We start from the raw sequence: 55,939 nt of genomic DNA, 5'->3' as shown, positions 1-55,939 counted from the left end.
GTCCGAGCTCCGGGTGGACCGCCGCGACACGGCGAACGGCCGCGCGGACGCGAGCCGTGACCGCCGTGCGGGCGCGTTCCGCGGGGGAACCGGCGCGGCGGACCCGGCCGCCGATGCCGTACGCGGCGGACAACTGGCCCACGAGCGCGTCCTTCTCCGCCGCGATCCGGCCCGACCGCACCGCGTCCCCGGCCGCGTCGGCGTCCGCGGCCTCCTCCTCCAGCTCTCGCAGTCGTCGCCGGTACGCGGCGCGCGCGGTGGCGTCCACGACCTCGCCCAGATCGCCGGGAGCGTGCAGGTCCGCGGAGCTCGGATCGCCCGTGGCGGCGCTGCCGCCGGGTGCCGCCAGATCCACCGCCGGGACCGGGGTGCCGGGCCGGCCCAGGAGTACCGCGATGTCGTGCAGGCCCTTGCTGTCCGGGAGCCGGGCCTCCCGTCCGGCGTACACCAGACGCCACAACGGCCCCTCGCGGCGGAACAGCGCCGCGGGGAGGGCAGGCTCCCGGGGGCCGTAACCGGCGGGGAGCGAGGCCTCGCCGGGTCCGGAACCGGCAGGGAACGCGGCCTCCACCGGTTCGGAACCGGACGGGCGGGTCGTGTGCTCGGATCCGGAACCGGCGGGGTGAGCCGTATGCCCGGGTCCAGAACCTGCGGGGTGGGAACCGGCGGGGCCGGTCGCGTGCTCGGGCCCCGGACCCGCGGTGCCGGTCTCCTCCGGGCGGGTCTCCGCCGCGATGCGTTCGGCGAGTGCGATCGCGCCGGCCTCCTCGGCGGCCCGTACGGCACGGTCGCGGTGCCGGCGGGCCGTCCCGTCGTCGCCCAGGGAGCGGGACAGGAGCGCCAGATGGCGGTCGACCGGGCCCCGGACCGCGGCGCCGATGCCCTCCACGGCGAACAGGCCCGCGTACGGTGCCAGCGCGCCGTAGAGCGGGGACGCGGCGGGATGGGCGCCCACCATCCCGACGGTCTCCGCGGCCTGCGCCATCATCGGCAGCCACTCGCTGTCCCGGGGCGCCCGCATAAGCGAGGGCATCACCCCGGCCAGACGCCGCGAGGCCTCCTCCCGGTGGCCGAGCTGCGCGGCGATCAGGGCCAGGGTGACGCGCGGCCACACGCCCGGCATCCGATCCAACGGCGCCCGGTCGCGCAGCCGCCGCAGACCGTCGAGGTCACCGGTGTCCGCGTGCAGGCACCAGCGCTGCGTCTGCGCGAGGAGCACCGCGTTGGGGCTGCCCGCCGCCCCGCCCAGCGCCTCCGCCTCGTCGAGCGCGGCGGAGCAGTCGTCGTAACGCCCCTCCAACAGCGCCCGGGTGCCGCGCCACAGGGGCACGTACCACGCGTACAGCGGCTGTCGCAGCGGCCGTGCCGCGGCCTCGTACGCCGCCGCCTCGGAGTCCGCCCCGGCGAACGAGCCGGTCTCCATCAGCGCGACCAACCGCAGCCGCCGGCCGAGGAGTTCGAGCGGGAGGTCGTGCCGGGCCCGGGCCACGGCGACGATCTCCCGGGAACGGTCGAGGCGTTCGCGGCAGTGGTCGGGGCCGGAGCGGGCGTCGCACAGCGCCGCGAGCGCCGGTCCGAGGGTCGCCGGGGCGTCGGCCGCACGGGCCGTGGCCACCGCCTCCTCCGCGAGAGCGACCCGGTGTTCCTCGGGTTCGAGGAAGGCCGCCGCGAGGGACAGCCGCGCGGTGACGGCGGCGCGCAGCGCGGTGTGCGCCGGATCGCCCGCGAGAGCGCTGCGCGCCTCGCCGAGCAGCTCGGCCTGTTCACGATCGGCCACGTCGACCTCGAAGCCGACGGGACCCGCGCCGAGGCCGAGCGCGGCGCGCGCCAGCAGATCGGGCCGGTCCGCCCGGCGGGCGGAAGAGGCGGCGTCCAGCAGCGTGGACCGGGCCGCCGTCCGGTCCCCGGACCCGAGCCGCGCCGCCCCGAGTCCGAGCAGCGCCTCGACGCGTTCCCCGGCGTCGTCGGGCTCAGGGTCGACCGGCCCGCCGTCCTCGGCGGTTCCGCGGCCGGTCGCGGGGGCCCGTACGGCCTTCTCGTACCAGCGGGCCGCCTCCTCGAAGGCGAGGAGCGCGGCGGCGCGTTCGCCGGCCCGACGGCAGTACGCGGCGGCCTCGTGCTCGTGTTCCGGGCCGGCGAGCAGGAGATGGTGGGCGACCTCGGCGGGACCGGTGCCGAGGCCGCGCCGGGCGTGGTCGGCCAGGACGGTCGCGAGCTCCCGGTGCAGCCGGGCCCGCTCGGCGGGCGCCGGTCTCCCGGACAGGGCCTCGCGCAGAAGGTCGTGCCGGAACCGGCCTTCGCCGGGGCCCGACTCAGCGAGCAGTCCGGCCCCCGCCGCCTCCCCGAGCAGCGCGCGGACCTCGTCGAGGGGGAGTGCGGCGGCCTCGGCGAGCACGTCGAGCCGGAACCGTGTTCCCAGCAGGGCGGCGAGATCCAGCAACCGCGCCGCCCCGGGCGGCAGTTCGGCCGTACGGGCCCGGACGGCGTCCCTGATCCGCACGGAGACGGCGGTCTCCTGGGCCTCGGAACCGGGCGCTTCGAGTCGGCCGCCGCCCGACCGGAGCAGCTCGGTCACGAAGAAGGCGTCGCCGCCCGTGTACCGGGCCAGAGCGCGTACGGCCGACCCTCCGGGGGTGCTGCCGGTCGCGGCGTCGAGCAGGGCGGCCACGTCCTCCTCCCGGAGCGGGCCCACCGGCAAGGCCTCTCCCCGGCGCAGCAGTTGGGCGCGCGCCCAGGCGCGGTCCCGCCAGGCGGTGTCGTCGTCGCGGGCGGTGGCCAGCAGCAGGACCCGGGCACCGCGCACGGCGTCCGCGGTCTCCAGGAGGAGCCGCAGCGAGGAGGCGTCGGCCGCGTGGACGTCGTCGAGGACCAGCAGCAGGGGCCGCCGCCGTGCCGCCGCCGTCAGGACCTCGGCGACGTCCCCGGCCAGTCGCAGCCGGGCGGCCTTCGGGTCCGCCTCCGTCCGCCCGCCCGGCGCGGACCCCGCGAGCACCGCCCGCAGCGAGGGCGACACGGTGACCGGCCGGCCGCGGCGCACGTCGTCGGCGACGAGTTCGCGCAGCAACCGCGACCAGGGCCTGAGCGCGTGCGCCACGGCGTCCGGCGGGCACCACGTCCACACCGTGCGAAAGCCCTCCGCGCGTGCGGCGGCCTCCTCCGCGACGCGGGTCTTGCCCGCTCCCGCAGCCCCCGTCAGGGTGACGAGGCCCCCGCGGCCGGCGGCGGCACGCTCCCGCGCCTCCCTCAGCTCACCGAGCACGTCCTCGCGTCCCACGAACGGGAAACCCGTCACCATCGCGTCCTCGTCGGTCGTTCCGCGCCGCGCCCTTGCGTAGAGCGTAGGCAGGGCGCGGGGAGGCCGCGAGGCACCGACACCCCCGGGTGTCCGGTCGTGGAGACCGGCAAGGCGAAGGCCCCGCCCCCGGTCGTCGCACCGATGGCGGGGCCCTCGTCCCGCGCGGGGCGGGGTGTCCGATCGGATCAGGCCGTCTTGATCGTGACCTCGATGTCGCCCCGGGTCACCTTGGAGTAGGGGCAGATCTCGTGCGCCTTCTCCACGAGGGTCTTGGCGGTGGCCTCGTCGACCGAGGGGATACTGGCGGTGAGTTCGGCGACGATGCCGAATCCGGCGTCGTTGCGGCCGATGCCGACGCGGGCCGTCACGCTGGAACCGGTGATGTCGATCTTCTGCATCTGGGCGATGATCCCGATCGAGGCGTGGAAACACGCGCTGTAACAGGCCGCGAAGAGCTGCTCGGGGTTGGTGCCGGCGCCCGTGCCGCCCAGTTCCTTGGGCTGGCTGACGACCACGTCGAGCTTGCCGTCCTCAGTGGAGACACGGCCCTCTCGGCCGCCCTCGGCGGTCGCGACTGCGGTGTAGAGAGCTTCACTGGTCTTGATGGGCATGTCTTGCGTACCTTCCGTCGGTTTTATGAGTGCCTGGATCGGATGGACGGCGACCCGAACGGGCGGCGGCGGGTGCCCGCCGCCCCTCGGGGGTCAGTGGGAGCTCGGCTTCGCCTCGGCCGTCCGGGCGGCCTCGGCCGCGGCGCCCTGGGCGGCCTGCGCCTGGGCCGCGGCGGGCGGGGCCTTGATGACGAGCCCGAGGCCCGCCAGACCCGAGATGGCCGTGACGATGGAGCAGAAGAGCAGGACGTGTCCGTAGTCGGCCGCGTCGGTGCTCGCTTTGCTGAGGAGCGTGGCCAGCGTGGCGATACCGAAGGCGCCGCCGACCTGACGGGCCGTCTGGTTGAGCCCGGTCGCCGCCGCGAAGCGCAGCGGGGAGACCGAGAGCGCGGCGGCGGTCGAGGTGCCCGTGGTGATCGCGCCCATGCCCGCGCCCGCCAGGATGCCGGTGGGCAGCCAGTAGCCGAGGAAGTTGGGCTCGTCGGGCAGGGTGAAGGCGAGGAAGAAGCCGGTGCCCGCGAGGATGACCGCGCCGGCCACGACCACGGCCCGCGGGCCGTACTTCGTCTGGATCTTGCCCGAGTACAGGGCCACCAGGGTCGCCGCGAAGGCGCCCGGGGTCACCGCGAGGCCCGCCTTCAGCTCCGACCAGTGCCAGACCGAGGTGACGTACAGGACGCCGACCAGGAGCCAGGCGAACAGGCAGGCACCGTAGAAGAACACGGACAGGTTCGCCAGGGCGAAGGTCCGGCTGCGCCAGAGGCTGGTCTCCACGGCGGGGGCCTCGTGGGTCCGCGAGCGCAGCAGGGTGACCGTCATGGCGATCACGCCGCCGGCCAGGCAGCCCACCGTGGCGGGGTCGCCCCAGCCCCAGTCCTCGCCCTTGGAGATGCCGAGGCTGAGGAGGCCGATGCCGAGCCCGAGCAGGGCGGTCCCGATCAGGTCGGGCACCTTGCTGCCCTCGGGGCGCGTGGTCCGGGGAATGATGTGCGCGCGCAGCAGGAGCAGCAGGCCGAACGGCACGTTGATCAGGAACAGGGACCGCCAGCCCAGGGTGTCGACCAGGACCCCGCCGATCGAGGGGCCGACCGCGGCGGCGAACGCGGAGGCGGCGCTCCACTTGCCGATCGCCGCCCGGCGCTCCTCGGGTGGCGTGTCCATCAGGACGATGGCGAGTGACGCCGGGATCATCGCCGCCGCTCCGGCGCCCTGGAAGGCCCGGGCGGTCAGCAGGACGGGCAGATTCGGGGCCAGCGCGCACATGAGGGACATCGCGGTGAAGACGGCGATCCCCGCGGTGAACAGGGAACGCCGGCCGATCACGTCCGCGAGCCGGCCCGCGGGCGCCAGCAGGGCGGCGAACACCGTGGCGTAGACGGTGATCACCCAGGACAGGTCCGCGAGGGCGGAACCCTCGAAGTCCTTGTGCAGATCCGGGATGGCCAGATTGACGATCGTCACGTCGAGGACGGCCAGGAAGGTCGCACTCGACGCGAGGAGCAGCAGGGGCATGTACCCCCGCTTGGCCGCCGCTTCAGCGGGCCCAGCGCTCATCGCTTAACACCTCCAACATACCGATGGTTGGAATGTATCCGTGTGAGTGCGCAGCCGTCAATCGGGTTGTCACCGAGCGCAGCCGTCCCGTCGCGCCGCCCAACCGTTCGGCGGGCTGCCGAGAGGGCAAGTGCCCTGGTCCGAGGGGTGGTTGGGTGATGCGCGAGACCCAGGGGTGCGAGGATGATCCCGGTCCCTCGGGCGCGCGCGCCGCCTCAGGCCGCCCCGCCGACCCCCGGCCTGCCGTCGGTCAGTGGCGTACTCCCGGTATCCGAAGAGTCGTCGGCTCCCGCCGCGACGGCCGCGTCCACCTCGGCGACACGGTCCGCCAGCTCGCGGTCCTCGCGCTCGCGCTCCTCGCGGCGCTCCCGGTCCAGCAGCTCGGCCTGCGCCTCGTCCGAGGCCATCAGGGCGAGCAGGTCGCTCTTGGCCATGTCCAGGACACCCATGTCGGCGTAGGCCTTCTTGACCGCCGGCCCCCACAGCCCGATGTCCTTCACGCAGGGGACGATCCGGGTGAACAGCCGCGAACGGAACGCCTGCATGCGGGGGCCCTTGTCCATGTACTCCATGCACTCGGCCATGTCGAAGCCCAGGTTCTCCCAGACCTCCTGCATCCGGAACCGGTCCCGCATGAGGTGGCAGCCCTCGACGACGAACTCCTCGCGTTCCGCCCGCTCCTTGGAGGTCAGCTCCGCGTAGTAGTCCCGCAGGGCGAGCCGTCCGAAGGCGACATGGCGGGCCTCGTCCTGCATGACGTACGCGAGGATCTGTTTCGGCAGCGGCTTGTTCGTCTTGTCCCGGAGAATTCCGAAGGCGGCGAGCGCCAGGCCCTCGATCAGCACCTGCATTCCGAGATATGGCATGTCCCAGCGTGAATCCGAGAGCGCGTCGCCGAGCAGGCTCTTCAAATGCGAGTTGATCGGATATTCCATGCCGATCTTCTCCTTGAGGAAACGGGAAAAGATCTCGGCGTGCCGCGCCTCGTCCATCACCTGGGTCGAGGCGTAGAACTTCGAATCGAGATCGGGGACCGATTCGACGATCCGCGCCGAGCAGATCATCGCCCCCTGTTCACCGTGCAGGAACTGGCTGAATTCCCAGGACGCCATGTGCCGGCGCATTTCGCGCCGCTCGCGTTCGTCGAGTTTCGCGTACTGCCTCGAGCCGTACAGGGCGAGCGTGTTCTCCGGAGTGCCCAGCGCGTCGTACGGGTCGACCTCGGTCTCCCACGCGATGCGCGCCGTGCTGTCCCACTGCTTGTCCTTGCCCTTCTGGTACAGGCTCAGCAGCCGGTCGCGGCCCTCGTCGTACTTCCAGGTGAAGTGGGTGTCGCCTGCCGTGGGCAGCACCCACCGGTCGTCGGCGGTCTGCTCGGCGCCGTGCATGGGGGTCTCCTCCGTATCCGGGGACCGCCGCGCCTTCCGGGCTCACGCCTGGTGCGGCGGTGCGAGAAACGGCAGGACGCCGGCCAGGAGGCCCACTGTGCAGCGGGACCGCCCCCCGGTGGCCATCTCGCCGTCGTACTCCAGGGACAGGGGCGCGCCGTCGGTGCGCTCCACGACGAAGTGCCGGCCCCGGGTGTAGATCACCCCGGGGCGTTCCACGTGCCGTCCCTCGCGGGTCAGGTTCAGCAGTTCGACCAGGTCGCAGGTGCCGTCGAAGACGCACAGGTCGAGCAGTCCGTCGTCGAGGACGGAACGCGGCATCAGCCGGAACTGCCCGGCGCGGTACCGGCCGCCGCCGATGTTGGTGAGCTGGACCGTGCCGTCGTGCACCACCTCGCCGTCCACCGTGATCCGCGTGGGGTACGGCCGGTGGGCCGCCACGACGTCGGCCACGGCCTGCCGGTAGCGGTCGCGGCCGGCCAGGCCGGTGAGGCGGTTCGCCGTCGCGAGCACCTCCGCGACGACGCCGGTGCCCGTGCCGAGCAGGGCGTACGTGTCGCTCTCCCGTATGTGCGCAATGTCGACGTGGCGCACCCGGCGGGCCGGCCCGGACAGCGCCTCGGGCAGCGTGAGCTGCCAGGGCCGGTCGGACCAGAGCTCGCGGTAGAAGGAGTTGGCGGTGCCGACCGGCACGCAGAACAGCGCGGGCAGGGCCGCCCCGGGCCGTTCCAGGGAGGCCCGGACGAGCCCCGAGGCCACCTCGCGGGTGGTGCCGTCGCCGCCGGCCACGATCACCAGGTCGGCGCCGTCGGCGACGGCCTTCGCCGCGATCTCCTCGGCGTGACCGCGGTGTCGGGTCCCGATCGCCGTGAGGCTCCCGACCAGGTCCGCGCACCGCCGGGTCAGGGTGTCGGCGTCGACGAGGTCGGCGCGTCCCGCCCCGGCGACCGGGTTGGTGATCAGTACACCGGAGTCCGCCCACCGGCCTGGCTGCATTGCTGCTCTCCTCGGATCTCGACGGGCAGACGACCGACCTGACAAGGAGTGGCGGAGAGAGCAGGATTCGAACCTGCGCGGGCGGTGAAGCCCGGATCCGGGATGCTTCCCGGATCCCCGTTGGGCCGCTACGGGAATCTCTCCTCGTGCACCGAAGCGCTTGCCTCGAAGGCTTGCGGTTCGGTGCACATCTCCAAGGTGACAGGGCGTTCTGAGATCTCTCTGACACGGCCCTCTCAGTGGCCGCGCCGCGCCGCCAGACGCCCGCCGAGCTGCTCGAACACCGCCGACGCCAGGACCGCGTGACCGCGCATCGAGGCGTGGAGCATGTCCGCGCTGAAGACGCTACGGGAACCGCTGGTGGGGTGCGCCCACATGTCGATGACCAGGGCATCGTGCCGGTCGGCCACCTTGCGCACCTGGTCGTTGAAGATCTCGATGCGCCCGCTCAGCCCTCCGCCGCCGAGCTGTTCGGGGAAGACCTTGGTGATGTCCTGGATGGTGAAGACGAAGACGTCGGCACCGCCCTCGCGCAACGGCCGCACCATCGCGTCGAGTTCGGCCTCCACCGCCTCCGCCGAGAAGTCACGGGCGAGCATGTCGTTGCCGCCGCACACCACCGAGACGAGGTCGGGACGGAAGTCCAGCGCCTCCTTGAGCTGCCCCGTGCGGACCTCCGCCGCCTTGAGATGGCGTACCCCCAGGTTCAGGTACTCGATGCCGGGATCGACCCGCCGCAGCGCCTCCAGGACCCGCTCCGCCCAGGGCAGGTCCGCGTAGCCGGGCGAGGACTCCCCGAGCCCTTCGGCGAGGCTGTCCCCGATGACCGCGAAACGGGTCCAGGGGGCGTCCTTCAGCAGCCGGTCGGCGTCCTCGGGTGACAGGACGTGCGGGTCGGTCGCCTCCGCGGTGGGTCCTTCGGTCGTGGTCATGCTGCATCTCCGTTCTCCTGCGCGGCGCGCTCGGCCGCGATCAGGCCCATGAAGTCGTCGTCCTTGCAGTAGGGATCGGCGCCGCCGTAGCGCCGTACGAGCTCGGGGACCCGTACCTCCTCGGTGGGCCAGAAGCCCGCCTCGCGCACGGCCTCGGACGCCGTCTCCGGGGTCAGGCCGGTGACGTACGGCTCGCCCTGGGCGCCCACCTTGCGGGCCATCGACAGGGCGCCCTCGTAGCGGGTCGTACCGTCGACGACGCTCTCGTCCATGTAGTCGAAGACGAGGGCGCTGCCCGGCGCGCACAGGCCGGTGAGCTGGTGCAGGGTGCGCTCGAAGGCGTCACGGCGCAGGAAGAACGTGACGCCCAGCCAGCCCACGACGCAGGGGCTGCCCGGCTGGAACCCGGCGCCGGCGAGGGCATCGGCGAGCGAGTCGCCCGCCTCGAAGTCGACGGGTACGTACGTGACCGACGGGGCGTCGACCGCCGCGTCGACCAGCGTCTCCAGCTTGGCGCGCTGCGTGGCCGGGTGGTCCACCTCGAAGTAGCGCAGCCCGTCGTAGCCGGGCATCCGCAGCGCGGTGGTGTCGTAACCCGCGCCGAGGAGCACCACCTGGCGGATGCCGGTCGCGACCGCGCGTATGAGCTGGTCCTCGAAGAACCGCTGGCGCAGCAGGATCTCGGCGATGAAACCGCCGTGCGCGGCGTCCAGCGCGGTCAGCCGGGCGAGCGCCTCCTCGGACGTCCGGGGGAGCGGGGGCTCGGTGACGAACAGCGAGGCGAAACGGTCGTCGAGCAGCCGGCGCGCGGGTTCCACGACCGCGTCGGCGGCGCGGGCGCGCGCCGTGAGATAGGCGGTGTCGCTGGGCAGACCCGATTGCATTCGGGTGGGCTGGTGCGGTGTCAGCATGGTGATTCCTCTCCGGGAATTCGGCTCGCGGCCGGCTCGGCAAGAGACCGGCGAGCACGGACGGTTCGCGTGCCGACTGTCTTACGCGCCCACTCCGGCGCTCCCCTGAGTAAGAGCGCATTCCGTTTTCCCGGCCCGGGAATTCCCGTCGTTTGCGAGGGTTCCCGGCCCTCGCGGCGTAACCAGAAAGAAGCCGGGCGGCGCATGAGGACCGCCCTGGGTGCCGAATCGTGAAACGGCCGCCGTGAAGGAGACCGATGACCCTCACCGAAGAACTCGCGGAATGGGCCCACGCACTGCGGTTCGAGGACATACCGCCGGATGTCGTGGAGATCGCGAAGCTGCAGATACTGTCCCAGTGCGCGGCCATGCGCATCGGTGCGACGCATCCGCTGGGCCGGAAACTGACCGCGGCGTTCGGCCCGCCCCTCCAGCCCGATCCCCGGCGGGCGGCCTTCGTGCTCGCCGGACTCGGATCGTGGCTGCACTTCGACGACACCGCGTTCGCCGGGCATCTGTCCAACTCGACCGTGGCCGTGCCCATGGCGTACGCCCAGAGCCAGGAACTGGACGGGCGCGCGCTGCTGACCTCCGTCATCGTGGCCAACGAGTGCGCCGCGCGCGTCACCGCCTCGGCCACCCTGGGTCCCTTCCGCGGCCAGAGCGCCACCTTCACCCACGTCGTCGGCGCCGTCGCGGGCCGGCTGCGCGGTGAGAACGCGTCCGCCCGGCGCTGGGCCGACGCACTCGGTCTCGGCCTCGGGCTGCCACCGCGCACCGTGCCGATCGGGTTCCTCGGCGGCGATGCCAAGGTCTTCAGCGCCTCGACGCCCGTCTCCGTCGGACTGGACGCGTGCGACGCCGCGGCGGCGGGATTCGAGGGCAGCCGGGAGATCCTGGAGCACCCGGAGGGATTCCTGTCCCGCTTCGCGTCCGTACCGCTGCCCGGGGCGGTGACCGCCGGACTCGGACGCCGCTGGCACACCCACACGACGTCGTTCAAGGTGCACCCCGGCGGTCCCGGCATGGACGCGGCGGTCGACTGCGGCCTCGGACTCCACCGGGAGCTGGGGCCCGTACGGGCGCGGGAGGTCACCGGGATCACCGTGGACACCTCGCTCTACACGGTGCTGGTGGACGCCCAGGCCGGGGTGCATCTGCGGGGCGCCGACTCGCCGGTGAGCGCGCTCGTGTTCGCCCTGCCCTACCTGCTGGCGACCGTCCTGCTCACCGGTGACCTGACGACGGAGGACTTCGCCGCGCCCGGGGTCGCGGACGAGGAGCGGTGGCGCCTGGCCGAGCTGGTGAGCACGCGTCTCGACGACGCGATGACCTACGACCTGTTCCACAGCGAGGTTCCCTTCGGGGAGGCGCTACGCCAGGCCGGTCCCCGGGCGGCCGAGTGGCTGCGGCCCTTCGGCGCGCGGCTGAAGGGCGACGGGCAGTGGCTCGTGGACCTGGTCGGCGAACTGGAGCCGCCCAGCGAGGACTTCCGGACCGCGCGGAAGGTGACGGGCGCCAGGGTGACCGTCCACTTCCGCGACGGCCGCTCCGTGAGCAGGCAGGTGGACATCCCCGTGGGAGCGGTGGGCGGACCGCCGGCCGCCGCCCTGGTGCGCGAGAAGTTCCTCGGCACCGGAGGGAGCCCGGACACGGCCGACGCGCTGGCCGCCCTGGAGTCGGCCTCCGCCCAGGAGGTCACGAAGCTGCTGAACGCCGCGCTGGAGCGGGCGGCCGCATGAGCCGCCCGCCGACCGGGGCACCCCGTGCCCCGGTCCCGCGTGCGCTGACCCGGGGTGCCCCGGTGCCGCGCGTCCTGACCGGGGGTGCCCCGGTGCCGCGCGTCCTGGCCGGGGGTGCCCCGGTGCCGCGCGTCCTGGCCGGGGGTGCCCCGGTGCCGCGCGTCCTGGCCGGGGGTGCCCCGGTGCGGCAGGCCTCTACCCGGGCCGCCCCGGTCCCGCGTGCCTCGCGGCTGCCGGAGGCCGGATGCTGGGGAGGGCCGCCCGCCGGCGCCCGTCTGTCGGTTCGTGGCCATCGTTCCGCCGTCCCGCCTGTCGTGGTCGAGTCCGCCCCGGCCGGGCACACCGTGTGCCGGCGAGGTACCGGCGTGCCCGGCACCGCCGGGCGGGGCCCGAGTCCGGTCCGGTCGTCCCCCTCAGCCCGCCAGCGCCTCCTCGTACCAGCGGCGCAGTCGGGCCCGGGCCTTGGTGAACGCGCTCTCGGCCGCCTTGAGCGAGATGCCGCGCCGGCTCGCGAACTCGCGGGTGCTGATCCCGTTGAGGCGGGCCACGATCACCTGGTGCTCCCGCCCGGCGAGCCGGCCGACCTGCTCCAGTGCCCAGGCCTCCTCCTGCGCGGCGCAGATCAGCTCCTCCGGGCTCGCCATGACCTCGGTCCCGGGGCCGCGCAGCAGCCGCCGGGCGCGTTCGTCGCGTCGGTGGATGTCGGTGCAGAGCCGCAGGGTGACCGTGGTGAGGAAGGGGCCGACCCGGCTCTCGTCCAGGTCGCGGAAGGTCGCCGCGCGGATCAGGGCCTCCTGCGCGCAGTCCTCGGCTTCCTGGTCCCCGGACAGCCGGGACCTCGCGAGCCGGTGGATGCGCTCCCGGTGCGGGAGCAGCAGTTCCCACCGGTCCGCGGGGACCTGTACGCCGGGAAGTGCGGGGCTGTGCATGACTGATGACCTCCTTGCCGGATACGGCCAGAGGGGCGGGGACGTGCCGCGGGCCCGTACTCGGGGTTGGCGCCCTGCGGCCGTGATGTTACATTCCAACCGATGGTATGTCTATGAGATCCAGGTTCGGTGAACTCTCGGTACGAGGGGGAGACGCTAAGATCGAACGGTGGACGTTTTCGGGGGGTCAGGAGGGCGGGTCGGATCCATGGGCAGTCAGCAGCGCGTGCGCCGATCGCAGGAGGAGCGTTCGCGGACGACGACGAACGAACTCCTCGCGGCCGCTCGTAAGCTCTTCGCCAGAGACGGGTACACCGCTACCTCGCTCGACGCGATCTGCGAGGAGATCGGGGCGAGCAAGGGCGCGCTCTACCACCACTTCAAGAACAAGCGCGACCTGTTCCGTGCCGTCTACGAGGCGGAGGAGAACCGGCTGTCGAGCGCCATCGCGCAGACGTTCACCCTCCACGAGGACCCCTGGGACGGTCTGTACGAGGGCATGCGGGAATTCCTGGTCATGTCGATGGAGCCGAGCACGCAGCGCATCACCCTCGTCGACGCGCCGGGCGCGCTGGGCTGGGCGGAGATGCGGGCGATCCGCTCGGACTGCCGGCGCATGATCGCCTACGGTCTCGGCCAGCTCCTCGGCAGGGAGCGTTCGCGCGCCGAGGTCACCGCCGTCGCCTCGATGGTGCACGGCGCCGCCTGCGAGAGCGCGATCGCGCTGGCTCACGCCGACGGCGACGCCGACGAACTCCTCGAAGCCACGCTGAGCCAGTTCCGCCGCCTCTTCTCCTCCTTCGCCAAGCCCTAGAGGTATCCCGTCCCACCGGGCCGCCCGAGGAGACCTCCCGGTCCGTCGGCCCGGAGGGGACCACGGCCCGGTCTGTCTACCCGGACGGGACCACGGCTCGGTTCGTCGGCCCGGTGGGAAACCCCGCCCTGTCCATCGAGCCGGGCGGGAGCCTCGGCCCGTTCGCGGGACCGGACGGGAGGGTCCGTCAGCTCGTGGGCCCGGGTGTGAGAGTCCGCCCGCCCGTCCGATCAGGGCGGCAGAACCTGCCGGCCGTCGGGCCGGGTGGGAACCGCGAGCCGCTCGGCGGCCCGGGGCGAACGACCTGCGGGCCGCCCGGCATCGGTGCCGGGTGCCTGTCTCCCGGGGAATCAGCCGAACGCTCACCGGCCCTCGTCCGCGCTGCCCGTGAGGTGGGCGCCGAGGCCCCGGATCACCGAGGCGGCGGCGATGGCGTGGCCGCGCATGGTGGGGGCGCTGCCGTCGGCGCCGTACACGTCCCGGTCCCCGGCCGCCGGGTGGCCGGCGAGGTTCACGTAGATCGCGCCGTGCCGGAGGGCCACCGCCTGCTTGCGCTCGGCCAGTTCACGCAGCCGCAGGCGCAGCCGCTCGGTCTCCTCGGCCGGCCGGGGGCCGAAACGGGTGATGTCGAACCAGTTCACCAGCAGCACATCACCCCCGCTGTCGCGCAGCGGCGCGACCACCCGGTCGAACTCCGCCTCCACGCTGTCGGCGTCGAACGGATCACGCACCAACTCGCCGCCGCAGCACGTCAGCGCCGTCAGGTCCGGCTTGAACTCCAGGACACGGCCGAGCTGCCGCGACCGTATCTCGGCCGCGAGCCGGCCCTTCCTGCCGAGGTTGAGGTACGCGAGACCGGGCTGGACCCGGCGCAGCGACGCCGCCACCCGGTCCGCCCAGCCGTCGCTGCCGTAACCCTCCGCGGGCTCACCCCGTCCGTCGGCCACCTCGTCGCCGATCACCAGGAAGCGCCGCCAGGGCGCCCCCGTCAGCAGCGCGTCCGCCTGCGTGGTGCTCAGACAGTACCGATCGCTTTCCTCGCGCCGCAGCGCCGTCTCCGTGCACATGTTTCCCCCGTGTGTCGCACTCTGTGGCTCGGCGAGTGCACACCGTACGCCCGGAATTCGAGCATCCGTCCGACACTTTCGCGTCGTACGGCCCGTCGTACGGCTGTCGTGATGCCGTTCCGCCTCACACCGACTTGGTGACCCGCAGGACCTGCCAGATGGCCCCGAAACTGGCGCCGCGCTCGAACGCCAGATATTCGGGAAGCACCACCTGCGGGCCCCACTTCTCCTTGTACGCGAGCTGGGTCGAGGCCGGGTAGACCGCGTGGCCGTGCTCGGCGAGCAGCCGCATGAAACGGCCCGTCAGCCTGCTCGCCCCGGCCGGCTCGTGCCGCGGGTCGAGGCCGGTGAACGGGGTGAAGCCGAAGTGCAGCCAGCCCGCGCCTTCCTTGATGAACGTCTCCGTCGCGTGGAGGTTGACGGCCTCCATCACCCCCGGCGGGGCGTCCGGCAGCCGCCTGCTGAGATCGTGCAGCCAGCCGGGCCTGCCGCCGTGCGTGGGACTGTACGAGATGTACGAGACCGGCCCGGAGTCCAGCCTGCCGACGAAGAGCCGGCGGTGCTTCTGCGCGGGACCGCCGAGCTGGCCCACCAGGAACTCGATCTCCTTGACGTGCCGCCCCTTGGAGCGCAGCCACGCCTTGTCGATGCGCTCGATGTCGCCCGCGCACGTCTCCCAGTCCGTCTCGGCGACCGTGAGGCCGCTGCGCCGCGCGCGCGAGATCTTGTTGCGCAGCTTCACGAACTTCGACCCGCGCAGACTGAACGCGGAGAGGTCGAGTGAGTACGACGAGCCGACCTGATTGATGGTGAAACCCTCCTCCTGGAACAGGTCGATGTCGTCCTGCTGCAGTTGGATCCCGACGATCGTGCGGCGCTGCTCACGCGCGAAGGAACGGAAGGCGCGCAGGAGGGAAGCCCGTTCCCCGGGAGCGGCGAACACCCCGCCGAACTGGACGAGATAGCGGCCGGAACGCCGGTAGACGACGAAACCGTCGCCGCCGTCCGCACGGAAGTACTGATTTCCCTCGTTGAGCGCCAGGAACGCGCTCGGATTGTCGGCGTGCTTCTCCACGGCCGACAGCACCTGAGGGAGCTCCTCACCGCTCGCGTCCGCCGTGGGCGTCGCCGTCCGCCGTGTCCGTGATCGATTCACCGCACCGCCCTCCAGAGATCTACAGGAACGCCCGGAACTCTTCCAGCGGGGTCGTGAAGCCGGCTGACACCACCGTCTCAGAACCGTCTCAGCGCTTTCTCAGAGGTCTTGGCGAAGGTTGCCGACGAATCGAAGTTGGTCTACAGAAGGCGGGGGACCTGGGGTGACCAGCGTTCAGTTGTCCGCTCCGGCCGGCCGGAGGCGCGGCGGGAGTTCCGCGCACCGGTTGCGTACGTACCGGTCCTATGTGAACGGAGAATGCCTGGACGGCGGCGAGTGGGTCTACGTCGTCGGCGCCGACGCGCTGCTCGACGACGCGTTCGCGAGCCTGAGCCTCAAACGGAAGCTGGAACGCGGACTGACGGAGCCCGCGGAACTGCCCGGCAGCATCGTGGCCAAGGTGGCCAAGGCCGACCGCGACACGGTGGAGATGGCCGTGGAGGCCGCCGCCGTGGCCGCGCCGCGCTGGGCGGCGTTCCCGCTCGACGTCCGGCTCACCCGGCTCGGCCGTCAGATCCACCGGCGCATCGTGGAGCACGCCCAGGAGATCGTCGACGTGCTGGTGCAGGAGGGGCATCCGCTCCCGCTGGCCCGCTGGCAGGTGTCGGGCATGCTCGACTGCTTCGGACCGCAGTCCCTGAGCTTCTACCGGTCGCAGATGCTCCAGGAGTTCCGGCAGGGCGACCGGCAACTGGCCGTCCGCAGGCTCCCGGACGGCGTGGTGTGTCTCAACCCGCCGCAGAACGCGCCGCTGTCCAGCGTGCTGCTGGGCGCCACCGCGATCATGGCGGGCAACGCCCTGGTCGTCCGCGCGCCGCGCAGCGCCCCGCTCGGCGCGATGTACGTCCTGCACGAGATCGTGGTCCCGGCGCTGGAGGAGGTCGGCGCCCCGCCCGGCACGCTGAACGTGGTGTGCGGCGACCCGGCGCCCATGCTCGCCTCCTGGCTGCGGAGCCCGAAGGTCGACGACATCATGTACTTCGGGAGCAGCGAGAACGGCATCACCTTCGAGGAGAAGTGCGTCACCGCCGGCAAGAAGCCCATCCTCGAACTGGCCGGGAACGACGCCGTGGTGGTGTGGAAGGACGCCGATCTCGAACTGGCGGCCGAGGCCATCACGGAGAGCTTCTTCGGCTCGGGACAGCTCTGCATGATTCCGAACCAGGTGCTCGTCCACCCCGATGTCGCCGACCGGCTCATCGCGGAGATCGTCCGCCTGGCCGGCCACATCCGCCCCGGATACGCCTGGGAGGAGGACGTCCTCCTCACCCCGGTCCTGCGGAACGAGAAGTTCTTCTCCTGTCTGCGGGACGCCGTCGAGAACGGCGCGGAGATCGCCTGCGGCGGGCACGCCATGCAGATCGACGAGACCCGCGACGCGGCGGGCATCTTCCTGGAGCCGACGGTGGTGGTGGTCCGCGGTCTGAAGGACGCCCGGGAGATCGACGCCGTACGCGACGAGACGTTCTTCCCGCTGATCCCGGTCGTGGTCGCCGACCCCGCCCCGGACGCCGAACTCATGGACAGCTTCGTCGAGTTCGTCAACACGAACGCCTACGGCCTGAGGAATTCCGTGTGGGCCGGCGACAAGGCCGTCGTCGAGGAATTCGTCACCCGCATCACCGTCGGCGGAATCCTGAAGGTCAACGACTCGCACGTCGGATTCCTGCCCTATCTGCCGACGCACGGTGGTACGGGCCTGACCGGAGGCGTGTTCGGCGAGGCCAACTACCCGATCCTGCGCACCTCGCACGTCCAGGGGCTCAGCGTCAGCGGCGGATCGCGTCCCCGCGACGCGGTCTTCGGCGCCTGGCGCGCCATGGACCGGCGAGAGTCCTGAACACCCCGTCCGCGCACTACGAGAGAGCTGCCATGCGCCCATTGGATGCCGCGCGCGAGACGTGCGAGAAATTCATGCCCGGACTGCTCGCCGAACTGGGCGAGTTCAAGCTCACCGAACTGGAGTCCCCGGACTCTCCCGCCATCGCTCTGTTCCGCGGCCACGGAGGACCCCAACTGGTCATCCCCAAGACCTACGCCGGCTCCGGCGCGGGTCCTCGGGAGGCACTCCAGGTCACCCGCGCCCTGGGCGCGGCCGCCCCGTCGCTCGCCGTCGCCACGACCATGCACCACTTCTCCGTGGCCACCCTGTTCACCCTGGCCGAGAGCCTCCAGGCCAGCGGCGCCGAGTGGGCCCTGCTGGAGGGCATCGCGGAACAGAACCTGCTGGTCGCCTCCGGCTTCGCGGAGGGCCGCACCGGACAGGGCATCCTGACCCCCTCGATGCGGGCCACCGTCGTCGAGGGCGGCTACCGGATCAGCGGCGCGAAGAAGCCGTGCAGTCTCTCGCACTCCATGGACCTGCTCACCGCGAGCGTGGCCGTACCCGGTGACGCCAACTCGGCCGTCCTGCTGGTGCCCAAGGGCGTCGAGGGACTGAGCGTGCACCCCTTCTGGGGGAACCCGGTCCTCGCCGGAGCGGAGAGCGACGAACTCCGCCTGGAAGACGTGTTCATCAGCGAACAGCAGCTCATGCGGACCGAGGACGCCGAGCCCGGCGCCATGGACAGCCTCCAGACGGTCGGGTTCATCTGGTTCGAACTGCTCATCTCCGGGTCGTACCTCGGCATGGCGAGCGCGCTCGCCGAACGCGTCGTGGAGCGCGGCCGGGGCACCGAATCCGAGCGGGCGCGGCTGCTGTGCCGGCTGGAGGGCGCCGCCCTGCTGCTGGAAGGCATGGCCCGGATGATCGAGCAGGAGGAGACCGGCGACGAGGCCCTCGCGAAGTCCCTCATCGCGCGGTACGCGGCACAGGACGCGCTGGCGGAAGCGGTGCACCAGGCCGTCGAACTGCTCGGCGGGATGGCGTTCATCGGCTCGCCGGACGTCGCCTATCTCGCGGCGGCCTCGCACGGTCTGTCCTTCCACCCGCCGTCCAGGTCGAGCATCTCCGGGCCGCTCCTGGAGCACCTGGCCGGCAAGCCGCTGCGGATCGCGTGAGGCCCGCGATGACCTTCACCCCGGCCTCCGCCACCGCGAGCTCGCCGCTCACCCGCGAGGAGCTCGGCCGGCTCTACCGGCGCCGTCTCAACAAGGGCCGGGCCGTCCTGGGAGAGATGTTCGGCGGCCACGTCGAGACCGAGTCGCTCGGCCCCTGGGTGTTCACGGCCGAGGGCCGCAGGTTCCTCAACTGCGGTGGCTACGGCGTGCTGCTCATGGGCGCCCGGCACCCCACGGTGGTCCGGTACGTCACCGAGCAACTGAACCGGCACCCCGTCGCGACCCGGGTGTTCCTCGAACCTCAGGCCGCGCTGGCCGCCGAGGCACTCGTCGCGATCGCCCCGCCCGGACTGGAACGGGTGCACTTCGCGGGCTCGGGCGCCGAAGCTGTCGAGTGCGCGATCAAGATGGCCCGCACCCACGGCAAACGGCACCTCGTCGCCACCGTGAACGGCTACCACGGCAAGACCATGGGCGCCCTCAGCCTGACCGGCCGCGACGTCTTCCGCGACCCCTTCCGCCCGCTGCTGCCGGACGTCGAGCACGTCCCGTACGGCGACACCACCGCCCTGGAGCAGGCACTGCTCCGCCACCCGGGCGAGTGCTGTGTCGTGCTCGAACCCGTCCAGGGCGAGGCCGGCGTGATCCTCCCGCCGGACGGCTACCTCACCCGGGTCCAGGAACTGTGCCGCCGCCACGAGGCGTTCTTCGTGCTCGACGAGGTGCAGACCGGACTCGGCAGGCTCGGCTCCTGGTGGGGCGCCGACCGGGAGGGGATCACCCCGGACGCGCTGCTCGTGGGCAAGGGACTCAGCGGCGGGATCGTCCCGGTCTCGGCGGTGGTCGCCACCCCGGCGGCCTTCGCGGTCTTCGACCGGGACCCCTATCTGCACACGTCCACCTTCTCGGGGGCACCGCTGGCCATGGCGGCGGCCCAGGGCGCGCTCGCCGCGCTCCACGAGGACGGCCTCGTCGAACGGGCCCGCGTCCTCGGCGACGAACTGCTCGACAGGCTCGGGAAGATCGCCCGCGGCCACTACGGCGACGGACTGCGCGAGGTGCGCGGCCAAGGCCTGCTGATCGGCTTCGAGTTCGTCCGGCCCGGCGCGGCCGGAGACCTCCTGATCGAGCTCGCCGAACAGGGCGTCGTCGCCAACCACTCGCTCAACTCGGACCACGTCCTGCGGCTCACCCCGCCGGCCGTGCTGTCCCGCTCCGACACGGACTTCCTGTACGAGGCCTTCGACCGCGCGTGCGGCAGGCAGGCCTCCGCGTACGCACTCTCATCGGAAGGTGGCATCGGCCATGCGTAGTGCTCATGTGACGCTCGGCGTGGCGGGGGTGACCCCTCAGGCCGCCTTCGCCCGGGTCAGGGACTTCGCCGCCTACCCGGATCTCGTCGACGTCGTACGGTCGGTGACGGTCCGTCAGGTCGACGCGACGCACGAGTCCAGCGACTGGGAGGTGTACTTCCGCAACGGCATCCTGCGCTGGACGGAGACCGACCGGTTCGACACCGCGGACCTGACCATCGCATTCGCCCAGACCGACGGCGACTTCGAGGAATTCTCCGGGACCTGGGCGATCACCGCCGACGGCGACGGCTGCCGGATCGCCTTCGACACCGCCTTCGACTTCGGCATCCCCTCGCTCGCCGGGATCCTCGACCCCGTGGCGGAGCGGGTGTTCAAGGAGACCATCGCCCGCGTGGTCCGGGGACTGTTCCCGAACGCCGAGGTGATCGGCGACGAAGCCGTCGCCAAGGCGCTCGCCGCGGTCCTGGAAGCGGCCGCACCCGCGGGAGGAGCGCGCTGATGGACGCCAAGAACCTCTTCGAGACACCCGCCACCTCGAAGCTGCACCGCGCCGAGTACGCCCTGGGCCTCGTCGTCAGCAGCGTGCTGTTCTTCACGCACCTCGGGGACGTGTCCTGGCCGGCCTTCATCGGCCTGTTCCTCTACATCGACCTGATCGGCTACATCCCCGGCGCGATCGCCTACCACCGCAGTACGACCAAGGACATCTCCAAGGTCTACTACGTGCTCTACAACGTGATGCACAGCCTCGTCACCGAAGGCCTCGTGGCCCTGGCGTGGATATGGGCCTTCGGAGCCGAGTGGGCGCTGCTCGCCCTGCCCATCCACCTCTTCGGCGACCGGGCGCTGTTCGGGAACTTCCTGAAAACGTTCCGGCTGCCCTTCGAACCGGTCGAGGACCCCGCCTACCTCCGCTTCCGCGCCGAGTTCGAGGGCCGGGGCCCGCGGCCGGCCCCGGTGGCCGCACACCTGGATGCGAGGACCTCATGAGGGAGGCCCTCGCCACCGAGCGCCCCGGCGGCGGCCCGGCCGGCACGCAGCAGACCCGGTCCACCGTCCGCCGGCTGGCCACCGGCGTCGCGGTCCTCACCTGCGGCGCCCCCGAGACCGTCGAAGGCGTCACCGTGAGCACGGTCGCGCTCGCCTCGATGGAACCGCCGATCATCTCGGTGGCCCTGCGCGAGGACAGCCGGGGACTGCGCACCCTCCTGGCCCACGACCGCTTCGTCGTCAACGGCCTCGCCGCCGGACAGGCCTTCCTCGCCGACCACTTCGCCTCCAGGAAGCGCGAGCGCGGCCTGGACCAGCTCCCCGCCGAGACCTGGGCGGACCCCAGCTCGCACGGGGTGCCCCGGCTCAAGGACGCCGTCGCCTGGCTGGAGTGCCACATCGTGCGCAGCACCGCCGTCGGCGACCACCGCGTCGTCTTCGCCGCCGTGTCGCACGGCTCCCAGGGCACCGGGACCCCCCTGGTCAACTTCGCCGACGAACTGCGCCCCGGCCGCGCCGCCATCCGACCGCTGCCCGTGGAAAGGGATCGATGACCGTGTCCACCACACCCTCCGAAGCCGACTGGGAACACGCCCCCTCGCTCGTCGACGGCGCCATGAACCTGGAACTGACCGCCGACGCCTGCGACCTGCGCTACTGGCTGCGCTCCGTCCCCCAGGGCACCCTGCGCGGTCACACCCTCGGCCACGCCGACGACGTACGCCCGCTGCCGGTGATGGCCGAGCCCGGCCCGCTCAACAGCGCGCTCAGCCAGGAACTGGCCTTCCGTTCCATCGCGGAGGAGAAGGCCACCCGCGCCATCGCCTACATGGTGGCGGTCGCCCCCGACAACGCCTCGCTGGAGTTCTACTCCACGCAACTCCTCGACGAGGCACGCCATGCCATGGTCTTCCGCCGCCACCTGCTGTCGCTCGGCATCGCCGAGGCCGACCTGTGGACGTCGATCGACCGGCTGGCCGCCGCCGACAGCGAGCGCATCCTCGTACCCCTGGAGGAGTTCGGCCTGCGCGCCCTGCGCGACCGGCGGGACTTCATCGGCGGCGTCGTGATCCTCACCGTCCTCGTCGAGGGCGTCCTCGCGCCCTCCGCGGAACTCAGCGAGCGCAAGTGGCGGATGTTCGACCCGGCCGCCGCCGACATCGAGCGCGGCGCGGGCATCGACGAGATCCGCCACCTCACCGTCGGCAGCTCCATCGCCCGCGAACACCTGCTGCGCCACCCCGAGGACAAGCCGCGGATCCTGGAACTGATCCAGGAGGGCTACGGCCTGTGGGAGAAGCTGCCCTCGCAGGATCTCGTGATGCGCCGCGAGGAACTGTTCCAGCAGGGTCTGGAGCGGCACGGCGACCTCGTCGGCGACTACGAGGTCTGGCCCGGACGCCGGCTGATCGACACCACGGCCGAGGAGCGGGCCGGCACTGCCCACGAGTGGGCCGACAAGATGCAGCGCGCCCGACTGGCGTACATGGGCCTCGAGGAAGCCCTGTGACCGCACGGGCCGCGGTCGTGTGCGGGCTCGGATCCTGGCTGCCGCCCAGGGCGGTCACCAACGACGAACTCGCCCTGGAACTCGACACCTCGGACGACTGGATCCGCAGCCGCACCGGCATCGGCGCCCGGCACATCCTCGACGACGGCCTCGCCACCTCGGACCTCGCCGTCGAGGCGGGGGCACGCGCCCTGAAGTCCGCCTCGGACCTCGCGGTCGACGCGGTCGTGCTGGCCACGGCGACCCCCGACCATCCCCTGCCGGCGACCGCGCCACGCGTCGCGGCCCGGCTCGGCCTCGGCCCGGTCCCCGCGTTCGACGTCGCCGCCGTGTGCACCGGCTTCCTCTACGGGCTCGCCACCGCGGCCGGGTTCATCGCCACCGGGTCGGCGGACTCCGTCCTCGTCATCGGGGCCGACGCGTTCTCCCGCATCCTCGACCCGGCGGACCGCTCCACCCGGTCCATCTTCGGCGACGGCGCCGGAGCGGTCGTGCTGCGGGCCGGCCGGCCGGACGAACCCGGCGCGCTCGGCCCGATCCGGCTGGGCTCCGACGGATCGGCGGACGACCTCATCCAGGTGCCCTCCGGAGGCTCCCGCGACCCACTGCGACCGGAGTCGGCCGGACCGGGCGACCCCTACTTCCGGATGGCCGGACAGGCCGTGTTCCGGCACGCCGTGGAATCCATGGCCGAGTCCTCCGAGCAGGCCCTGCGGGGCGCGGGCTGGTCGGTGGCCGACGTCGACCTGCTCGTCGCCCACCAGGCCAACGTACGGATCCTGCACGCCCTGGCCGACTGGATGGGCCTGGACCGGGAGCGCTGCGCGATCCATCTCGACCGGGTCGGCAACACCTCCGCCGCCTCCGTGCCGCTGGCCCTGGCCGACGCCGTCGCGAGCGGCACCCTGCGCCCCGGCCACCGGGTGCTCATGACCGCGTTCGGCGGCGGGCTGACCTGGGGCGCCTGCACGCTCCGCTGGCCGGCCGTCGAGGCCTGCTGACCCACACCACCCGTACACCACCGACCATCTCGCACACCACGACGCGCACACCACGACGAACGACGAGGAGAGACATCCCATGAGTGACACCAGCGATCGACTGGTCGCCCTGCTGGTACGGGTCTGCGGCCTGGAGGCCGACGAGATCTCGCCCGACGTGAGCTTCCGCAAGCTCGAGGTGGACTCGCTCGCCCTGGTCGAACTCGGCCTGGCCGCCCAGCAGGAGTTCGGCGTCCCGGTCAAGGACGACGACCTGGAACTGGACGCCACCGTGGCCGACGCGACCCAGATGCTGGAGCGGAAGCTGGCCGAGGCGTCGGGAGTGGCGGGCCGATGAGGGAGCCCAGGCCCCCGTTCGCCGCCGCGGTCACCGGGATCGGCATGGTGACCGCGGCGGGCATCGGCACCGACGCCTCCTGGACCCGCATCCTGCGGGGCGAGACGACGGAAGCGAGCGAGGTGCCCGCGCTCGCGGGCACCCGCGCCTGCTTCGGCTGCCATGTGCCCGCCTTCGATCCCGCGAAAGCCATCGGCCGGCGCAAGGCGTTGCGCCTCGACCGCAGCAGCCAGCTCGCGCTGGCCGCCGCGGCCGAGGCACTGGCCGACTCGGGCCTGGACACCGCCACATGGGACGGCGCCCGGGTCGGTGTGGTCATCGGCAGCGGCATCGGGGGAGCGGCCACCTGGGAGAAGCAGCACCACGTGCTGCTCGACCAGGGCTTCGACCAGGTCTCCCCGATGCTGATCCCCATGCTGGCGGTCAACATGACGGCCGGCTACATCGCCATGGAGTGCGGGGCCAGGGGCCCCAACCTCGTGACCGCGACGGCCTGCGCCTCGGGCACCACCGCCATCGGCACGGCACGCGAACTGCTGCGCGCGGGAACCTGCGACGTCGTCATCACCGGAGGCACCGAAGCCTGTCTGATCCCCTCGATCGTCTCCGGGTTCAGCCAGATGGGCGCCCTCTCCGCCCGCCGCGACGCGCCGGCGAACGCCTCACGCCCCTTCGACGTGGACCGGGACGGATTCGTCCCCGCCGAGGGAGCGACCGTACTCGTGCTGGAGCGCCCCGAGCACGCCCGGGCGCGCGGCGGCTCGGTGCACGCGGTGATCAGCGGATACGGCGCCAGCGCCGACGCCCACCACGCCACGGCTCCCGACCCGGAGGGCCGCGGTGCCGAACTGGCGCTCCGCACGGCCCTGACGGACGCGGGAGTGGGCGCCGACGAGATCGACCACGTCAACGCCCACGGCACGTCCACGCCCCTCAACGACGTCACCGAGGCCCGGATGCTGCGCCGGGTGCTCGGCGACCGTCCCGCGGTCACGTCCGTGAAGGGCGTGGTCGGCCACTCCCTGGGGGCGGCCGGCGCCATCGAGGCCGCCGTCACCGCGCTCACCCTCGAACACCGGCTCGTGCCGCCCACCGCGAACCTGCAGAGCCTGGACCCCGAGGTCGAGATCGACGTCGTCTCCAAGGCTCCCCGTGACCTGACGGGCGAGCTGGCGGTGAGCACCTCGTTCGGGTTCGGCGGCCAGAACGCGGTGCTCGTCCTCGGGCGGGCCTGAGAGCGGGGCGCCCGCCCCGCCCGGCGGTCCGGCAGTCCGTCGGTCCGTGGTCCACGGAATCGGAGGTCACGTCTGGGAGAGGATCTCGCGGAAGACCCTCCTGAGCTGGGGCGAGGGCTCGATGCCCAGTTCCCGCACCAGGCGTTGACGGGTACGGCTGTACACGTTGATCGCCTCGCCCTGACGGCCCGAGCGGCACAGCGCGGCCATGAGCTGACGGCAGAAGTGCTCGCGCAGCGGGTAGCGCATGTGAAGACGCTCGGCCTCGGGGATGACCGCCTGGTGCAGACCGAGGTCGAGCTGCGCGTCGATCTTGCGCTCGTGCGCGATCAGCCGGCTCTCCTCCAGGTGGGTGTAGGCCATGCGGCAGATCATCCCCTGACCCGTGTCGAACAGCGCCGGTCCCCGCCACAGGGCGAGCGCGCTGTTCAGGGTTCGGATGACCGCCCCGGGGTCCTCCTCGAGCAGCGGCGCCGCGGATTCCACGAGCGCGGTGAAGCGCAGGGCGTCTATGTGGTCGGCGGGAAGCTGGAGCCGGTATCCGGCGGGCGTGGTCTGCACGACCCCGCGCAGGTGTTCCCTGCCGATCCGGGTCACCAGAATGCGCCGCAGCCGCGCTATGTGCCCCTGCAGCGAGTTCACCGCGTCCCTGGGCGGCCTCTCCGCCCATAGTTCGTCGATCAGTTCGTCCCGGGAGACGACTTTCCCGCCGGCCAGGGCGAGCGCCGCGACGATCGTGCGCAGTTTCTCGCCCGGAATACGAAAGCGGATCTCGTCCTCGTCGATGATTTCCAGCGGTCCCAGCAGTTCGATCCGCACGGCTCGTCCTTTCTCTGTGCAAGAGTTGGGATGGTTCAGGTGCGGTCCATCGTTTTGTTCGGAGTTCACCTCCGCCGGCCGCCGAGGTGAACACCCGGCTATTGCAGTTCGTCCTCCGTGGCGCGCACCGTCCATTCGGCGAACGTCTCGTCCGCGTCCTTCCGGCCCGCCAGGTAGGCGCGGGTCACGCGCTCGACGTAGTCGGGCAGTTCGGCCGCCGTGGTCTTCAGACCGCGCAGCTTCCTGCCGAAGCGGCCGTCCGCGCCCTCGCGCAGCGCGAGACCCCCGCCGAGGTGCACCTGGAATCCCTCGGTCTGGGTGCCGTCCGGCCCGGTGACGAGCTGCCCCTTGAGCCCGATGTCGGCGACCTGGGTCCGCGCGCACGCGTTGGGGCAGCCGTTGACGTTGACCTTGATGTCCAGCGCCTCACCGGCGAGCCGCCGTTCGAGCTCGCCGATCAGCGTGGCGGCGCGCTCCTTGGTCTCGACGATCGCCAGCTTGCAGTACTCGATACCGGTGCAGGCCATGGTGTCGCGCCGCCAGGAGGACGGCTCGGCCTCCAGACCGACGGCGCGCAGCGCCCCGACGAGCGAGGCGGGCTCGGCCACGTCGAGCACCACGATCTTCTGGTACGGGGTGAGCCGGACCCGCGCCGAGCCGTGGGCCTCGGCGAGGTCCGCGAGACGGGCCAGCGCTTCGCCGGAGAGCCGTCCGGCCACCGGGGCGGCACCCACGAAGTACCGTCCGTCGCGCTGCCGGTGGACCCCGATGTGGTCGAGCGGCGCGGCCGGCAGCACCGGGGGAGGGCCGTCGGGGAGCCGACGCTTCAGGTACTCGCCCTCCAGCACCTCGCGGAACCGCTCCACACCCCAGTCGGCGACCAGGTACTTCAGCCGGGCGCGGCCGCGCAGCCGCCGATAGCCGTAGTCCCGGAAGAGCCGGGTCACGGCCACCCAGACCTCGGGCACGTCGTCGAGCGCGACCCAGGCGCCCAGCCGCTCGGCGAGCCGCGGGGAGGTGGACAGGCCGCCGCCCACCCACGGGTCGAACCCCGGACCGTGATCGGGGTGGACGCTGCCGAGGAACGCCAGATCGTTGATCTCGTACGGAATGTCGGGCAGCCAGCTCACCGCCGTCTTGTACTTGCGCGGCAGGTTGGACAGCGTGGGGTCGCCGATCCAGCGGGCGGTGATCTCCTCGATCGCCGGGGTGGCGTCCAGGAGCTCGTCCGCCGATACCCCCGCGACCGGGCTGCCGACGACGACGCGCGGGCAGTCGCCGCACGCCTCCGTGGTCGACAGCCCCACCTCTTCGAGCCGGCGCCAGATCTCGGGGACGTCCTCGATCCGCACCCAGTGGAACTGGATGTTCTGCCGGTCGGTGATGTCCGCGGTGCCCCGGGCCCAGCGGACCGAGACGTCCGCGACCGTACGGAGCTGACGCAGGTCCAGGCGCCCGCCGTCGATGCGGACGCGGAGCATGAAGTACTCGTCCTCCAGCTCCTCCGGCGCGAGAACGGCCGTGCGCCCCCCGTCGATGCCGGGGCGGCGCTGGGTGTACAGCCCCCACCAGCGCAGCCGCGAGCGCAGATCGTCCGGGTCGATGGAGGCGAAGCCGTGATGCGCGTAGACCTGCTCGACGCGTTCCCGCACCCGCAGCGGGTCCTCGTCCTTCTTGATCTCCTCGTTCGTGTTGAGGGGTTCGCGCCGCCCGAGGGCCCACTGGCCCTCGTCGCGCGGGCCCTCGCGCCTGGCCCGCGGTGCGGGCGACGCCGGCGCCGTGTCCGTCATGGTGTGCTGCCCTTCTCCGGCCTCGTGCCGGCCGCGGAGCGCGGGCCGGTCTCGGATCGTCATGGCTTGGGCTGTTGCAGCGGCCCCGATACGGCGGTGATCATTCCGCTGGTGAGCCAGTCCGCGCCCTCGTGCTCGTGGGCCGGCATGCCCGGGATGTACACCTCGGCCGCCGCGTACATCACGGCCGGGGCGAAGTCGCCGCCCAGCCGCTCCTGCCAGGCCTCGTATCCGGCGGCGCTCGGCACCTCGCCGGGGAAGCGTCTCGACAGCGCCGACAGATAGCGCTCGGCGGCGGGGCCCCGCGGGTCGTAGCGCAGCGGGATGATCTGGCCCGCGCTGGGACGGAGCACCGGTGGCGAGAGCAGCCAGGGCGCCAGGTAGGTGCCTTCCGCCTTGACGCGGCCCTTCTCGACCTCCTCGACCTGGGCCTGTGCGGCCGCCCAGCCGGTGACCACGATCAGCGGGGGCGCGCCCTCGCCGGGTGCCACCACGGTGACCTTCTCGCGGGCCGCGGCCTCGCGGACCACGGCCGCGGCGGCCCGGTCACGGGGCGAGCCGTCCGCGCGCAGGGCGACGGTCCGTGCCCCGCGCCGGGCCAGGAAGCGCACGGTGGAGCGCAGCATGCCGGCGTCGGCGGCACGGAGCCGGTCGGCGGGGCAGGAGGACAAGGGCCGCTCGCCGCCCGCGAGCAGGGCGCCCAGAGCGGCGGACGCGCACTCGGGGCCGTCCGCGCCGCGCAGCGTGGCGGACACGGCGGACGCCTTGGAGCCGGTGTCGAAGTCCAGCGAGGCCGGGGCGCCGTTGACCGAGAGGAACAGACGCTGGCCACCGGACTTGAGGGTGACGCCCACCCAGGTCCGCTCGGAACCGCCGTACCGCCGCCCGGCGGCGAGGCGAGCGGGGTCGGTGCCGGCGGACGCGGTGTCCGCGGCGATCCCGACGAGGTTGAACCCGGGCCGGTTCGGGACCACGAGGACCGGTACCCGCTGTGCCCCCGCCTCGGCGGTGCGCAGCACGGGCGCACCGGGTGTGCCGACGGCCTCGGAACGGTCCGCGTCGTGCGACACCGTCATGCCCACCAGTACCGAGGTGATCACGATGACGGCGAAGGAGGCGAGCACGGTGCGCCTGCGGCGCAGCCGCCCGTACCGCAGTTGCAGCATGATCAGGCCGATCCCGCCCGCCAGGACGAGGGCGCCCAGCAGGACGCCGTACAACGGCCGGAAGTCCTGGGCGGCTTGGGCCAGGTGCCCGCGGCGGCCGGCGGCCGCCGCGGACAACTGGATCGAGAAGGTGTTGCTCACCGCAGCACGCCGTCGCTCACGACGAACAGCACACCGTGGGGCCGGGCGTCACCGGTGTCGCCGTGCGGCCACGACGTCCGGTTGAAGTTGACGCAGGGATCACCGGTGACCTCGTCACGGAACCGCTTGTCGAGGGAGATGCCCGCCGTCCCGCCCAGGTCGAACATGCACACCCGGTGGTCGCCGTCGCCGCCGAAGGCGCCGGCCAGGAAGTAGTTGGCGGTCGCGACCCGCTTGACCCGGGTGGCCTCGCGGTAGGTGCCGTCCTTCCCCTTGGTGAAGTTGTCCATCGCGCCCCAGTGCGGACCGCCGTCGGTCGTGTCCCGGATCGGGACGGTGCCGACCAGGCCGGGGCAGTCGCTCTCGGTGCCGCCCTTGTAGGCCTCGTCGAGGGTGTCGATGGAGCACCGCGGGTCGTCGCCCGACGCGAGCAGCTTCCGGATGTCCAGCACGTAGACCATGCCGGTCGTCCGGTCCAGCGGCTTCCCGTAGGGCTTCGACGCGCCCATCACCGTGTGGAACAGGTAGCGGTCGTCCGGACTGACCGCCAGCCAGCTCGAGTTGTCCCCGCCACCGGTCACCGAGCCGTCGGGGGCGAAGGTCTGGTACGGCGTCGTGTCGTCCAGCACCTCCTTCCACCTGGGCTTGGAGGACGTGATGTCCGGCGTGTAGTAGACCGCGCCGCCGGTCATCGAGGAGACGAACGCGCCCTTGTGACCACGCTTGTTGGGCAGCGCCGTCTCCATGAGCACCCGGGACTCGCCGAAGATCGGATCCGACTCCTGGGCGGCCCTGGGGCCGTCCGCCATCCTGGACACGGACTTCATCCTCGGGTTGGCCCGGTCGGTGATGTCCCAGACGCGGACCGTCTGCCGGGCGAGGTCCTCGCGCAGTTCGACCTCGGGAGTCACGAAGTTGCGTGCCTCGACGAAGTCACTGGCGACCATGATGTTCATGTCCTCGCGGACCGCTATGCCGTGCGGGTTGGCGCAGCTCGCCTCCGTCAGCACCGGTACGTTGCCGCACTGGACCGGATCCTCGCCGCCCTTGACGGCCGCGGGGATCTCGGAGACGGTCTGCCCGTCCTTGCCGAAGTAGACGATCTCGCCGGGCGAGCCGGCCGCGCCGTTGCCCTCACGCACCTCACCGTTGGTGTACGTGCACGGCCCCGTGACGTTGGGACCGCCCATGTACGTGCCGTACGCGGTGCCGTCGCGCAGCACCTGGTAGGCGTCCGGCAGCGTGCCGCACGGGGTGTCCGTGGGGACGTTCACGCCGACGAGCTTGACGGCCGGCAGGGCCTTCGTGTCGAACACGAACGTCGTGTCGGTGAGGATGCCGCCCGCGAACAGCCGGGCGCCCTTGTGCCACAGATACTGCATGTGGTGCGGCTCGTTGCCCTTGCCCGGCCCCATCGTCACCGTGTTGACGACATCCCCGTAGTGCGGGGAGTCGGGCGTCGCGTCGATGACGGTGAGGAAGTCGGGCGTCGTGTGGTCCGCCGGCCCCGCCCAGGCGAGCAGCCACTCACGCCCGTGACCGCCCGCCTGGGGGAGCAGGTGGTTGGTGGCGGTGTAGGTGGTTCCGTTGGACGCCTTGAACTCGGAGGTCCACGCCTTGGCGGACTCCGGCGATGCCTGACCGGCTCCGCTGAGCAGGGCGGTGGTCAGTCCCAAGGTCAGGAGCACCACGGACGAACGCCGTGGGAACCCTGTTCTTCGGAGCCTGGATAGTCTCATCGTGCAGATGCCCCTCTTCTGGAACTTGCGGTTCGGGTCCCCCGGTCGCAGGCATGCGCAATGGCCCCGGACCGAGGGGCTCTGGGCAAGAGATTTCTCCGGATCGTCAAGGTCGCTGCCCGTGGTCCCGCAGCGGACCGCGAAATCCATTCGCGACTATCTCAAACACCGCTGACCGGGCGCTGACACGGCGCTTGCGAGACCGGATTCCGGAACGTATCAGCGCCGTGTCAGTGGACTGTCCGCGGCCGTTGCTAGGGTGACCGCCACTGCCGAACTCCGGAAAAGGAAATTGCTCTCCGGGCCTTTTCACCGTCACCCGAAGAACCTTTTGCCAAAGTCTCCTTTTGCCACAGCACTTCCGGACAGGAGAAACAGATGAGTGAACGCGAGGTGCTCCACCCCTGCCCGTACTGCGAGTACAAAGGGCTCTTCCGGGCCGGTGAGGGGCCCGACACCTGGAAGTGCGGCGCCTGCGAGCGCGCTTTCAGTTTCTCGTTCCTCCGGCTGCTCGGTCTCGTGGCGCTGGGCGTCGGCGGCGTCGGCCGGGGAGCCGCACATGAAGGGCTCTGACACGGGCCGGTCCACCGGGCTCCGGCTGCTCGCCACGAAGGCGGAGCGCGAGCTGGAGGACGCCTCGGCCCTGGAGATCCTGCGCTGGGCCGCGGACACCTTCGGCGCGAGGTTCTGCGTGACCTCGTCCATGGAGGACGCGGTGGTCGCTCATCTCGCCTCGCGTGCCCGGCCGGGTGTGGACGTGGTGTTCCTCGACACCGGCTACCACTTCCCGGAGACGATCGGCACGCGGGACGCGGTCGAGGCGGTGATGGACGTCAACGTCATCACCCTGACCCCGCGTCAGAGCGTCGCGGAGCAGGACGCCGAGTACGGGCCGCGTCTGCACGACCGCGACCCGGACCTGTGCTGCAAGCTCCGCAAGGTCCAGCCGCTGGAGGAGGGCCTGACCGGGTACGACGCCTGGGCGACCGGGCTGCGCCGTGACGACTCCCCGTCCCGGGCGAACACCCCGGTCGTGGGCTGGGACGAGAAGCGCCGCAAGGTGAAGGTGTCACCGATCGCCCGCTGGACGCGGGCGGATGTCGACGCCTATGTCACCGAACACGGGCTCCTCACCAACCCGTTGCTCATGGACGGGTACGCCTCCGTCGGCTGCGCCCCGTGCACCCGACGGGTGCTGGAGGGCGAGGACGCCCGCGCCGGCCGCTGGGCGGGCCGCGCGAAGACCGAGTGCGGACTGCACGAATGACGGCCACGATTCCTCGGGAGCAGCCGGTGACGAGCGAAACCACGGTCAGGCTCACGGAACGGGGGCCGGTGTGAGCGCGCCCGTCACCGAAGTGACCCTGTTCCTTTCCCACTTGGACGCGCTGGAGTCGGAGGCCGTGCACATCTTCCGTGAGGTGGCGGGTGAGTTCGAGCGGCCGGTGATCCTGTTCTCCGGTGGCAAGGACTCGATCGTGATGCTGCATCTGGCGTTGAAGGCGTTCGCGCCGGCGGCGGTGCCCTTCACGCTGCTGCACGTGGACACCGGGCACAACTTCCCCGAGGTCCTGGACTACCGGGACCGGACGGTGGCGCGGCACGGGCTGCGGCTGCACGTGGCCTCGGTGCAGGACTACATCGACCGCGGTGTGCTGCGCGAGCGTCCGGACGGCACCCGCAACCCGCTCCAGACGCTTCCGCTGACGGAGAAGATCCAGGCGGAGCGTTTCGACGCGGTGTTCGGCGGCGGACGGCGTGACGAGGAGAAGGCCCGGGCGAAGGAGCGGGTGTTCTCGCTGCGCGACGAGTTCTCGCAGTGGGACCCGCGCCGTCAGCGTCCGGAGCTGTGGAACCTGTACAACGGCCGGCACGCTCCCGGTGAGCACGTGCGGGTGTTCCCGCTGTCCAACTGGACCGAGCTGGACGTGTGGCAGTACATCGCCCGCGAGGGCATCGAGCTGCCCGAGATCTACTTCGCCCACGAACGCGAGGTCTTCCAGCGGGGCGGTATGTGGCTGACCGCCGGCGACTGGGGCGGGCCCAGAGGCGGCGAGCGGGTGGAGAAGCGGCGGATCCGGTACCGGACCGTCGGAGACATGTCCTGCACGGGCGCCGTCGACTCGGACGCGGTGACCCTGGAGCAGGTGATCTCCGAGATCGCCGCGTCCCGGCTCACCGAGCGCGGCGCGACCCGCGCCGACGACAAGATGTCCGAGGCCGCGATGGAGGACCGCAAGCGCGAGGGGTACTTCTAGACATGACCGGTACCACCGAAGCCGTGGCCGCGGTCGGCACCCTGCGTCTGGCGACAGCCGGTTCGGTCGACGACGGCAAGTCCACCCTGGTCGGACGGCTGCTGCACGACTCGAAGTCGATCCTGACCGACCAGTTGGAGGCCGTCGAGCACGCCTCCCGCAACCGCGGCCAGGACACCCCCGACCTCGCGCTGCTCACCGACGGCCTGCGGGCCGAGCGCGAGCAGGGCATCACCATCGACGTCGCCTACCGCTACTTCGCCACCGCCCGGCGCCGCTTCATCCTCGCCGACACCCCCGGCCATGTGCAGTACACCCGCAACATGGTCACCGGCGCCTCCACCGCCGACCTCGCCGTCGTCCTCGTCGACGCCCGCAACGGCGTCATCGAGCAGACCCGCCGCCACGCCGCCGTCGCCGCCCTGCTGCGCGTCCCGCACGTGGTCCTCGCCGTCAACAAGATGGACCTCGTCGGCTACCAGGAGTCCGTGTTCGCCGCGATCGCCGAGGAGTTCACCGCGTACCTCTCGGAACTCGGCGTCCCCGGCCGGGGGTCCGGGGGCCACCCCCGGGAGAACGGGTGCACCGCGATCCCGATCTCGGCGCTCGCCGGTGACAACGTGGTGGAACCCTCCGCGAACATGGACTGGTACGGCGGCCCCACCGTCCTGGAACACCTGGAGACCGTGCCGGTCACCCACGACCTGGCGCACTGCCACGCCCGGCTGCCCGTCCAGTACGTGATCCGCCCCCAGACCGCCGAGCACCCCGACTACCGCGGCTACGCCGGCCAGATCGCCGCCGGCACCTTCCGCGTCGGCGAACAGGTGACCGTGCTGCCCTCCGGACGCACCACCACGATCTCCGGCATCGACCTGCTCGGCAAGCCGGTCGACGCGGCCTGGACGACCCAGTCGGTGACCGTCCTGCTCACCGACGACATCGACGTCTCCCGCGGCGACCTGCTCGTGCCGAGCAAGGACGCCCCCGCCACCACCCAGGACGTCGAGGCCACCGTCTGCCACGTCGCCGACGCACCCCTCACCGTCGGCCACCGCGTGCTCCTCAAGCACGGCACCCGCACGGTCAAGGCGATCGTCAAGGACATCCCGTCCCGCCTCACGCTGGACGACCTCTCGCTGCACCCGCACCCGGGTCGGCTGGTCGCCAACGACATCGGCCGCGTCAAGATCCGTACCGCCGAACCCCTCCCGGTCGACTCCTACGCCGACTCCCGCCGCACCGGCGCCTTCATCCTGATCGACCCCGCCGACGGCACCACCCTCACCGCGGGCATGGCGGGACCCGACCCCACCACCCGTCCGCACCGACCTCCGACGCGCCCCACCGGCCCGTGAGGAAAGGGAGTCGCCGTGCCAGCCCCTCTCATCATCCGCTCCGGCCGACGACGCGCCGTCGTCGTGCTCTCGGCCCTCTGCGTACTCGCCGCCACGGGCTGCGGCTACGGATCCCAGGCCGAGGACACGGGCCGGCCGGCCGTCCTCGCGACCGGCGCGAAGATCGGCGGAGTGGACCGGATACGGATCGGATACTTCCCCAACGTCACCCATGCCACCGCCCTGGTCGGCCTGCAGGAAGGCTTCTTCCAGAAGGAGTTGGGCGGGACGAGGATCCGCACCCAGGCGTTCAACGCCGGACCGGCCGAGATCGAGGCGCTGAACGGCGGCGCGATCGACGTCGGCTGGATCGGGCCCTCGCCCGCCGTCAACGGCTACACGAAGTCCGACGGGACCAACCTGCGCATCATCTCGGGCTCCGCCTCGGGCGGTGTCTCCCTGGTGGTGAACCCCAGGAAGGTCGGCTCTCCGGCCGCGCTCAAGGGCAGGACGATCGCCTCGCCCCAGCTCGGCAACACCCAGGACGTCGCCCTTCTCCACTACCTGGCACGACAGGGCTACCAGGTCGACGCCAGGAGCGGCCGGGGCGACGTGAAGGTCCAGCGCGTCGACAACAAGGAGATCCCCACCCTCTTCGAACGCGGCGACCTCGACGGGGCATGGGTGCCCGAGCCCGTCGCCGCCCGGCTCGTCGCGGCCGGCGGCAAGGTCCTCGTGGACGAGAAGTCGCTCTGGAAGGACGGGCAGTTCGTCATCACGAACATGATCGTGTCCCAGCGGTTCCTCAAGAAGCACCCCGACGTCGTCGAGGCACTGCTGCGCGGCTCGGTGCGCACCAACGCCTGGATCAACGCCCATCCCCGGCAGGCGAAGGCCGCCGTCGACCGGAAACTGAAGGCCGACTCCGGCACGCGACTGCCGCCGAAGGTGCTGGACATGGCCTTCGACCACGTCCGGATCCTCGACGATCCGCTCGCCGCGACCCTGCGCGACGAAGCGGCCCACGCGGTCGCGGCGGGGCTGCTCCAGGACCCGCTGCTCGACCGCATCTACGACCTCCGGCCTCTCAACGAGGTCCTCCAGGCCGCGGGACGGCCCGCGGTCGACGACGCCGGCCTCGGCGCCGGCTGACCGGAAGGCGACGCAATGGCCACCCACCTCGACCGACGGGCCCCCGAGTCCGCCCGTGACACGCCGCCGCCCGCCGCGCGCATCGACCATGTGTCGAAGACGTTCGGGCGGCCCGCTGGCCAGTCCGTGCTGGACGACATCACCCTGGACGTGGGGACCGGCGAGTTCGTCACCCTGCTGGGCGCCTCCGGGTGCGGCAAGTCGACGCTGCTCAACCTCGTCGCGGGGCTCGACGAGCCGACCCTCGGGACGATCGACGTGCCCGGAGGCCGCCCGGCCCTGATGTTCCAGGAACACGCCCTCTTCCCCTGGCTGACCGCGGGAAGGAACATCGAACTCGCCCTGCGCATGCGGGGGATGACCAGGGCGGAGCGGCGCCCCGAGGCGGAGCGGCTGCTCGAACTCGTCCGGCTCAAGGGCGCGTACGGCAAGCGGGTGCACGAGCTGTCCGGCGGTATGCGCCAACGCGTGGCACTCGCCCGCGCGCTCGCCCAGGACAGCCGGCTGCTCCTCATGGACGAGCCGTTCGCGGCACTCGACGCGATCACCCGGGACGTGCTCCACGACGAACTGACGCGCATCTGGGCGGAGACGGGGCTGTCGGTCCTGTTCGTCACTCACAACGTCCGCGAGGCCGTACGGCTCGCCCAGCGCGTGGTCCTGCTCACCTCCCGCCCCGGGCGCATCGCCCGCGAGTGGACGGTGGACATCCCGCAGCCACGGCGCATCGAGGACGCCGCGGTCGCCGAACTCTCCGTGGAGATCACCGAGGAACTGCGAGGGGAGATCCGCCGCCATGGCAGACAGTGACACCGAGGACGGGAGCGACCTGGCAGGACTCGAAGCGGGACTCGACGCGCTGGAGAGACCGGCCGCCGCCTCCCGTACGCCCGTCGCGGGCCGGATCCTGGCGATCGTGCTGCCTCCGCTGTGCACCGTCGTCCTGGTCGTCGGCGCTTGGCAGCTCGCCGCGGCCATGGACCTGAAGCCCGATCACGTCCTGCCCGGACCGCTCGACGTGGCCCGGTCCATCCGGCGGATGTGGCTGGAGGGCACGCTTTTCGGCTATGTGTGGACCAGCGTCTCCCGTGGCGCGTTCGGCTTCTGCCTGTCGATCGTCATCGGGACACCGCTGGGCCTCGCCGTCGCGCGGATCAGACTGGTCCGGGCGGCGATCGGGCCGATCCTGTCCGGGCTCCAGTCGCTGCCGTCGGTGGCCTGGGTGCCCGCCGCGATGATCTGGTTCGGGCTCACCGACGCGACCGTGTACGCGGTCGTCCTGCTCGGCGCGGTGCCCTCCATCGCCAACGGCCTGGTCGCGGGTGTCGACCAGACCCCGCCGCTGTATCTGCGCGCGGGCCGGGTCGTCGGTGCCACCGGGGCGGCCTCGGTCCGGCATGTGCTGCTGCCCGCCGCGCTCCCCGGCTTCCTCGCCGGGCTCAAGCAGGGCTGGGCGTTCGCCTGGCGCTCCCTGATGGCCGCGGAACTCATCGCCAGCTCACCCGATCTCGGGACCGGGCTCGGCCAGTTGCTGGAGAACTACCGCACCTACAGCGACATGTCGGGAGTCCTCGCGACGATCATCCTGATCCTGCTCGTCGGGATCGGCATCGATGTGCTGGTCTTCTCGCCCCTGGAACGGCGCGTCCTGCGCAGCCGCGGCCTGGTCGAGCGGGCGGGGTGATCCGGGTGCCGCCCGTGCTGCTCGCCGTCGCGCACGGCAGCCGCGATCCCCGGCACGCCGGGACACTGCGCGCGCTGGTACGACGCGTGCGGGCCCGGCGGCCGGAACTGCGGGTGGAGATCGGGTTCCTGGACTTCACCGGCCCCTCGGTGCCCGAGGTGCTGGCGGAACTGGCGGCGGACGTACGGCGTGCGGGGCGGCCGCGGCACGGGGAGACGGTCTCCGAGGTCGTCGCCGTACCGCTGCTGCTGAGCCGTGCCGTGCACGCCAGGACGGACGTCCCGGCGCTGCTGCGTCTCGCGCCGCCGGAACTGCGGATCGCGCCGGCCGCCGTCCTCGGACCCGCGCCACCGCTGGCGCGGGCCCTCGAACGACGGCTGTACGAGGCCGGGCTGACGCCCGGCGACAAGTCCTCGACCGGGGTCGTGCTCGCCTCGGCGGGAACCTCCGATCCGGAGGCGAACGCGGTGATCGCAGCCATCGCGCGGGAGTGGCGGCGCACCGGTTGGTGCGCCGTGCGGCCCGCGTTCGCCTCCTTGCCCGCCGATGCTGCGCCCTCCGACGGCGTCCCCGGTCCGGCCGCTGCCGGTACAGCGTGGGCCGTTCGCCGGCTGCGTGCCTCGGGCTGTGCCCGCGTGGCCGTGGCCCCGTACGTCCTCGCGCCCGGATTCCTGGCCGACCGCATCGCGCGGGGCGCCGCACGGGCCGACGTCGTCGCGCCCGTGCTCGGCGACGCCCCCGAGGTGGTGGACGTCGTGCTCCACCGTTTCGATCAGGCCCGCACACGCCTGCGCGCCACGGCGACAGTGCCGTGACGCGGTGTGGCTCACATCCCCATCCGGCCGCCCTGTCCCACGGGCTCGCGCAGCAGCTCGGGGTCGTGGGTGAGGATGGCCTTCTCGTACCGGCGCAGCGCCGGCGTGGGCTCGACGCCCAGGTCGTCGACCAGGGTGCGCCGGCACTTGCGGTAGACGTCGAGCGCGTCGCGCTGGCGCCCGCAGCGGTAGAGCGCGCCCATGAGGAGCATGCAGAGCTTCTCGTTGGTGAGGTTCTGCTCGTACGCCTCGGCGAGTTCCGGAAGGATCCGGTCGGGCGGGCCGGTCCTCAGCTCCAGCTCGAAGAGCAGGGTGAGCGCCGCGTTCCTGGCCTCCACGTACCGGGCCGCGACGGCCTGGCACAGCGGTCCGACGCGAAGGCCCCCGAACACCGGGCCGCTCCAGAAGGAGAGCGCCCGGCGCAGTTCACGGATGTCCTGGGCCGGGTCTGCCGACGTCCCGTCCGCGACGCCGCGCCGGACACGGTCGACGGTGTCCATGAACACATGGGCGTCGAGTTCGTGCCTGCCGACCGAGAACAGATAGCCCGAGGGCGTCGTGATCACCCGTGATCCTGGCCGTTCGGGTTCGAGGAGCGCCAGGCTCCTGCGGATCCGGCTCACTTGTGCCTGGAGCGCGTTCTGCACCTTGGACGGCGGTTCGCCGCCCCACAGTTCGAGAATGAGCGAGTCGACGGTGACGAGTTCTCCCCTGGAGACGAGAAGCGCCGCGAGCAGGAGTTGCTGCATGGCGCCGGCGAGCTGGAACACCCGGTCACGGGCCCGTACTTCGACATGGCCTAGCACGGAGAAAAACAACACGGAATGCCCCTCGCCACGAAAAAACCGTTGTCTGCGACCTGCCCGCAGATCAAAGGACGGACATACCTGTGTCGGGCGTCCGGGAATTCTCCCGAAATGGAACGGGCCGGAAAAGGTCCGGCAGCCTCGATCACTGTTACCACGAATCCCCCGTTTGAGCAGTGACGTTCGATTGCCACGGCAAGGGGCCGGATCGACCCGGATTGCGAGACGTGCAGATCAACCGACCTCAAACCGAACTTCAGAACGATGATATTTAGCCACTGTTTGGCACGTCAACGGAGTAGGGGAACTTGGCGAGTTATGGCACCCCGCGTCCTCCGATTGTGAGGGTCGGCGGGTTCCCGCGCGTATTGAATCCGCAGGGTTCTTCCTCCCGGAGCCGCGAGGTCCGTCCCGGCGTGGGCGAGCGCCGACAGAATGGTGAACAATGCCAAGTCGTTGAATAGGTGAGTAATCCCGCGGGCGAGGCGGTCCGTGCGAGCGGGCCGCCTCGCCGGGCGGGGTGAGGCCGGTTCGTCAGGTGGAGCGCGATCGGCCCTCGGCCGCGGCCCGGTAAGGGCGGAAGAACGCGCGCAGTTCCTCCGCGTAGAGCTCGGGTTCCTCGAACGGGGCGAAATGCCCGCCGCGGTCCGGCTCGGTGAGGCGTGCGAGTCGCGTCGTGCGCTCCAGCCACGCCTTCGGCGGACGCACCAGGTCGCCGGGGAACAGCGAGAAGCCGGAGGGCACCTCGACCCGGCGGGCCAGTTGGGCGGGCGGGATCGCCGCGTTGGCCCGGTACATGCGCATCGAGGAGCCGATCGTCTCCGTCAGCCAGTACAGGGTCACGTTCGTGAGGATCTCGTCCTTGGTGAAGGAGCGCTCGACGTCACCGTCGCAGTCGCTCCAGGCCCGCAGCTTCTCGACGATCCAGGCGGCGAGCGCGGCTGGTGAGTCGCTGAGCCCCACGGCGGCCGTCTGGGGCTTCGTGCGGTGCATCGCGGCGTACGCGCCCTCCCCGGCGCCCCAGGCCGCCGCCTCCTTCATCCAGGCGCGCTCCTCGGGCGTGAGCAGCGCCGGGTCTCCGGCGAACACGGGCAGACCACCGTCCATGCGGTGGACCGCCACGACGCGGTCGGGATGATCGAGCGCCAGGTAACGGCTCACATGGCTGCCGATGTCGCCGCCGGCCGCGCCGAAACGCCCGTACCCGAGGACGTCCATGAGCTCGGCCCACAGACCGGCGACGGCGATCGAGTCCAGGGGCGGACCGGTCGGCCGGTCGGAGTGTCCGTAGCCGGGCATGTCGGGCACGATCACGTCGAAGGCGTCCGCCGGATCGCCGCCGTACGCGCCGGGATCGGTGAGCAGCGGGATCACCTTCGTGTACCGCCAGAACGAGTCCGGCCAGCCGTGGCTGAGCACCAGCGGCAGCACCGGCCCGGCCGGTGCGACGGCCCGGGCGTGCACGAAGTGGATCCCGAGCCCGCCGAGCCGGACACGGAAGCGGGGGAGCCGGGCCAGCTCCGCCTCCCGCGCCGGCCAGTCGAACCCGTCGGCCCAGTACGCGACGAGCTCGCGCAGGTATCCGAGGTCCGTCCCCAGCGACCACCCGGCGTCCTCGGGGGCGTCCGGCCAGCGTGTCGCGCGCAGCCGCCGCCGGAGGTCGTCGAGCGCGGCCGGACCGGTCCGCGTGGTGAACGGCTCGGGGCGAGGCGGGAGATCGGGCATGGACCGCATCCTAGGGAGCACGCCCGGCGCTACGCGGACGCCGCGGCCGCGCGCCCCACCGGACGGTCGCATCGCGGTGAATCGGGAGTGAAGGCACGGCGTACAACCTTCGGTGCCGGGTGCGGGTCTTGTCGGGCACCGGACGTCGGGACGCCCGGCGCGTGATCACCGTCCTCCTAAGGGGTATGCCTTGTCCTCGCGAAAGCTCCGCCTGTCCGTGGCCGCCGCGGCGGCCGTCGCCCTGTCCGCCACGGGCGCCGCCCCCGTCGTGGCCTCCCCCGACAACGCCTCGGCGAGCGCAGGCACCGCCGCCGTTCCGGGGTCGGTACGGGCCGACTTCGACGGCGACGGATACCTCGACGTGGCGATCGGCGCCCCCGGCGGCACCGTCGACGGCCGCGCCGGGGCGGGATACTTCACGGTCGTCTACGGCATGGGCCAGGGCCCCGACGGCGTCAAGCGCCAGGTGATCAGCCAGAACCGCTACGGAATCCCCGGCACGGCGGAGGCGGGCGACCGCTTCGGCAGCGACCTGACCGCCGCGGACCTCGACGGCGACGGCTACACCGACCTGGTCGTCGGATCCCCGGGCGAGGACGTCGGCAGTGCCCGGGACGTCGGACGGCAGACCGTGCTCTGGGGGAGCGTGGGCGGGCTCATCACCGCGGCTGTCGCCGGCGAGGGCAGGGCGGCGACCAGGGCCGGTGACTTCGACGGGGACGGCCACCTGGACCTCGCGACGGCGTACGAGACGCGGTACGGGCCCATCAGCCGTGCCGGCGTCCCGGCCCGCACCGGCCCGCTGGTCGACACGGACCTGCGGATCGGCGTGATGGCTGCGGGCGACGTGGACGGCGACGGCCGGACCGACCTCGTCGTCAGCGGCGGTTCGTGGGACTCGGACGGCGGGACGGTCCCGCCGCTCCACCTGCGACTGCTGCGGGGCACGAAGGACGGTCTCGTGGCGGGCCCGCTCATCGCGGCCGCCGACACCGTGTCCGCGGACAGCGTCGCCCTCGGCGACGTCGACAACGACGGCCGCCTGGACGTCGTCTTCGGCCGCAGCACCGCCCCGGGCGGCGGACTCGTGGGCGTCGTACGGGGCACGGAGGGCGGATTCGCGGCCCGGGCCACCCTGATCGGCCAGAACACGCCGGGCGTGCCCGGCACGGGGGAGAGCGGCGACCGTTTCGGCACCGACGTCTCCGTCGGCGACGTCACCGGTGACGGATACGCCGACGTCGTCGCCGGGGTGCCGGGCGAGGACCACGCCGGACGGACCGACGCCGGCACCTTCGCCGTCCTGCGCGGCAGCCGCACAGGGCTGTCCGGCGCCGCGGTCCAGGTCTTCAGCCAGAACACGGCCGGGGTGCCCGGCACGGCCGAGAACGGCGACGCGTTCGGCGGCGGCACCGCCGTCGTCGGCGGGTACGTCGTCGTGTCCGCGCCGAAGGAGAACGGCGGTTCCGGGAGCGTCTGGGTCTTCCCGGGCACCGCCGCGGGCATCACGGCGACCGGATCGGTGAGTTACGGACCGCACACCCTCGCCGCGCCCGAGCCCGGCGCGCACCTGGGCGCCGCCTTCCAGCGCTGAACCCGGCGGCGACACCCCCTGACCCCCACCGGCGTCACCCCGCCCGGTCCTCGTAAGCGGCCCTGCTGGCCTCGATGTCCGCGATGTGCTCCATCGCCCAGCCGGCCAGCGCGAGGGCCGGCGGAATGAGGCTCTCCCCGGTGGGGGTCAGCGCGTACTCGACGCGGGGCGGGACCTCCGCGTACGCCGTCCTCGACACCAGGCCGTCGCGCTCCAGGTTCCGCAGGGTCAGCGTCAGCATCCGCTGCGAGATGCCGGGGATCTGCCGCTGCAGGTCCGTGAAGCGCAGCCGTCCCTGGTCGAGGGTCGTCACGATCAGCAGGGTCCACTTGTCGCAGATCCGGTCGAGGACGGCGCGGATCGTCCGGCCGCCGTCGCCGCGGATCATGCAGGTGTGCTCGTACTGCGACACGACAACTCCCTGTGGGTAGCGCACATCCATGTGCCTTTTGCAGGCCCCCCGACCGTGACTCATCATGGGGCAACTTACGCCTGGTAACCATTGTGCGAGGGGCCGCCATGAACATCGCCTACTGGATCGTCGCCGCGCTGCTGGCGGCCTTCTACGTCTACGCCGGAGGCATCAAGATCCTGCGGAGCCAGGAGCGGTTGCGGCCCATGATGGGCTGGGTCGACACCATACCGATGCCGGTGGTCAGGCTCATCGGGACGCTGGAGGTCCTCGGCGCGGCGGGCCTGATCCTGCCGCCGCTCACCGGGATCGCGCCCTGGCTCGCCGTCGCCGCCGCGACGGGGCTCGTCCTGATCCAGGTCGGCGGCATCACCGTCCACGTCTCGCGCGGCGAGGCACGGATGACCGGACTCAACTTCGCTCTGCTGGCCGCCGCCGCGGCGGCCGTCTGGCTCGGGACCACCTGGCTCTGAGGGCCGCGGTGAACGGCGGGCCGGAGCCGACCGCGATGAGTGCGACGCCCGCGGAACGCGAAGGGCGGGAGCCCGGCACGTGGTGCCCGGCTCCCGCCCCCCCTGAGGACGCGACCGCTCAGGTGCGGTAGGCGTAGTACGCGGCGTTCGGGTACGACGCGATGATGCTCGCCAACGACCGGTTGTAGGTGTTGGTCGAGTGGTACGACACGTACGGCACACCCTGCGGGCTGCGGTACGTGACGATCATCGTGTGGTCCTTGGACCCGTCCTTGTTGAAGTCCATCTGGATGACGTCGCCGACGTCCGCCTGATAGACGTTCGCGAGGTTCGTGGTCCGCTTCGAGGACAGGGCGAACCACGAGAACTCGTTGACGCCGACGAACGAGTCCGACTGGATGTCGGCGTTGCCGAACCACTTGTGGAAGTCGTTCACGTAACCGGGAACGTGCTTCCAGCCGCCCGCCTTCAGGGACTGGCTGACGAAGTTCGTGCAGTCTCCGCCCGCGCCCTCCCCGTTGAAGTTGGGGTAGGCGGGGTTGTAGTTCTTCCAGTACTTCGCGGCGTACGCGGCCATCGCCTTGTAGTCGTAGCCGGAAGCCGTGAAGTTCTTCGGCTTGGCCGGCGCCGGCCTCGTGATGGCGGCACGGGTCGCCGAGGGCGGCGTGGTGTCACCGGTCATCGGCGTGGCGACGAACGTCGTGGCCTCGACCTGGTTGACCGCGACCCCGTCGTCCGTGTCCTGGACGCCCGTGAGCTGCCAGTCGCCCTTGCGGTCGGCCTTGAAGGTCAGCGTGTGGTGCGCCTCGAAGCCGGTGGTCTTCGGCTCGGTGCCCGTCGCCTTGTCGTAGGCCAGGGTCGTCGTCTCGGTGACGTCGACCGTGGCGTCACGGCCCTTCACGCGCGTACGGTCCAGCGACACCGTGGTGTTGGCCGAACGGTACTTCTCGCCGAGCTCCGCCAGACGGGCCTTGCGGCTCTCCAGCTTCGTCAGCGCGGACTTCTCGGCACGCGACTGGGCCGAGGACAGGCGTACGTCGCCGGAGAACCGCGACGTCTTCCGCTGCGTTCCGTCGTCGCCCACCAGGGCGTCGGTACGGTCGGTGAAGACCGCGTCCGCGAGGCGCTGGAAGGTCGCCTTCGTGGCCGCGTCCACCTTGGGATCGGCGTTGACACTCGCCGCGCCCGCGGACCAGTTGGGCAGCAGGGCTGCGCCGGCGACGACCGAGGCGGCCGCCGCGGTGACTATGGTTGCGCGTTGCCGCTTACGGCTCAGTTTCCTTGATTTCAATGGGGATCCCCTCTACACCGGTATTCGATACCGGAGCCGCATCCTCGCACGGCGTGTGTGTCTCCTGTGAAGGGGGTTACGCTCTTCACCGTGTCGGCATCTCCCTTGCACCGCGTCGCCGTTCTCGTGCTCGAGGGGGCCAAACCCCTCGATGTCGGCATCGCCGCACAGGTGTTCACGACCCGGGCGAGCATGCCGTACGAGGTCCGGGTGTGCGGCGCGGAGCCCGGACTCGTCACCGGCGGTGACGGCCTCTCGTACCACGTGGCCCACGGCCTGGAGCAACTCGCCTGGGCCGAACTCGTCTTCGTCCCCGGCTACCGGTCACCGGACCGCGAGGACCCGCCGCCCGCCGTCGTCGACGCGCTGATCGGGGCCCACGAGCGGGGCGCCCGCCTCGCGGCCATCTCGACGGGGGCGTTCGCGCTCGCCGCCACGGGGCTGCTCGACGGCAGGCGGGCCACGACGCACTGGCACTACACACGGGCGCTCGCGGCGAAACACCCGCTCGTCAACGTCGACGAGAACGTCCTGTTCGTCGACGAGGGGAGCGTCCTCACGTCGGCGGGCGCCGCCTCCGGGATCGACCTGTGCCTCCACATCCTGCGCGGCGACCTCGGGGTGGCGGCCTCCAACCACGCCGCCCGCCGCCTCGTCGCGGCCCCCTACCGCAGCGGCGGCCAGGCGCAGTACGTCCCGCGCAGCGTCCCCGAACCGCTGGGCGAACGGTTCGCGGCCACCCGCGAATGGGCCCTGCACCGGCTCGACGAGCCGCTCTCGCTGGAGGCGCTCGCCGAGCACGCGGCCGTCTCGCCGCGCACCTTCTCCCGGCGCTTCGCGGAGGACACGGGATACACGCCGATGCAGTGGGTCATGCGCGCCCGCATCGACATGGCCCGCGAACTCCTGGAGCGTTCGCAGTGGAGCGTCGAGCAGATCGCCGCGGGCGTGGGCCTCGGCACCGGGGCCAACCTGCGGTTGCACTTCCACCGGATCCTCGGGACCTCCCCGAGCGAGTACCGGCGCACCTTCACCAAGGGCGAATAGTCCGCCACGGACCGTCCCCGGCCGGGCTGGCGCGATCCTTGCGGACCATGGCGATCTCGCCGCTGTCATCGCCCGTCGGCGCGCGCGAGTCTTGGAGGGAGCCGAAGGGACAACAATCATGACTCGTATCGCCATCAATGGATTTGGCCGCATCGGACGCAACGTGCTGCGCGCCCTGCTCGAACGCGACACGGACCTGGAAGTCGTCGCGGTCAACGATCTGACCGAGCCCGCCGCCCTCGCGCGGCTGCTCGCCTACGACTCGACCTCCGGCCGGCTCGGCCGCCCGGTGACCGTCGACGGGGACACCCTCGTCGTGGACGGCAGGCGCATCAAGGTCCTGGCCGAGCGTGAGCCGGGGCAACTGCCCTGGGCCGAGCTCTCCGTGGACGTCGTACTGGAGGCCACCGGCCGTTTCACCTCGGCGAAGGCGGCCGGAGCGCACCTGGACGCCGGTGCGCGCAAGGTGCTCGTCAGCGCTCCGGCGGACGGTGCCGACGTGACGCTGGCGTTCGGAGTCAACAACGACGCCTACGATCCGGCCCTGCACACGATCGTCTCGAACGCGTCGTGCACGACCAACGCGCTCGCCCCGCTGGCCGCGGTGCTCGACGACCTCGCCGGCATCGAGCACGGCTTCATGACGACCGTGCACGCGTACACCCAGGAACAGAACCTGCAGGACGGACCGCACCGTGACGCCCGGCGGGCCCGTGCGGCCGCCGTCAACATCGTGCCGACCACGACCGGTGCCGCCAAGGCGATCGGTCTGGTGCTGCCGAACCTCGACGGCAAGCTGTCGGGCGACTCGATCCGCGTGCCGGTGCCGGTGGGCTCGATCGTCGAGCTCAACACCACCGTGGCCCGTGACGTGACCCGCGACGAGGTCCTCGCGGCCTACCGCGCCGCGGCCGAGGGCCCGCTCGCCGGCGTCCTCGAATACTCGGAGGACGCGCTCGTCTCGTCCGACATCACGGGCAACCCGGCCTCGTCGATCTTCGACTCGGCCCTCACCCGCGTCGACGGCCGCCACATCAAGGTCGTCGCCTGGTACGACAACGAGTGGGGCTTCTCCAACCGCGTCATCGACACGCTCCAGCTCCTCACCGCCGGCTGAGCCGGGACGGGAGCGACGGGGGCCGTCCGGGCAGGGCATCGGGCGGCCCCTGAACCGTCCGCCGCCCGCGGTGCGGCAGGATGGGGGCATGAGCGTAGTCAAGATCAACGTCCTGACCGTTCCCGCCGAACAGCGGGAAACCCTCGAGAAGCGCTTCGCCTCGCGCGCCGGCGCCGTGGAGAGCTCCGACGGCTTCGAGTGGTTCGAGCTTCTCCGCCCCGTCGAGGGCACCGACGACTACCTGGTGTACACGCGCTGGCGTGACGAGGAGTCGTTCCAGGCGTGGATGGAGGGCCCGATGAAGTCGGCCCACCAGGGTGGCGGCGACCGCCCCAAGCCCGCCGCCAGCGGTTCCTCGGTGTGGTCGTTCGAGGTCGTGCAGCAGGCGGCGCCCAAGAACGCGTGACGCCGCGCCACGAGCGGTACGTGCCCCGCACCGCGGATCGCGTGCGGGGCACGGTACGTCACGGGATCCCGACCTCGAAGAGCACGTAACCGGCGTAGGAGCCCGAGGCGAGCGCCGCGACGGTGAGGACCGCGCACAGGACCGGTGTGCTGAGCCGGCGCATGGCGGTGGCGCAGGGGATCAGGAGCGGGAACGCGGGGAGCAGGTAGCGGGACACGTTGCCGAAGATCTGCTGGCTGCCCAGGACGAGCGCCATGGTCAGCAGGGTGCTCACGGTCAGCACGAGCGGCGGCCGCAGCCGGAACAGCAGGGGCAGGGCGAGCAGCGCCAGCAGGACGGTGGCGGCGGCGATGACGTCTTCGTGGGGGTAGGCGAACAGGTAGTCGTAGTGGCCGACCATCAGGGACGAGAGCACCTTGACGGTGTGCCGGCCGTAGTCGAACGAGTGGGCCCAGGCCTTGTCCTGGAGCGTGAAGTACCCCCCGTAGTCGCCCATGCGGTGCCCCACCCAGCCGAGATAGCCGACCAGGCCGACGGGTGCGATCAGCACGGCCGCCACCGGGCGAACGACCGCGTCCCGGCGCCATGCCCCTTCCGGGGCGGGGCCGTCCCCCCAGCGGCGTACCCGGCGTCGGTGCCGGACCACCTCCACGAGCGCGGCGAGGGCGAGTGCCGCGATCAGCGCGGTGGCCGTCGGCCGGGTGAGGCCCGCGAAGCAGGTCAGCAGGCCCGCGGTGAGCCAGTACCGGCGCATCACGGCGTAACAGGCCCAGGCGGCGAGGGCGACATAGAGGGACTCCGAGTAGCCCGACCACTCCACGCCGGAGCCCGGCCACACCGCCCACAGCCCGGCGGCCGCCAGCCCGGCGCGCCGGCCGCTGACGCGGGCGGTCACCGCGTGGATGCCCAGTGCGGCCACGAACGAGGCGGCGACGGAGACCACCAGGCCCGCGCCCAGCAGACCCAGCCCGGTGCACGAGGACACCAGGCGCATCAGCGCCGGGTACAGCGGGAAGAACGCGGCGGAGTTGCCCTCCAGGGTGATCAGACCGGTGGCGCCGGGCACCGGGACGAGCGCGGGATGGTAGCCGTGCGCGGCGATCTGCTGGTACCACCAGCCGTCCCAGGTGGCCAGGACGTCCCAGACATGGGCGCCGCCCCCGAAACGGGGGTTCTTCCGGCGGAAGTCCCCGGAGGAGTCCAGCAGGCACAGGAGCACGCAGAAGCCGACGAGCTTCGTCGTGCCGTACAGGGCGAGGACCGGCCCGTGCCGCCGCGCGGCCCGGGCCAGCCGCTCCCGCGGAGTGGGGCTGCAATCCGGGCGTGTGCCGTCCGGGGCCGGGGTGTCCGGCCCCGCGGTCCGCGGCCCGGGGGCGGCGGTCCGGGGCTTGTCGGTCCGGCGGGCCCAGGTGGTCGTGAGGCCGGGCTCGTTCATCGGGGCCCGCTTCCCGCGCCGGCGCCCCGGGCGGCGGTCGTGAACACCCAGGTGCGCATGAGGAGGAAACGCACCAGCGTCGCCGCCAGGTTGGCGGTGACGAGCACCGCGATCTCGGCGGAGCGCCCCGGTGCGCGCGTCCAGTGGTGCAGTGCGGCCAGCGATCCGCCGGTGAGCGCGAGTCCGAGGCCGAGGACGGCCAGCCCCTTGGCCTGGTGGCGCAGGACGCCGCCCCGGCCGCGCAGCCCGAAGGTGAGCCGTCGGTTGGCGGCCGTGTTGGCGACGGCGCACACCAACAGCGCCCAGGCGTTGGCGGCCTGAGGTCCCGTCACCGGGCGCAGCGCCGCGTACAGCAGGACGTACCCGATCGTGCTGAGCACGCCCACGGCACCGAACCGCAGCAGTTGAGCCGTCAGGGAGGTGGGTGGCGTGTTCTCGGAGGCCCGCCCGAGGCGTGCCGTGGGCAGCGTGCCGCGGGCCAGCGCGCGGCCGATCCGCGCGATGCCGCGCAGGTCGGCCACGGCGGTGGAGACCAGGTCGACCCGGCTGTCGGGGTCGTCGACCCAGTCGACCGGCACTTCGTGGATGCGCAGCCCGGCCCGTTCGGCGATCACCAGCAGCTCGGTGTCGAAGAACCAGCCCGAGTCCTCCACCAGCGGCAGCAGCCGCTCGGCGACATCCCTGCGGACGGCCTTGAAGCCGCACTGCGCGTCGGAGAAGCCGACGGCGAGAGTGGACCGCAACAAGGCGTTGTAGCAACGGGAGATGATCTCGCGCCGGGGGCCGCGGGTCACCCGGGAACCACGGGCGAGCCGGGTGCCGATGGCGATGTCGGAGTGCCCGGATATCAGTGGCGCGACGAGCGGCAGGAGCGCGTTGAGCTCGGTGGACAGGTCGACGTCCAGGTAGGCGAGCACCGGCGCCTTCGAGTCGGACCACGCGGTGCGCAGGGCCCGTCCGCGTCCCTTCTGGTCGAGTCGTATCCACGTCGTCTCGGGCAGCTCGGCGGCCAGCCGGGCGGCGATCCGCGGGGTCGCGTCGGTGCTCGCGTTGTCGGCGACGGTGATGCGGAAGGGGTACGGGAACGTCTCGCGCAGATGGGCGTGCAGCCGGCGCACGCTCGGCTCCAGGTCGGTCTCCTCGTTGAACACGGGGACGACCACGTCCAGAACGGGTTCCGTGTGGTCCGCCGGAGACGGAAGCCGGACAGGGCGCCGGACGGGGAGCCGGTCCGAGGGCACACGGTCGGATTCCGCGCAGGCCGTAGGGGCGCACCGCAATGCCTTCGTCATGGTCTGTCCTGTTCTGTTCGCTGTCGCGGGGCAGGCCGAAGACGCTCACGGCCGGACCGCGCTGACGGAGTACGGATCGTGCGGATGGGGCGGAAAGGGCGGATGGAGATGCCGGGTGCGGACGGCGGCGCCGCCCGCGGAGGCCGTGCCGGGCTACCCGGTGCTGCTCACCTCGACCGACGAGGGTTCGGGGTTCGAGGCGGGAGGCGAGGACGTCGGGGTGTTCCTCGGGGTCGCCGTCTCCGTGGCGGGCGCGCTGGTCGTGGCCGTGCCCCTGCCCCCGGCGTCGGAGGCCACCGACGTCGAACTCTCCGTCGACGTGGGGGTCTCCGGAGGGCCGGAGGTCCCGGTGGTGGTCTCGGCCGTGCCGGTGGCCGACTCGGTGGGTGTCGTCGTCCCGCTCGGCGGCGGGGTCGGCGTCGGGGTGACGTACGGGGTGGTGGGGGTGTCGGTGGGCCGCGGCACGGGACCCAGGGGGCGGTCGCGGTCCGGGGCGTGCGGCAGCAGGAACAGTCCGACGCTGATCCCGGCGGCGGCCAGGACGCAGCTCGCGGCCCGCTGCGCCGCGCGGATCCGGCGGCGGACGCGGACGCCGTCGCGGAGGCTGTTCTGCTGGGCGGGCTCGAAAGGGGTGTGTTCCTGGGCGTCGCGCATCATCCGCGCCAACTCCCGCTCGAAGTGGTCCATTCTTTCCTTCACCCCACCGGCTCGATGACATCCGCCAGGAGTTGGCGCAGCCGCGCCACACCCCGTGACGCGTGGGAACGGGCGGTGCCGAGCGGACAGCCCAAGACCTCCGCGACCTGTTTCTCGGGCAGATCCTGGTAGTAGCGCAGCACCACGGCCGCCCGTTGCCGGGGCGGCAGTTGGGCCAGCGCCGCTTCGAGGCGCGAGCGTTCCACGACGGCCGCGGACTCGTCGCCGGTGTGCGCGAGATCGGGCAGCGTCTCCACGGGGCGCTCGCCCCACCACCGCCGCCGTGCGGAGCGGGCGGCGGCGCGCGCCATGACCTTGCGTACGTAGGCCTCGGGCGCCTCGTCGGCCACCTTCGGCCAGGCGAACCACAGTTTGACCAAGGCCTCCTGGAGCAGATCCTCGGCGCGGTGCCGGTCACCCGCGCAGAGCAGGCGGGCGAGGTGGAACAACGCCGACCAACGGGCCGCGACGAACCCGTCGAACCCGCCTGTCCCCTCGGCTCTTGCCTGTCCCATCCGCACCCGTCCCCGCACTTGCCGGCTCGTACACCTGGGGAAAGACGCTGGCGGGCGCCTCACTATGCACTTCGGGCGCGTGATCTGGGTCACGCGTGCAGAGATCGAGGGTCGTCCGGGGCGGGACCGTCAGCGGCCGGCGGCACTCCTGCGGGCTCGGGCCGCGCCCCTGCGGCGTTCTCTCCGCACCTCGCGGAGGTAGGCCTGCGCGTCCACCTGGATGGTGTGCCGGGTCGAGGCGACGTAGCGGCGCGCCAGCCTCTCGCGGTACGCGCCGGTCTCCTGGCGCATCCGCTCGGGCCCGGGCAGCGCGCACCGGCCCTCCAGCAGGTCGGCCACCCAGTGGGACTGTGCCTCCGCGAGCGGCATGATCGCGCCGAGCGGCTGGACCAGCCCGATGAAGTAGAGGCCGGGACGGTCCGGCGCGACCACGCGGTGGTAGAGCGCGATGTCGTTGCCGGACGGATCGATCACGTCGTCACCGAGGAACGGGAACGCGATGTCGTAACCGGTGCAGTACACGATCGCGTCGATCACCTCCGTGCTCCCGTCCTCGAACGTCACCCGGTCGCCGGCCAGCCGTACGGGAGCGGGCTTCACGGTGAGGTCGCCGTGACCGAGGCGCGAGAGCAGGTCGTCGGAGATGGTGGGATGGGCGGCCAGCACGCCGTGCCGGGGCGTCGGCAGCCCGTAGTCCTTCAGCCGGCCCCGGCTGAGCCGCAGCATGAGCCGCAGACCCTGTGCCTGCACGGACAAGGGGGCCCGGGCCAGCCAGGAGCCGGTGAGATGGTCGGTGGGCACGCCGAAGAGGTACTTGGGCAGGATGTGCGCGCCGCGGCGCATGGCGAGGACCGTGCCGCGGGAGACCCGCGAGGTCTCGACCGCGATGTCGCAGGCCGAGTTGCCGATGCCGAGGACGAGGACACGCTTGCCGGCGAAGGGCTCGGGGGTCCTGTAGTCGTGCGAGTGGATCTGCGTGCCGGTGAACTCCTCGGCTCCCGGAAGCGACGGCCGAGGCCAACGGGCCTTCCAGTGGTGTCCGTTGGCGACCAGGACGGCCCCGTAGACCCGTTCGGCGGTCTCGCCGGTGTCCACGTGGCGCGCGGTGACACCCCACGTGCCGTCGGGCAGCGGTTCCACGCGCGCCACCTCGGTGCGGAAGGCGATGGACGGCCGCAGCCCGAAATGGTCCACGAAGCTGTCGAAGTACCGGGCGATGTGGAAGTGGCCGGGGTAGACCGGACAGTCCTCCGGCATGGGGAAGCTCGCGTACTCCATGATCTGGCGCGAGGTGTTGATGTGCAGCGAGCGGTACGCGGACGACATCCCGTTGTCGTTCAGATAGCGCCAGTTGCCGCCGACCTCCGACCCGGTCTCGTAGCAGTCGTACGGGATCCCGCGCGCCGCCAGCACCTGGCAGGCGGCGATCCCGGACGAGCCCGCCCCGATCACGCACACCCTGTCCATGCCCGCCCCCTCGTGTGACCGCCCCCATGACCACCCGGTCACATGACCAGGTGGTCACAGGCTGCTGTCCGGCGGCCCCGTGTGTCAATGACCTTGACACGAAGCAGAGTTCGGGTCGAGAACGGCCCAATGCCGTTGTATCGCCGATCCGTTGACCAGCGGCCCCATTTTCGCCGGACTCGTTGACAGGGCGTCCGCACCGCACCGACCATGACCGGACGGTCACATGACCGCCCGGTCATACGCAGGAGTACGCATGCCCACTTCCACCTGGACCCGCCTGTCACCGGTGCGGCGCGAACGGGTCCTGGTCGCCGCGATGGACGAGTTCGGCACCCACGGCTACTCCACCGGGAGCCTCAACGTGATCGCCCGCGAGGCCGGCGTGGCCAAGGGCTCGCTGTTCCAGTACTTCGAGGGCAAGCTCGACCTGTTCGCCTACGTGGCCGAGCAGACCTCCCTGCGCGTCTACGCCGCCATGGAGCCCTGGCTGGACGGATACGACGGCTCCACGGAGTTCTCCCGCTACCTCACCGACGCGCTGGAGGCGTGGTTCGACTACTTCGCCGGCCATCCGCTGGAACGAGGGGTCACCGCGGCCACCAACATGGAGCTCGACCCCGCCGTCCGCAACGCCGTACGGGCCCCGGTGCAGGACCTCTACCTCGCCGGTCTGCGCCCCCTGGTCGAGCGGGCGGTCGAGACCGGCGACCTGCGCAAGGGCGCCGACGTCGACGCCCTTCTCTCGCTTCTGCTCGTCCTGCTGCCGCACCTCGCGCTCGCGGCCCACACCCCCGGCTTCGAAGGGCCGGTACGCCTCGCGGGCGAACACCCGGAGGTCCGCCGGGCGAACATCGCCCGCCTGGTCGGCCCGGTCCTCGCCGACTTCGTACCGCGGGCTCCCTGATGGACACACCCGACTACGACGTCCTCGTCATCGGCTCCGGATTCGGCGGCAGCGTCACCGCGCTGCGCCTCACCGAGAAGGGGTACCGGGTCGGGATCCTGGAGGCGGGGCGCCGCTTCGCCGACGCCGACTTCCCCCGGACCTCCTGGCACGTGCGCGACTACCTCTTCGCCCCCCGCCTCGGCTGCACCGGCATCCTGCGCATGACCCTGCTCGGCGACGTCCTCGTCCTGACCGGCGCGGGTGTCGGCGGCGGCTCCCTCGGGTACGCCAACACGCTCTACGAGCCGCCCGCGTCCTTCTTCCAGGGCTCGCCGTGGGCCGGCATCACCGACTGGCGCGGCGAACTCGCCCCGTACTACGCGCGGGCCCGCCGCATGCTGGGCGTCACCCCCAACCCCCTGCTCACGGAAGCCGACCGGCTCCTCAGGGACACCGCGGACGATCTCGGCTGCGCCGACACCTTCAAGCCCGTGCCGGTCGGCGTCCACTTCGGGCCGCCCGGCACACAGCCCGGCGCCCGCGTCGCGGACCCCTACTTCGGCGGCGCGGGGCCGGACCGCAACGCCTGTCTGCACTGCGGCGCCTGCATGACGGGCTGCCGCCACAACGCGAAGAACACCCTGCCCAAGAACTACCTGGGCCTGGCCGAACGCGCCGGCGCCGAGGTGCTCGCCCTGCGCACGGTCACGGACGTCACCCGCGACGGCGAGGGCTGGGCCGTCACGTCGGTACGCACGGGCGGAGGCCCGCTCCGACACCGACGGACCCTGACCGCACGGCACGTCGTCTTCGCGGCGGGCGCCCTCGGGACGCAGCGGCTGCTGCACCGGCTGCGCGAGCGCGGCTCCCTGCCCGAGGTGTCACCCCGCCTCGGGCTGCTGACCCGCACCAACTCCGAGGCGATCCTCGGCGTCAGGGCCAGGGACCGGGACACCGACTTCAGCCGGGGCGTCGCCATCACCTCCTCCGTGCACCTCGACGAGAACACGCACGTCGAAGCCGTCCGGTACGGCCGCGGAAGCAACCTGCTCGGGCTGCTCGGCGCCCTGCTCGTCGACCCCGTCCCCGGACGGTCCCGGCTCCTCACCGGTCTGGTCGCGATGGCACGCAACCTGCGGAACCTGCCGGGCCTGCACAACCCGCGCCGCTGGTCCCAGCAGACCGTCGTCCTGCTGGTCATGCAGTCCCTCGACAACTCCGTGACGACGTACCTCCGTCGTGGACCCACCGGGCGCGTGCGGCTGACCAGCCGGCCCGGCGAGGGCACCCCCAACCCGACCTGGATACCCGCCGGACACCGGGCGGCCCGCCGGGCCGCCGAGCGCATCGGCGGCCAGGCCTGCGGCACCTGGGCCGATCTGTTCGACATCCCCACCACCGGACACCTCATCGGCGGATGCGCGGTCGGCGAGACCCCGGAGACCGGCGTGGTCGACCCCTACCACCGGCTGCACGGGCATCCGGGCCTGCACGTCATCGACGGCTCCACGATCTCGGCGAACCTCGGTGTGAACCCCTCCCTCACCATCACCGCCCTGGCCGAACGGGCCGTCGCCCTGTGGCCCAACCAGGGAGAGGAAGACCCCCGGCCCGAACCCGGCCTGCCCTACCGCCGCGTGCGCCCGGTCCCGCCGAGGCACCCCGCCGTGCCCGCCGGCGCACCGGCCGCGCTGCCGGCGGAACCCCCCACCGGAAAGGACACCCCGTGACGCGCTACCCCGAGGAACCCTGGCATCTGGCCGGGCGGATGTATCTGTCGCTGTGGCTGGTGCCGGCCCGGGAACTGCCCCGGGTGGCCGACGGCACCCGGCCCGTCACCGTCGCCGGGCGCGGAGCGGTGGGCGCCGCCTGGGTCGTCTACGAGAACGACAGCGTCCTGCACTACAACGAACTCCTCCGCGCCGTGCTCGTACGGGACGGCGGCCGTCCGCGCGTCTGCATCACCGACATCTGGGTCGACAGCCCCGCCTCGATGACGGGCGGCCGTGAACTGTGGGGAATCCCGAAGGAGTTGGCGGAGTTCGCCATCGACCGGACCGCCATCGACCGGACCGCCATCGACCGGACCGCCATCGACCGGACGGCCGTCGACGGGACCGCACATGTCGGGAGGGCCGATCTCGGGAGCGCCGAGGTCGGGACCGGCGGTGTCGGGACCCGCGGTGTCGGGACCGGCGCGGCGGCGGACAAGGGTGTCCGGGGCCGTGCGGCGACGGCCGAGGGCGTCGTGGCCACGGCGGCGACCGACGAGGGTGTCCTGGCCGGTGCCGTCTTCGACCCCGGCCGTCGGCTGCCGGGCCGCTGGCCCCTCACCTATCGCGTCACGCAGACCCTCGACGGCGCGCTGAAGACCAGCTCCGTCCGCTCACGCTCGGCCGTTCGCACGGCCCGCGCCCGCTGGATCACGCAAGAGGACAGCCCGCTGGGGGAGTTGGGCCGACGCCCGCCCCTGCTCAGCCTGGTCCTCGACGACTTCACCCTCCGCTTCGGGGACGCCGAGCTCACCTCGTCCGCACGGCCGGCGGCCACGCCGTAGGTGGCACGCGACCGACCGAACCGGCCGGTCCGCGGACGAGAAATGGACAAGTGGAGGGCGATCAAACTCTGTTCCGGCGGCCTACCGGCCGGTATACAGACCAGGTTGGGTCTGCCGGGCAGGAGCCGTCCGGCCTGTCGCGGCGCCGCGATCCCGTGCGCCGTGAGACGCCGGTACCCGTTCAGCAGGCTGTCACGGTTTCAGGGGAGGGGCACGATGAACGATCACACGCGTCCGGAAAACGCCGTTCCAGGGCGGCGGGGCGCCCTGGCGCTGGGGGCCGCGCTGAGCAGTTGCGCGCTCGTCGCGGGCGTCGCGGCGGCAGCCCCCGCCCAGGCGGGCGAAGGGCACAAGGGGCACGGCGTGAACTACGTCGCGCTCGGCGACTCGTACACGTCGGGGCCGCTGATCCCTCAGCAGGTCGACGCGAACTGCGCGCGCTCCGACCACAATTACCCCTCGATCACCGCGGCCGCCCGCAAGGTCGCCTCGTTCACGGACGTGAGCTGCTCGGGCGCGAAGACCGACGAGA

At 72.1% G+C, this 55,939-nt stretch carries 52 protein-coding genes and 1 tRNA gene (2 of these 53 running past the window's edge); 29 read left to right on the top strand and 24 right to left on the bottom strand.

The window, feature by feature from the left end; all coding sequences use genetic code 11:
- The 8 genes from ACZ4TO_RS01955 to ACZ4TO_RS01920 all read right to left on the bottom strand — a co-directional run.
- Window positions 1-3,295: the 5' portion of an ATP-binding protein gene (locus tag ACZ4TO_RS01955; protein ID WP_468023128.1), read on the bottom strand. 77 nt of this gene lie to the left of the window's left edge; the window shows 3,295 of its 3,372 coding nt (coding positions 1-3,295); the start codon lies at window positions 3,293-3,295; its stop codon lies off the left edge, out of view.
- A 185-nt stretch (window positions 3,296-3,480) separates the two neighbouring features.
- Window positions 3,481-3,906, bottom strand: coding sequence for an organic hydroperoxide resistance protein (locus tag ACZ4TO_RS01950; RefSeq protein ID WP_382780320.1), 426 nt, complete (start codon window positions 3,904-3,906; stop codon window positions 3,481-3,483).
- A 93-nt stretch (window positions 3,907-3,999) separates the two neighbouring features.
- Entirely contained in the window at window positions 4,000-5,460 is a 1,461-nt protein-coding gene (locus ACZ4TO_RS01945; RefSeq protein WP_382780323.1) for a DHA2 family efflux MFS transporter permease subunit, read from the bottom strand.
- A gap of 215 nt (window positions 5,461-5,675) precedes the next feature.
- Window positions 5,676-6,848 carry a ferritin-like domain-containing protein gene (locus tag ACZ4TO_RS01940; protein WP_382780326.1) on the bottom strand — a complete coding sequence of 391 codons (1,173 nt, stop codon included), beginning with the start codon at window positions 6,846-6,848 and terminating at the stop codon, window positions 5,676-5,678.
- A gap of 42 nt (window positions 6,849-6,890) precedes the next feature.
- Window positions 6,891-7,844 (bottom strand): diacylglycerol/lipid kinase family protein, encoded by a 954-nt coding sequence (locus ACZ4TO_RS01935; protein ID WP_468023127.1) that lies wholly within the window; start codon window positions 7,842-7,844, stop codon window positions 6,891-6,893.
- Between the two features lie 49 nt (window positions 7,845-7,893).
- Window positions 7,894-7,988: transfer RNA gene (locus ACZ4TO_RS01930), tRNA-Ser, on the bottom strand.
- 92 nt (window positions 7,989-8,080) lie between these two features.
- Window positions 8,081-8,776, bottom strand: coding sequence for an SGNH/GDSL hydrolase family protein (locus tag ACZ4TO_RS01925; protein ID WP_468023126.1), 696 nt, complete (start codon window positions 8,774-8,776; stop codon window positions 8,081-8,083).
- Window positions 8,773-9,687: a class I SAM-dependent methyltransferase gene (locus tag ACZ4TO_RS01920; protein WP_382780333.1), complete on the bottom strand. Its 915-nt coding sequence runs from the start codon at window positions 9,685-9,687 to the stop codon at window positions 8,773-8,775. Before ACZ4TO_RS01920 ends, ACZ4TO_RS01925 begins: the two co-directional genes overlap by 4 nt.
- A 257-nt stretch (window positions 9,688-9,944) precedes the next feature.
- Here ACZ4TO_RS01920 and ACZ4TO_RS01915 point away from each other — a divergent pair, with 257 nt between their 5' ends.
- Entirely contained in the window at window positions 9,945-11,429 is a 1,485-nt protein-coding gene (locus tag ACZ4TO_RS01915) for an MmgE/PrpD family protein (RefSeq protein WP_385046398.1), read from the top strand.
- 413 nt (window positions 11,430-11,842) lie between these two features.
- On the opposite strand, the gene ACZ4TO_RS01910 is transcribed toward ACZ4TO_RS01915, so the two are convergent.
- Entirely contained in the window at window positions 11,843-12,358 is a 516-nt protein-coding gene (locus ACZ4TO_RS01910) for an RNA polymerase sigma factor (protein ID WP_382780338.1), read from the bottom strand.
- Between the two features lie 208 nt (window positions 12,359-12,566).
- On the opposite strand from ACZ4TO_RS01910, the gene ACZ4TO_RS01905 reads away from it, so the two are divergent.
- Window positions 12,567-13,172 (top strand): TetR/AcrR family transcriptional regulator, encoded by a 606-nt coding sequence (locus ACZ4TO_RS01905; protein ID WP_382780341.1) that lies wholly within the window; start codon window positions 12,567-12,569, stop codon window positions 13,170-13,172.
- Between the two features lie 362 nt (window positions 13,173-13,534).
- Here ACZ4TO_RS01905 and ACZ4TO_RS01900 read toward each other — a convergent pair whose 3' ends face one another.
- Together ACZ4TO_RS01900 and ACZ4TO_RS01895 are read right to left on the bottom strand one after the other, a co-directional pair.
- Window positions 13,535-14,239: an SGNH/GDSL hydrolase family protein gene (locus tag ACZ4TO_RS01900; RefSeq protein ID WP_385046403.1), complete on the bottom strand. Its 705-nt coding sequence runs from the start codon at window positions 14,237-14,239 to the stop codon at window positions 13,535-13,537.
- A 124-nt stretch (window positions 14,240-14,363) separates the two neighbouring features.
- Complete coding sequence (locus ACZ4TO_RS01895) at window positions 14,364-15,326, bottom strand: bifunctional lysylphosphatidylglycerol flippase/synthetase MprF (RefSeq protein ID WP_468023125.1); 963 nt, start codon at window positions 15,324-15,326, stop codon at window positions 14,364-14,366.
- 316 nt (window positions 15,327-15,642) lie between these two features.
- On the opposite strand from ACZ4TO_RS01895, the gene ACZ4TO_RS01890 reads away from it, so the two are divergent.
- The 10 genes from ACZ4TO_RS01890 to ACZ4TO_RS01845 all read left to right on the top strand — a co-directional run bounded on the left by ACZ4TO_RS01890 (window position 15,643) and on the right by ACZ4TO_RS01845 (window position 24,784).
- A complete protein-coding gene (locus ACZ4TO_RS01890) occupies window positions 15,643-17,235 on the top strand; it encodes an aldehyde dehydrogenase family protein (RefSeq protein ID WP_382780350.1) in 1,593 nt (530 codons plus the stop codon).
- Window positions 17,236-17,267: 32 nt separating this feature from the next.
- The gene (locus ACZ4TO_RS01885) at window positions 17,268-18,395 is read left to right on the top strand and encodes an acyl-CoA dehydrogenase (RefSeq protein ID WP_385046408.1); all 1,128 of its coding nucleotides are present in this window, start codon (window positions 17,268-17,270) and stop codon (window positions 18,393-18,395) included.
- A gap of 8 nt (window positions 18,396-18,403) precedes the next feature.
- The gene (locus ACZ4TO_RS01880; protein ID WP_385046411.1) at window positions 18,404-19,708 is read left to right on the top strand and encodes an aspartate aminotransferase family protein; all 1,305 of its coding nucleotides are present in this window, start codon (window positions 18,404-18,406) and stop codon (window positions 19,706-19,708) included.
- Complete coding sequence (locus ACZ4TO_RS01875) at window positions 19,701-20,210, top strand: type II toxin-antitoxin system RatA family toxin (RefSeq protein WP_382780358.1); 510 nt, start codon at window positions 19,701-19,703, stop codon at window positions 20,208-20,210. The genes ACZ4TO_RS01880 and ACZ4TO_RS01875 overlap by 8 nt, the downstream gene beginning before the upstream one ends.
- Window positions 20,210-20,701, top strand: coding sequence for a hypothetical protein (locus ACZ4TO_RS01870; protein WP_382780361.1), 492 nt, complete (start codon window positions 20,210-20,212; stop codon window positions 20,699-20,701). The genes ACZ4TO_RS01875 and ACZ4TO_RS01870 overlap by 1 nt, the downstream gene beginning before the upstream one ends.
- A complete protein-coding gene (locus ACZ4TO_RS01865) occupies window positions 20,698-21,255 on the top strand; it encodes a flavin reductase family protein (RefSeq protein ID WP_468023124.1) in 558 nt (185 codons plus the stop codon). Before ACZ4TO_RS01870 ends, ACZ4TO_RS01865 begins: the two co-directional genes overlap by 4 nt.
- Entirely contained in the window at window positions 21,252-22,211 is a 960-nt protein-coding gene (locus ACZ4TO_RS01860) for a ferritin family protein (protein WP_382780367.1), read from the top strand. Before ACZ4TO_RS01865 ends, ACZ4TO_RS01860 begins: the two co-directional genes overlap by 4 nt.
- Window positions 22,208-23,212, top strand: a complete 1,005-nt coding sequence (locus ACZ4TO_RS01855; RefSeq protein WP_382780373.1) for a beta-ketoacyl-ACP synthase III — start codon at window positions 22,208-22,210, stop codon at window positions 23,210-23,212. Before ACZ4TO_RS01860 ends, ACZ4TO_RS01855 begins: the two co-directional genes overlap by 4 nt.
- Window positions 23,213-23,291: 79 nt before the next feature.
- A complete protein-coding gene (locus tag ACZ4TO_RS01850; RefSeq protein ID WP_382780377.1) occupies window positions 23,292-23,549 on the top strand; it encodes an acyl carrier protein in 258 nt (85 codons plus the stop codon).
- Entirely contained in the window at window positions 23,546-24,784 is a 1,239-nt protein-coding gene (locus ACZ4TO_RS01845) for a beta-ketoacyl-[acyl-carrier-protein] synthase family protein (protein WP_382780381.1), read from the top strand. Before ACZ4TO_RS01850 ends, ACZ4TO_RS01845 begins: the two co-directional genes overlap by 4 nt.
- Before the next feature lie 66 nt (window positions 24,785-24,850).
- Here the strand turns inward: ACZ4TO_RS01845 and ACZ4TO_RS01840 are convergent, their stop codons facing one another.
- The 4 genes from ACZ4TO_RS01840 to ACZ4TO_RS01825 all read right to left on the bottom strand — a co-directional run bounded on the left by ACZ4TO_RS01840 (window position 24,851) and on the right by ACZ4TO_RS01825 (window position 30,376).
- Complete coding sequence (locus ACZ4TO_RS01840; protein ID WP_382780383.1) at window positions 24,851-25,603, bottom strand: AfsR/SARP family transcriptional regulator; 753 nt, start codon at window positions 25,601-25,603, stop codon at window positions 24,851-24,853.
- A 98-nt stretch (window positions 25,604-25,701) separates the two neighbouring features.
- The gene (locus ACZ4TO_RS01835) at window positions 25,702-27,393 is read right to left on the bottom strand and encodes a nitrite/sulfite reductase (protein WP_468023769.1); all 1,692 of its coding nucleotides are present in this window, start codon (window positions 27,391-27,393) and stop codon (window positions 25,702-25,704) included.
- A gap of 59 nt (window positions 27,394-27,452) precedes the next feature.
- On the bottom strand, window positions 27,453-28,700 hold the full coding sequence (locus tag ACZ4TO_RS01830; RefSeq protein WP_468023123.1) for a hypothetical protein: 1,248 nt from the start codon (window positions 28,698-28,700) through the stop codon (window positions 27,453-27,455).
- Window positions 28,697-30,376, bottom strand: a complete 1,680-nt coding sequence (locus ACZ4TO_RS01825; protein ID WP_385046420.1) for a hypothetical protein — start codon at window positions 30,374-30,376, stop codon at window positions 28,697-28,699. Before ACZ4TO_RS01825 ends, ACZ4TO_RS01830 begins: the two co-directional genes overlap by 4 nt.
- A gap of 441 nt (window positions 30,377-30,817) precedes the next feature.
- Between ACZ4TO_RS01825 and ACZ4TO_RS01820 the strand changes: the two genes are divergently transcribed.
- The 8 genes from ACZ4TO_RS01820 (at window position 30,818) to ACZ4TO_RS01785 (ending at window position 37,685) form a co-directional block, all read left to right on the top strand.
- Entirely contained in the window at window positions 30,818-31,012 is a 195-nt protein-coding gene (locus ACZ4TO_RS01820; protein ID WP_382780392.1) for a hypothetical protein, read from the top strand.
- Window positions 30,999-31,706, top strand: coding sequence for a phosphoadenylyl-sulfate reductase (locus tag ACZ4TO_RS01815; RefSeq protein ID WP_385046423.1), 708 nt, complete (start codon window positions 30,999-31,001; stop codon window positions 31,704-31,706). Before ACZ4TO_RS01820 ends, ACZ4TO_RS01815 begins: the two co-directional genes overlap by 14 nt.
- Window positions 31,707-31,776: 70 nt before the next feature.
- Window positions 31,777-32,697, top strand: coding sequence for a sulfate adenylyltransferase subunit CysD (gene cysD, locus ACZ4TO_RS01810; RefSeq protein WP_468023122.1), 921 nt, complete (start codon window positions 31,777-31,779; stop codon window positions 32,695-32,697).
- A 2-nt stretch (window positions 32,698-32,699) separates the two neighbouring features.
- Window positions 32,700-34,055, top strand: a complete 1,356-nt coding sequence (locus tag ACZ4TO_RS01805) for a sulfate adenylyltransferase subunit 1 (protein ID WP_382780402.1) — start codon at window positions 32,700-32,702, stop codon at window positions 34,053-34,055.
- 15 nt (window positions 34,056-34,070) lie between these two features.
- On the top strand, window positions 34,071-35,186 hold the full coding sequence (locus ACZ4TO_RS01800; protein ID WP_468023121.1) for an aliphatic sulfonate ABC transporter substrate-binding protein: 1,116 nt from the start codon (window positions 34,071-34,073) through the stop codon (window positions 35,184-35,186).
- A 15-nt stretch (window positions 35,187-35,201) separates the two neighbouring features.
- Window positions 35,202-35,996 (top strand): ABC transporter ATP-binding protein, encoded by a 795-nt coding sequence (locus ACZ4TO_RS01795; protein WP_382780408.1) that lies wholly within the window; start codon window positions 35,202-35,204, stop codon window positions 35,994-35,996.
- A complete protein-coding gene (locus tag ACZ4TO_RS01790) occupies window positions 35,983-36,870 on the top strand; it encodes an ABC transporter permease (protein ID WP_382780411.1) in 888 nt (295 codons plus the stop codon). The genes ACZ4TO_RS01795 and ACZ4TO_RS01790 overlap by 14 nt, the downstream gene beginning before the upstream one ends.
- A 5-nt stretch (window positions 36,871-36,875) precedes the next feature.
- The gene (locus ACZ4TO_RS01785) at window positions 36,876-37,685 is read left to right on the top strand and encodes a sirohydrochlorin chelatase (protein WP_468023120.1); all 810 of its coding nucleotides are present in this window, start codon (window positions 36,876-36,878) and stop codon (window positions 37,683-37,685) included.
- Between the two features lie 11 nt (window positions 37,686-37,696).
- Here ACZ4TO_RS01785 and ACZ4TO_RS01780 read toward each other — a convergent pair whose 3' ends face one another.
- The gene (locus ACZ4TO_RS01780) at window positions 37,697-38,491 is read right to left on the bottom strand and encodes an AfsR/SARP family transcriptional regulator (RefSeq protein WP_382780418.1); all 795 of its coding nucleotides are present in this window, start codon (window positions 38,489-38,491) and stop codon (window positions 37,697-37,699) included.
- A 534-nt stretch (window positions 38,492-39,025) separates the two neighbouring features.
- Window positions 39,026-40,216 (bottom strand): epoxide hydrolase family protein, encoded by a 1,191-nt coding sequence (locus ACZ4TO_RS01775; protein WP_468023119.1) that lies wholly within the window; start codon window positions 40,214-40,216, stop codon window positions 39,026-39,028.
- Window positions 40,217-40,406: 190 nt separating this feature from the next.
- Between ACZ4TO_RS01775 and ACZ4TO_RS01770 the strand changes: the two genes are divergently transcribed.
- Entirely contained in the window at window positions 40,407-41,810 is a 1,404-nt protein-coding gene (locus ACZ4TO_RS01770; RefSeq protein WP_468023118.1) for an FG-GAP-like repeat-containing protein, read from the top strand.
- A 34-nt stretch (window positions 41,811-41,844) separates the two neighbouring features.
- Here the strand turns inward: ACZ4TO_RS01770 and ACZ4TO_RS01765 are convergent, their stop codons facing one another.
- Window positions 41,845-42,222 (bottom strand): winged helix-turn-helix transcriptional regulator, encoded by a 378-nt coding sequence (locus tag ACZ4TO_RS01765; protein WP_382780425.1) that lies wholly within the window; start codon window positions 42,220-42,222, stop codon window positions 41,845-41,847.
- Between the two features lie 107 nt (window positions 42,223-42,329).
- Here ACZ4TO_RS01765 and ACZ4TO_RS01760 point away from each other — a divergent pair, with 107 nt between their 5' ends.
- A complete protein-coding gene (locus ACZ4TO_RS01760) occupies window positions 42,330-42,695 on the top strand; it encodes a DoxX family protein (protein ID WP_382780428.1) in 366 nt (121 codons plus the stop codon).
- Between the two features lie 118 nt (window positions 42,696-42,813).
- Here the strand turns inward: ACZ4TO_RS01760 and ACZ4TO_RS01755 are convergent, their stop codons facing one another.
- Window positions 42,814-43,986, bottom strand: a complete 1,173-nt coding sequence (locus ACZ4TO_RS01755) for an amidase domain-containing protein (protein WP_382780430.1) — start codon at window positions 43,984-43,986, stop codon at window positions 42,814-42,816.
- Window positions 43,987-44,076: 90 nt separating this feature from the next.
- On the opposite strand from ACZ4TO_RS01755, the gene ACZ4TO_RS01750 reads away from it, so the two are divergent.
- The 3 genes from ACZ4TO_RS01750 (at window position 44,077) to ACZ4TO_RS01740 (ending at window position 46,556) form a co-directional block, all read left to right on the top strand.
- Window positions 44,077-45,033 carry a GlxA family transcriptional regulator gene (locus ACZ4TO_RS01750; protein WP_385046451.1) on the top strand — a complete coding sequence of 319 codons (957 nt, stop codon included), beginning with the start codon at window positions 44,077-44,079 and terminating at the stop codon, window positions 45,031-45,033.
- Window positions 45,034-45,151: 118 nt separating this feature from the next.
- Window positions 45,152-46,150 carry a type I glyceraldehyde-3-phosphate dehydrogenase gene (gene gap, locus ACZ4TO_RS01745; protein ID WP_382780437.1) on the top strand — a complete coding sequence of 333 codons (999 nt, stop codon included), beginning with the start codon at window positions 45,152-45,154 and terminating at the stop codon, window positions 46,148-46,150.
- 88 nt (window positions 46,151-46,238) lie between these two features.
- Window positions 46,239-46,556 (top strand): antibiotic biosynthesis monooxygenase family protein, encoded by a 318-nt coding sequence (locus tag ACZ4TO_RS01740; RefSeq protein ID WP_151467267.1) that lies wholly within the window; start codon window positions 46,239-46,241, stop codon window positions 46,554-46,556.
- A gap of 58 nt (window positions 46,557-46,614) precedes the next feature.
- Here the strand turns inward: ACZ4TO_RS01740 and ACZ4TO_RS01735 are convergent, their stop codons facing one another.
- From ACZ4TO_RS01735 to ACZ4TO_RS01715, 5 genes are all read right to left on the bottom strand, one after another.
- On the bottom strand, window positions 46,615-47,991 hold the full coding sequence (locus ACZ4TO_RS01735; RefSeq protein ID WP_468023117.1) for a hypothetical protein: 1,377 nt from the start codon (window positions 47,989-47,991) through the stop codon (window positions 46,615-46,617).
- A complete protein-coding gene (locus ACZ4TO_RS01730) occupies window positions 47,988-49,283 on the bottom strand; it encodes a bifunctional glycosyltransferase family 2/GtrA family protein (protein WP_468023116.1) in 1,296 nt (431 codons plus the stop codon). The genes ACZ4TO_RS01735 and ACZ4TO_RS01730 overlap by 4 nt, the downstream gene beginning before the upstream one ends.
- A gap of 153 nt (window positions 49,284-49,436) precedes the next feature.
- Window positions 49,437-49,970, bottom strand: a complete 534-nt coding sequence (locus ACZ4TO_RS01725) for a hypothetical protein (RefSeq protein ID WP_382780446.1) — start codon at window positions 49,968-49,970, stop codon at window positions 49,437-49,439.
- Window positions 49,971-49,978: 8 nt separating this feature from the next.
- Window positions 49,979-50,494: a SigE family RNA polymerase sigma factor gene (locus tag ACZ4TO_RS01720; RefSeq protein ID WP_382780448.1), complete on the bottom strand. Its 516-nt coding sequence runs from the start codon at window positions 50,492-50,494 to the stop codon at window positions 49,979-49,981.
- Window positions 50,495-50,623: 129 nt separating this feature from the next.
- Entirely contained in the window at window positions 50,624-51,961 is a 1,338-nt protein-coding gene (locus ACZ4TO_RS01715; protein ID WP_468023115.1) for an NAD(P)-binding domain-containing protein, read from the bottom strand.
- A gap of 256 nt (window positions 51,962-52,217) precedes the next feature.
- Here ACZ4TO_RS01715 and ACZ4TO_RS01710 point away from each other — a divergent pair, with 256 nt between their 5' ends.
- From ACZ4TO_RS01710 to ACZ4TO_RS01695, 4 genes are all read left to right on the top strand, one after another.
- Entirely contained in the window at window positions 52,218-52,868 is a 651-nt protein-coding gene (locus tag ACZ4TO_RS01710; RefSeq protein WP_382780453.1) for a TetR/AcrR family transcriptional regulator, read from the top strand.
- On the top strand, window positions 52,868-54,580 hold the full coding sequence (locus tag ACZ4TO_RS01705) for a GMC oxidoreductase (RefSeq protein WP_468023114.1): 1,713 nt from the start codon (window positions 52,868-52,870) through the stop codon (window positions 54,578-54,580). The genes ACZ4TO_RS01710 and ACZ4TO_RS01705 overlap by 1 nt, the downstream gene beginning before the upstream one ends.
- A complete protein-coding gene (locus tag ACZ4TO_RS01700) occupies window positions 54,577-55,407 on the top strand; it encodes an acetoacetate decarboxylase family protein (protein WP_468023113.1) in 831 nt (276 codons plus the stop codon). Before ACZ4TO_RS01705 ends, ACZ4TO_RS01700 begins: the two co-directional genes overlap by 4 nt.
- 216 nt (window positions 55,408-55,623) lie before the next feature.
- On the top strand, window positions 55,624-55,939 hold the start of the coding sequence (locus tag ACZ4TO_RS01695; protein WP_382780461.1) for an SGNH/GDSL hydrolase family protein. The gene runs 611 nt beyond the window's last position; only the first 316 of its 927 coding nucleotides appear in the window; its start codon is at window positions 55,624-55,626; its stop codon lies beyond the right edge, outside the window.

It is taken from the genome of Streptomyces sp. NPDC028298, from assembly GCF_055565895.1.
This window is presented reverse-complemented; position numbering and strand designations above follow the sequence as displayed.

Bases quoted from the DNA above. Each gene is read 5' to 3' on its own strand.
- ACZ4TO_RS01950 (WP_382780320.1), bottom strand. From the start codon at position 3,906: ATGCCCATCAAGACCAGTGAAGCTCTCTACACCGCAGTCGCGACCGCC.
- ACZ4TO_RS01945 (WP_382780323.1), bottom strand. From the start codon at position 5,460: ATGAGCGCTGGGCCCGCTGAAGCGGCGGCCAAGCGGGGGTACATGCCC.
- ACZ4TO_RS01940 (WP_382780326.1), bottom strand. From the start codon at position 6,848: ATGCACGGCGCCGAGCAGACCGCCGACGACCGGTGGGTGCTGCCCACG.
- ACZ4TO_RS01935 (WP_468023127.1), bottom strand. From the start codon at position 7,844: ATGCAGCCAGGCCGGTGGGCGGACTCCGGTGTACTGATCACCAACCCG.
- ACZ4TO_RS01925 (WP_468023126.1), bottom strand. From the start codon at position 8,776: ATGACCACGACCGAAGGACCCACCGCGGAGGCGACCGACCCGCACGTC.
- ACZ4TO_RS01920 (WP_382780333.1), bottom strand. From the start codon at position 9,687: ATGCTGACACCGCACCAGCCCACCCGAATGCAATCGGGTCTGCCCAGC.
- ACZ4TO_RS01915 (WP_385046398.1), top strand. From the start codon at position 9,945: ATGACCCTCACCGAAGAACTCGCGGAATGGGCCCACGCACTGCGGTTC.
- ACZ4TO_RS01910 (WP_382780338.1), bottom strand. From the start codon at position 12,358: ATGCACAGCCCCGCACTTCCCGGCGTACAGGTCCCCGCGGACCGGTGG.
- ACZ4TO_RS01905 (WP_382780341.1), top strand. From the start codon at position 12,567: ATGGGCAGTCAGCAGCGCGTGCGCCGATCGCAGGAGGAGCGTTCGCGG.
- ACZ4TO_RS01900 (WP_385046403.1), bottom strand. From the start codon at position 14,239: ATGTGCACGGAGACGGCGCTGCGGCGCGAGGAAAGCGATCGGTACTGT.
- ACZ4TO_RS01885 (WP_385046408.1), top strand. From the start codon at position 17,268: ATGCGCCCATTGGATGCCGCGCGCGAGACGTGCGAGAAATTCATGCCC.
- ACZ4TO_RS01880 (WP_385046411.1), top strand. From the start codon at position 18,404: ATGACCTTCACCCCGGCCTCCGCCACCGCGAGCTCGCCGCTCACCCGC.
- ACZ4TO_RS01875 (WP_382780358.1), top strand. From the start codon at position 19,701: ATGCGTAGTGCTCATGTGACGCTCGGCGTGGCGGGGGTGACCCCTCAG.
- ACZ4TO_RS01870 (WP_382780361.1), top strand. From the start codon at position 20,210: ATGGACGCCAAGAACCTCTTCGAGACACCCGCCACCTCGAAGCTGCAC.
- ACZ4TO_RS01865 (WP_468023124.1), top strand. From the start codon at position 20,698: ATGAGGGAGGCCCTCGCCACCGAGCGCCCCGGCGGCGGCCCGGCCGGC.
- ACZ4TO_RS01860 (WP_382780367.1), top strand. From the start codon at position 21,252: ATGACCGTGTCCACCACACCCTCCGAAGCCGACTGGGAACACGCCCCC.
- ACZ4TO_RS01850 (WP_382780377.1), top strand. From the start codon at position 23,292: ATGAGTGACACCAGCGATCGACTGGTCGCCCTGCTGGTACGGGTCTGC.
- ACZ4TO_RS01845 (WP_382780381.1), top strand. From the start codon at position 23,546: ATGAGGGAGCCCAGGCCCCCGTTCGCCGCCGCGGTCACCGGGATCGGC.
- ACZ4TO_RS01835 (WP_468023769.1), bottom strand. From the start codon at position 27,393: ATGACGGACACGGCGCCGGCGTCGCCCGCACCGCGGGCCAGGCGCGAG.
- ACZ4TO_RS01820 (WP_382780392.1), top strand. From the start codon at position 30,818: ATGAGTGAACGCGAGGTGCTCCACCCCTGCCCGTACTGCGAGTACAAA.
- ACZ4TO_RS01815 (WP_385046423.1), top strand. From the start codon at position 30,999: ATGAAGGGCTCTGACACGGGCCGGTCCACCGGGCTCCGGCTGCTCGCC.
- ACZ4TO_RS01805 (WP_382780402.1), top strand. From the start codon at position 32,700: ATGACCGGTACCACCGAAGCCGTGGCCGCGGTCGGCACCCTGCGTCTG.
- ACZ4TO_RS01795 (WP_382780408.1), top strand. From the start codon at position 35,202: ATGGCCACCCACCTCGACCGACGGGCCCCCGAGTCCGCCCGTGACACG.
- ACZ4TO_RS01790 (WP_382780411.1), top strand. From the start codon at position 35,983: ATGGCAGACAGTGACACCGAGGACGGGAGCGACCTGGCAGGACTCGAA.
- ACZ4TO_RS01775 (WP_468023119.1), bottom strand. From the start codon at position 40,216: ATGCCCGATCTCCCGCCTCGCCCCGAGCCGTTCACCACGCGGACCGGT.
- ACZ4TO_RS01760 (WP_382780428.1), top strand. From the start codon at position 42,330: ATGAACATCGCCTACTGGATCGTCGCCGCGCTGCTGGCGGCCTTCTAC.
- gap (WP_382780437.1), top strand. From the start codon at position 45,152: ATGACTCGTATCGCCATCAATGGATTTGGCCGCATCGGACGCAACGTG.
- ACZ4TO_RS01740 (WP_151467267.1), top strand. From the start codon at position 46,239: ATGAGCGTAGTCAAGATCAACGTCCTGACCGTTCCCGCCGAACAGCGG.
- ACZ4TO_RS01735 (WP_468023117.1), bottom strand. From the start codon at position 47,991: ATGAACGAGCCCGGCCTCACGACCACCTGGGCCCGCCGGACCGACAAG.
- ACZ4TO_RS01730 (WP_468023116.1), bottom strand. From the start codon at position 49,283: ATGACGAAGGCATTGCGGTGCGCCCCTACGGCCTGCGCGGAATCCGAC.
- ACZ4TO_RS01725 (WP_382780446.1), bottom strand. From the start codon at position 49,970: ATGGACCACTTCGAGCGGGAGTTGGCGCGGATGATGCGCGACGCCCAG.
- ACZ4TO_RS01720 (WP_382780448.1), bottom strand. From the start codon at position 50,494: ATGGGACAGGCAAGAGCCGAGGGGACAGGCGGGTTCGACGGGTTCGTC.
- ACZ4TO_RS01715 (WP_468023115.1), bottom strand. From the start codon at position 51,961: ATGGACAGGGTGTGCGTGATCGGGGCGGGCTCGTCCGGGATCGCCGCC.
- ACZ4TO_RS01710 (WP_382780453.1), top strand. From the start codon at position 52,218: ATGCCCACTTCCACCTGGACCCGCCTGTCACCGGTGCGGCGCGAACGG.
- ACZ4TO_RS01705 (WP_468023114.1), top strand. From the start codon at position 52,868: ATGGACACACCCGACTACGACGTCCTCGTCATCGGCTCCGGATTCGGC.